This is a genomic window from Curtobacterium sp. MCLR17_044, assembly GCF_003234435.1.
GTDB classification, from domain to species: Bacteria; Actinomycetota; Actinomycetes; order Actinomycetales; family Microbacteriaceae; genus Curtobacterium; species Curtobacterium flaccumfaciens.
In genome coordinates, this window is the sequence record NZ_QKTC01000021.1 from 1 (window position 1) to 57,355 (window position 57,355).

The following is a 57,355-nucleotide window of genomic DNA, read 5'->3' on the forward strand; positions in this document are numbered from 1 at the left end:
CAAAAGGAATTGCTTCATGACCCAGTCAGCAAGCCGACCAGGCACGAGGTCAATCAATAAATTGGCATTGACAATGTGCACGCTGTTGAGTTCTCAAGGACCAGACGCACTCCCCGCTCGACCCATCACAGGTTCCGCCAGAGAGGCATTCGTCTTGTACAACATCCTGGGCGCACAACCAGAGGTCGTGTTTCCGAGGAGTTGGTTGCCTGAGCGGGACCCCGTCCGGACTGCATCTCCAGGTGTTCAACCCGGTGATCGTCTCGGCCGTTCCGTTCTCCGCCTCAGCGGCAACGAGTGATTACTTTACGCAGAGGTGAACGGGAGCGCCAAGCCGGCCCACATCCCGGGCGTGTCGCCCTCTGCGCCGCGGTTGCGTACTCCCCCGGTAACGCCGAACGGCCTGCTCCCCACCTGGGGGAACGGGCCGTTCGGGAGCGCTGTCAGTGCCGCGCGATGACCGGGTTCTTGAGCGAACCGATGCCGGAGATGGTGACCTCGACGATCTCACCGTCACGGATCTGCCCGACACCGGCCGGAGTCCCGGTCAGGATGACGTCACCGGGCAGGAGGGTCCAGATGGAGGACACGAACTCGACGAGCGACGGGATGTCGTGCACCATCTCGTTGGTCGAGGCCGCCTGCCGGAGGTCACCGTCGACGCGGGTCTCGATGCGGATGTCCGACGGGTCGATCTCGGTCTCGATCACCGGGCCGAGCGGGCAGAACGTGTCGAAGCCCTTCGCCCGGGTCCACTGACCGTCGCGAGCCTGCAGGTCTCGGGCGGTCACGTCGTTGGCGATCGTGTAGCCGAGGATCACGCTCGCGAAGTCCTCGCGCCGGACGTTCTTCGCGAGCGAGCCGATCACGATGGCGAGTTCGCCCTCGTGGTCGACGCGTCCGATGTCGGCCGGGAGGCGGATGGGCTCGTCCGGACCGATCACCGAGGTGTTCGGCTTGAGGAACACCACCGGGTCGTCGCCGGCACGCTCGTCCATCTCCGAGGCGTGCTCCGAGTAGTTGAGCCCGACGCCGATGACCTTCGACCGCGGGATGACGGGGGCGAGGAGCTTGGCGTCGGCGAGTGCCACGCGCTCCCCCGTGGTCTCGAACCCCTGGTACATCGGGTCCCCCGCGAGCACCACCAGAGCGCGCTCGTCGAGGATGCCGTACCGGGGGTCTTCACCCTTGCTGCTGAACCGTGCGATCTTCACCGTTCGACCCTACCCACGCCCGCCGGTCGATCAGGACGCGTCGGTCAGCTTGGTCATCCACCCGTGCGGGTCGGGACGACGGCCGTACTGGATGTCGGTGAGTTCATCGCGCAGGGACATCGTGAGTTCCCCGGCCCCCACGGTCGGCGAACCGATCGTGAAGCCGTCACCCCGGAGTTCGGCGATCGGGGTCACGACGGCGGCGGTCCCGCACGCGAACGCCTCGGTGATCGAGCCGTCGGCGACGCCGTCACGCCATTCGTCGAGGGTCACGCGGCGCTTCTCGACGGTCAGGCCGCGGTCCTCGGCCAGCTGCAGGATCGAGTCACGCGTGATCCCCTCGAGGATGGAGTCGGAGTCGGGCGTGACGAGGGTGCCGTCGGACTTGACCAGGACGACGTTCATCCCGCCGAGCTCTTCGAGGTACTTGCCCTCCACCGAGTCGAGGAACATCACCTGCTGGCAGCCGTGCTCGTAGGCCTCCTGCTGGGGCAGCAGCGACGAGGCGTAGTTGCCGCCGGTCTTCGCCGCACCGGTCCCGCCCTTGCCGGCGCGCGCGTACTGCGTCGACAGCCAGATCGACACCGGCTTCGGGCCCGAGGTGAAGTACGCACCGGCCGGACTCGCGATGCAGTGGTACGCGACGGCCTGTGCCGCGCGCACCCCGAGGAACGACTCCGTCGCGATCATGAACGGCCGCAGGTACAGGCTCGTCTCGGGCGCCGAGGGCACCCAATCGACGTCGGTCTGCACGAGCTGCCGGATCGACTCGACGAACGCCTCGATCGGGAGCTCCGGGAGCGCCAGGCGTCGGGCGGACCGCTGGAAGCGTCGGGCGTTGGCGTCCGGTCGGAACGACCACACCGAGCCGTCCGCGTGCCGGTAGGCCTTGAGCCCCTCGAAGATCTCCTGGGCGTAGTGCAGGACGCTCGCGCTCGGATCGAGGGACAGCGGCCCGTACGGGTGGATCGACGCGCTGTGCCAGCCGTCGTCGAGCGTCCACTCGACCGTCGCCATGTGGTCGGTGAAGTGCTTGCCGAAGCCCGGGTCGGCGAGGATCTGCTCACGCTCGGCAGCCGCGCGGCGGTCGGCGGACGGGGTGCTGGCGAACTCGAGTCCGAAGGCGGTGTCGGTGCTCATGGGGAGGACTCCTTCTCAGGCGGTGGTGGTGCGTGCCGTGGCCGCGGCGGCGATCGCGTCGCCGATCTCGGCCGTGCGACGCGGCGTGGTGCCCCGGTCGGCGAGGTCGGACTCCACCGCAGCCGTCACCGCGGCCGCCAGGTCACCGCGACCGAGGTGGTCGAGCAACAGGGCGACGGAACGGATCGCGGCGGTGGGGTCGGCCAGCTGCTGACCTGCGATGTCCGGCGCGGAACCGTGGACCGGCTCGAACATGCTGGGGAAGGTGCCGTCCGGGTTGATGTTGCCCGAGGCCGCCAGACCGATGCCGCCGCTGATCGCGCCGGCCAGGTCGGTGATGATGTCGCCGAACAGGTTGTCGGTGACGATGACGTCGAACCGTGCGGGATCGCGGACCATGTGGATGGTGACCGCGTCCACGTGCTGGTAGTCGACCGTGACGTCCGGGTACTCGGCGCCGACGGCCGCGACGGTGCGCTGCCAGAGGGCTCCGGCGTGCACCAGGACGTTGCTCTTGTGCACGAGGGTCAGGTGGCGACGCGGGCGTCGGTCGGCCAGCGCGAAGGCGTACCGCACGACCCGTTCGACGCCGAAGGCGGTGTTCAACGAGACCTCGGTCGCGATCTCGTGCGGGGTACCGGTCCGGATGGCGCCGCCGTTGCCGACGTAGGGCCCCTCGGTCCCTTCGCGCACGACCACGAAGTCGACCTCGCCGGGGTCGGCGAGCGGCGTCGGGACGGCCGGGTGCACCGTCGTCGGCCGGAGGTTCACGTAGTGGTCGAACGCGAAGCGGAGCTTGAGGAGCAGCCCACGCTCGATGATGCCCCCGGCGAGCCGCGGGTCACGCGGGTCACCGCCGACCGCTCCGAGCAGGATCGCGTCGTGCTGCGCGATCGCTGCCATGTCGTCGTCGGTCAGGATGTCGCCGGTCTCCAGGTACCGTGCGGCGCCGAGGGAGAACGGGGTCTCCTGCACCACGAGGTCGTCCGGCAGGACCGCGTGCAGGACCTTCAGGGCCTCGTCGACGACCTCGGGGCCGATGCCGTCACCACGGATGACCGCGAGTCGGATCGTCTGCGCGCTGCTCATGTCCGCCACTCCCCTAGAGCGTGATGTCGATCTCGCGGAGCGAGGACGCGTCGATCGCCGAGCGGACGTGCTCGAGGATCTCGGCCGGCACGGGCGAGTCGACCGTCAGGACGCTCAGCGCCTGGCCACCGGCGGCTTCGCGCGAGATCTGCATCGCGGCGATGTTGATGCCGGCCTGGCCGAACTCCTTGCCGTAGACCGCGACGATGCCCGGACGGTCGGTGTACTCCATGACGACGTGGTGCCGGTCGAGCGGCACCTCGACGTCGTGCCCGTTGATCTCGACGAGCTTCTCGACCTGCTTCGGGCCGGTGAGCGTGCCGGAGACGCTGATCGCCGGGCCATCGGACTGGGCACCGCGGATCGTCAGCACGTTGCGGTACTCGGGGCTGTCGGTCTCGGTGATGAGGCGGACGGTGACCCCGCGCTGCTCGGCGATGAGCGGAGCGTTGACGTAGGAGACCTGGTCGCTGACGACGTCGGTGAAGACGCCCTTGAGCGCCGCGAGCTTCAGCACGCTGACGTCGTACTCGGCGAGCTCGCCGTGCACCTCGACGTCGATGCTCGTGACCGGCGAGGTCGCGAGGGCGGTGAAGACCTGGCCGAGCTTCTCGACGAGCGGGATGCCGGGGCGCACGTACGGGTCGATGACCCCGCCGGCGACGTTGACCGCGTCGGGCACGAGCTCGCCGCCGAGGGCGAGACGGACCGACTTGGCGACCGAGACGCCCGCTTTCTCCTGCGCTTCGTCGGTGGAGGCGCCGAGGTGCGGCGTCACGACGACGTTCGGGAGTGCCAGGAGCGGCGAGTCCTTCGGGGGCTCGGCGACGAAGACGTCGAGGCCGGCGCCGGCGATGGTGTTCGACGTGAGGGCCCGGTGCAGGGCGTCCTCGTCGATCAGGCCACCGCGGGCCACGTTCACGACGAACGCGGTCGGCTTCATCAGGGCGAACTGGTCGTCCGAGATCATGCCGAGGGTCTCCGGCGTCCTCGGCATGTGGATCGTGGTGAAGTCCGCCCGACGCAGCAGGTCCTCGAGGGAGACGAGCTCGACCCCGAGCTGCTGCGCACGTGCGGTGGTGACGTACGGGTCGTACGCGATGACCGTCACGCCGAAGGCCTGCAGCCGCTGGGTGATGAGCGCGCCGATGCGGCCGAGGCCGATGATGCCGACGGTCTTCTCGTAGAGCTCGACACCGGTGTACGACGAGCGCTTCCACGCACCGGCGGCCAGCGAGGCGTGGGCGGCCGGGATGTGCCGTGCGAGCGACAGGATGTGCCCCACCGTGAGCTCCGCCGCCGAGATGATGTTCGAGGTCGGGGCGTTCACCACCATCACGCCGGCGGTCGTCGCGGCCTTGATGTCGACGTTGTCGAGGCCGACGCCGGCACGGGCGACGACCTTGAGGACCGGTGCCGCGGCGATCGCCTCGGCGTCGATCTTGGTGGCGGACCGCACGAGGACGGCGTGCGCGTCGGACAGCGCCGCCAGGAGCGCCGGACGGTCGGTGCCGTCCACATTCCGGATCTCGAAGTCGGGCCCGAGGGCGTCGACCGTTGCGGGCGAGAGTTCTTCGGCGATCAGGACGACCGGCTTCGACACAGCAGCTGTTTCCTCACTCGAGACGGTTGGTATCCCACCATGGTATCGACGCGGGCCGGTGGTTACGACCGCGGGAGCGGTCCTGTGGAGAACCACACGAGGGCAGGAGGCGCGGGGCGGGGCCGCACCGCGCCTCCTGGCCGTCGGCGGGTCGCGTCAGAAGTCCAGCAGCGTCGGGACGAACAGCTGGAGGTCGAGCCAGAGGGCGCCGGCGCCCGCGAAGGCGACCACGAACACCGCGATCGTGACGGGCAGGCTCGAACGCCGGGTGATGACGATCGCCGCGACGAACGCGACCGGCGCGATGAGGATGTCGAGCACGAGCCACAGCCACGGGGTGCTGGTCTGCAGCGAGTCGCCGCCCGAGGTCGTCTGGAGGAACGCGTTGAAGGCGTCCACCCGCTGGTTGATCTGCGTCAGGTTGCCGACGGCCTGCACCGTCATGTACGCGAACAGCGCCGCGAACACGAGCCAGACCACGATCTTCGCGACCACGGGGGCGCTGTTCCGGCGGGTCGTCGCCGGCACTGCCCCGGTCACCCGAAGCTCCGCGTCAGGAGGAACGGCCAGGGGAAGAGCACGACGGCGCCGAGGAGCATCCAGAGCAGGCGGGTCCGCGTGCGGCTGCTGCGCGCTGCCCAGAGCACCACCGTGAACCAGAGTGCCGGCGCGAGGATCGCGAGGAAGCGGAGCACCTCGACGAAGAGCGTGAGGACCGTGTCGACGCCGGAGACGTACGCGGTCGACGCGGTGAGGAGCCAGGCCACCGTGTAGAGGAGGTAGAGGCCCCCGAAGACGCCGAACCCGACGAGCGCGCCGGAGGTCTCGGGCGCCTCGGGGTCCCGCTCGCCGCGCTCGCGCACCGCCACCGGGTTGTGCGCCGCGTCGACGTGGGTGGCGTCGTCGGCGTCACCCCAGCTGAGGGCGGCGTCGTCGGTGTCGACGGCGTTCGGCACGTCCGGGTCGATCGACCCGTCTGGTGGGGATGCTGCCGTGGTCATGCCCCGATTCTACGAGGGACCCGACACCGGGGAGACCAGCGACGGCCGGGAGGCCGAGGTCAGACGTCGGCCGGCTGCGTCGCGAGGACCTCGGCGACGACGTCGCGGACGGCCGGGAAGAGCGGGTGGCTCTCCATCAGGCCCGTGAGGATCTCGGTCAGCGCGTGCGCGGTCGCCCCGGAACGCAGGAGTGCGTGCAGCTCGATCGACTCCGGGTCGTTCTCGTCGTCGAACGCGAGCGCTACACGGACGGCACCGAGCAGGTGCTCGACGGGCAGGCCGCGCTCGGCGAGCTGCGACGCCGGGCCGACGAAGCGTTCACGACGGCCGAGCTTGCGGAGCGGGTTGCGGCCGACGCGCGCGGTGGAGTCCGGCAGGTGCGGGTTCGCGATGCGGGAGAGGTTCGCGGCGACGTAGCGCGCGTGGTCCTCGGGGTCGAAGCCGTGCTTCGCGATCAGCAGTGCGGTGGTCTCGGCGAGCACCCCGTCGACCTCGGCGCGGACGGCGTCGTCCTCGAGTGCTTCGCGGATGAGTCGGATCCCCCGCACGTAGCCGTGGTAGGCGGCGGTGGCGTGCGCCGTGTTGACCGTGTAGAGCTTGCGCTCGACGAACGGCTGCAGGTCGTCGACCCAGGTGACGCCCTCGATCGTCGGCGGTTCGGCGTCGGAGCCCAGGAACGGGGTGCGCTCGATGACCCACTCGTAGAACGGTTCGAGCACGACGTCGAGGCCGCCGGACTGACCGAGCACACCGGACTGGTCCGGGACGATGCGGTCGATCGCGCAGTTCGCGAAGACGGCGGCGATGTCGCGGTCTTCGAGGATGGGGGCTCGGCGGATGCTGGCGTGCAGGGAATCGGTCGCGTTGAACGCGTTCTCGCAGGCGACGATCGTGACGTCACCGCGCTCGAGCGGGCGTGCCGCGAGCCCTTCGGCGATGAGCGGCGCGACGAGCGGCAGCGTGCGTGCGCCCACGGCGGTGGTCACGACGTCGGCCTGGGCGATGGCCTGCACCACACGCTCGCGGTCGGTCTTGCTGCTGAGCGCGCGGAACCCGTAGACGAGGTGCTCGACCGGCATCTCGCCGACCTCGTGCACCACGAACCGGCCGGCTTCGTTCAGGGCCGAGACCACGCGTTCGTCGACGTCGACGAAGGTGAGCTCGTAGCCGCTCGCCACGAGGAACTGGCCCACGAACCCGCGCCCGATCTTGCCGGCGCCGATGTGGACCGCTCGCTTCGTCACCGCCATCCGACGATCATCCCATGCTGGTCGGGGCGGTCCTGACCGCGGGTGCGCACCACGGCCGACGGGTGTCGGGAATCGTGCGCGCGCACGGCGGAGGGACGCCGGTCCGCGGCGTCGGGGCTGGAGAAGAGCTGCTGCATAACGTTCGGGTCACATCGCGAGGCGGCGGTGCAGGTGCACCGCCGCCTCGACGTCGAGTGGTTCTCGGAAGACTACCGCGCGGCCGAGCCGTCCACGTAGTCGCCGTCGTTCTGCTTCCACGCGAAGAGCGCGCGGAGCTCACGGCCGGTGGCCTCGATCGGGTGGCCCTCGCCCTTGGCACGGAGCGCCTTGAACTCCGGTGCGCCGGCGTCCTGGTCCTCGATGAAGCGCTTCGCGAAGGCACCGTTCTGGATGTCCGCGAGCACCGCCTTCATGTTCTCCTTGACGTCCGGCGAGATCACGCGCGGGCCGGAGACGTAGTCACCGAACTCGGCCGTGTCGGAGATCGACCAGCGCTGCTTGGTGAGGCCGCCCTCCCAGATGAGGTCGACGATGAGCTTGAGCTCGTGCAGGACCTCGAAGTAGGCGATCTGCGGCTGGTAGCCCGCCTCGACCAGGGTCTCGAAGCCGTACTGGATGAGCTGCGAGGTGCCACCGCAGAGAACGGCCTGCTCGCCGAACAGGTCGGTCTCGGTCTCCTCGGTGAAGGTCGTCTTGATGCCGCCGGAGCGGAGGCCACCGATCGCCTTGGAGTACGACCATGCGAGGTCCCACGCGGAACCGGACGCGTCGACCTCGACGGCGACGATCACGGGGACGCCACGGCCGGCCTCGTACTCGCGACGGACGGTGTGGCCCGGGCCCTTCGGCGCGACGAGCGACACGTCGACACCCTCGGGCGCCTCGATGTAGCCGAAGCGGATGTTGAAGCCGTGGCCGAAGACGAGCGTCGCGCCCGGCTTGAGGTTCGGGCGGATGTCCTCGGCGTAGACGATGCGCTGGACCTGGTCCGGCGCGAGGATGACGACGACGTCGGCCCAGGCGGTGGCGTCGCCCGGCGTGTGGACCTCGAAGCCCGCCTCTTCGGCCTTCTGCCGGCTCTTCGAGCCCTCCTGCAGGCCGATCTTCACCTCGACACCCGAGTCACGGAGGTTGAGGGCGTGGGCGTGGCCCTGCGAGCCGTAGCCGATGACGGCGACCTTCTTGCCCTGGATGAGCGTCAGGTCGGCGTCGGCGTCGTACACGATGTCAGTCACGAGGGTGTGTCTCCTTGGTTCTGTGGTCGGTGCCGGGCACCATCGGCGCCCGGGAAGGGTGTGACGGGCGCTCAGCGCACCCGGTCGGTGATGCTCTTCGGTCCGCGGCCCATGCCGAGGAGGCCCGCGCGGGCGAGCTCCTTGACGCCGTAGGGCTCGAGCACGCGGAGGATCGCCTGGATCTTGCCGGGGTCGCCGGTCACCTCGACGATCAGGGAGTCGGTCGCCACGTCGACGACCTGGGCACGGAACAGGTTCACTGCTTCGAGCACCGCCGAGCGCGTCTGGTTGTCGACGCGCACCTTCACGAGCATGTGCTCGCGCTGGACCGACTGCGAGAAGTCCAGTTCGACGATCTTGATGACGTTCACCAGCTTGTTGAGCTGCTTCGTCACCTGTTCCAGCGGGAGGTCCTCGACGTCGACGACGACCGTGATCCGGCTGAGGCCGTCCACCTCGGTGTTGCCGACGGCGAGCGACTCGATGTTGAACCCGCGCCGGGCGAAGAGTCCGGCGACACGGGTCAGCAGACCGGGCTTGTCCTCCACGAGGAGGGAGAGGACGTGGCTCATGCGGTTTCTCCCGTCATGTCGGCGTCCTCGTCGTCCCAGGTGGGCGCGAGTGCCTGGGCGTACTCGATGGACGAGTTGCTGACGCCCTGCGGGACCATCGGCCAGACCATCGAGTCACGGCTCACGACGAAGTCGATCACCACCGGGCGGTCGTTGGTCGCGAGGGCGAGCTCGATCGCGGCATCGACCTCGTCGGCCTTCTCGACCCGGATGCCGAGGGCACCGTAGGCGTCGGCCAGCTTCACGAAGTCCGGCACACGGCGCGAGGCGTGCCCCGTCTCGAGGTCGGTGAAGGAGTGCCGGCCGTCGTAGAACAGCGTCTGCCACTGCCGGACCATGCCGAGCGACGAGTTGTTGATGATCGCGACCTTGATCGGGATGTCGTTGATCACGCAGGTCGCGAGTTCCTGGTTCGTCATCTGGAAGCAGCCGTCGCCGTCGATCGCCCAGACCACACGGTCCGGCTGGGCGACCTTCGCACCCATCGCCGCGGGGACCGAGTAGCCCATGGTGCCGGCACCGCCGGAGTTGAGCCAGGCGTTGGGCCGCTCGTACTTGATGAACTGCGCGGACCACATCTGGTGCTGGCCGACACCGGAGGCGTAGACGGCCTCGGGACCGGAGAGCTCACCGATGCGCTTGATGATGCCCTGCGGCGCGAGCAGCCCGTCGGTCGGCTCGGCGTACCCGAGCGGGAAGTCGGTCTTGAGCTGGTGGAGCTTCGCCCACCACTCGTCGGTCGACGCGCGGTCCTCGACGGCGATGCCGCCCCAGGCGTCGAGCAGGTCGACCAGGACCTCGCGGGCGTCACCGACGATCGGGACGTCAGCGAAGCGGATCTTCGAGATCTCGGCCGGGTCGATGTCGACGTGCACGACCTTGGCGTCCGGCGCGAACTCGTCGGCCTTGCCGGTCACGCGGTCGTCGAAGCGGGCACCGAGGGCGACGATGAGGTCGCTGTCCTGCAGGCCGAGCACCGCGGGCACCGTGCCGTGCATGCCGGGCATGCCGAGGTGCTGCGGGTGCGAGTCCGGGAACGCGCCGCGTGCCATCAGGGTCGTGACGACCGGCGCCCCGGTCGCCTCGGCGAAGCGGAGCAGCTCGGCGGTCGCACGGGAGCGGATGACCCCGCCGCCGACGTAGAGCACCGGGCGCTTCGACTCGGACAGCAGCTGCGCGGCAGCGGTGATCTGCTTGCCGTGCGCCTTGGTCACCGGGCGGTAGCCGGGCAGGTCGATCTTGGGCGGCCACACGTAGGGCGCCGACTTCTGCTGGGCGTCCTTCGTGATGTCCACCAGCACGGGGCCGGGCCGACCGGTCGTCGCGATGAGGTGCGCCGCGGCGAGGGTCGCCGGCACGTCGGCCGGGTCGGTGACCAGGAACGAGTGCTTCGTGATGGGCATCGTGATGCCGACGATGTCGGCTTCCTGGAACGCGTCGGTGCCCATCAGCGTCGAGAACACCTGACCGGTGATCGCGATGAACGGCACCGAGTCCATGTAGGCGTCGGCGATGGCCGTGACGAGGTTCGTCGCACCGGGGCCGGACGTCGCGATGGCGACGCCGACCTTGCCGGACGACGAGGCGTAGCCCTCGGCGGCGTGGCCGGCGCCCTGCTCGTGACGGACGAGGATGTGGCGGATCGTGGTCGACGCCATCAGCTCGTCGTAGAACGGGATGATCGCGCCGCCGGGCAGGCCGAAGACGTCGGTGATCCCGAGGTGCTCGAGCGTCCGGAGGACGGCTCCCGAGCCGGTGAGGATCTCCGGCGACCGGCGTGCACCGGCGGCCGCGGACAACGGAGTTGCTTCCGTGGGCATGAGTGGTCCTTGCCTGAGTGGTGGCGGTGGTGCGGGTGTCGGACGCTAGCCCGTGACCGCGCCCTGGGCGGCGGACTTCACGAGCTTGGCGTACTTCGCGAGGACTCCGCGGGTGTAGCGCGGGGGCAGCGGGGCCCAGCCGTCACGGCGGGCCTCCAGCTCGGCCGGGTCGACCAGTAGGTCGAGCGAGCGAGCCGCGATGTCGACACGGATGCGGTCGCCATCACGAACGAAAGCGACTGGACCTGCGTCCACTGCTTCCGGTGCGATGTGGCCGATGCACAGGCCGGTTGTGCCGCCTGAGAATCGACCGTCGGTCAAGAGTAGTACATCCTTGCCGAGGCCCGCGCCCTTGATGGCCGCGGTGATGGCGAGCATCTCACGCATGCCCGGGCCGCCCTTGGGGCCCTCGTAGCGGATGACGACGACGTCGCCCTTCTCGATCTTGCCCTCGGTCAGGGCGTCCATCGCCGCACGTTCGCGGTCGAACACGCGGGCGGGGCCCTCGAAGACGGAGGCGTCGAAGCCCGCCGTCTTCACCACGGCACCCTCGGGGGCGAAGGAGCCCTGCAGGACGGTCAGGCCACCGGTCTCGTGGATCGGGTTGTCGAGCGTGCGGAAGACCTCGCCGTCGAGTGCCGGCGGGTCGATCTCGGCCAGGTTCTCGGCGACGGTCTTGCCCGTCACGGTCATGCAGTCGCCGTGCAGCAGGCCCGCGTCGAGCAGCGCCTTCATGATCACGGGGATGCCGCCGTTCCGGTCGACGTCGACCATGACGTACTTGCCGAAGGGCTTCATGTCGGCCAGGTGCGGGACCTTGGAACCGATGCGGTTGAAGTCGTCCAGCGACAGCTCGACCTCGGCCTCGTAGGCGATCGCGAGCAGGTGCAGGATGACGTTGGTCGAGCCGCCGAGGGCCATCGCGACGGCGATCGCGTTCTCGAAGGCTTCCTTGGTGAGGATCTGGCGGGCGGTGATGCCGTGCTCGAGCATGTTCACCACGGCCTCACCGGAGCGGTGCGCGTAGTAGTCGCGGCGACGGTCGGCGCTCGGCGGGGCGGCGGAGCCCGGCAGCGACATACCGAGCGCTTCGGCGACCGAAGCCATCGTGTTGGCGGTGTACATGCCACCGCAGGCGCCCTCGCCCGGGACGATGGCGCACTCGATCTTCTTGAGCTCTTCCTCGCTCATGGTGCCGGCCTTGCAGGCACCGACGCCCTCGAAGGAGTCGATGATCGTGACTTCCTTCATCGTGCCGTCGGCCTGCTTCACGTAGCCCGGCATGACCGAACCGGCGTAGAGGAACACGCTCGCCAGGTCGAGTCGCGCGGCGGCCATCAGCATGCCGGGGAGCGACTTGTCGCAGCCGGCGAGCAGGACGGTGCCGTCGAGGCGCTCCGCGTTGACGACGGTCTCGACGCTGTCCGCGATGACCTCACGCGAGACGAGGGAGAAGTGCATGCCCTCGTGGCCCATCGAGATGCCGTCCGAGACGGAGATGGTGCCGAACTGCAGCGGGTAGCCGCCACCGGAGTGCACGCCCTCCTTCGCACCCTGCGCGAGGCGGTCGAGCGACAGGTTGCACGGCGTGATCTCGTTCCACGAGGACGCGATGCCGATCTGCGGCTTGCTCCAGTCCTCGTCTCCCATACCGACGGCCCGCAGCATGCCACGCGAGGTGGTTGCTTCGATCCCGTCGGTGACGACCCGGCTGCGCGGCTTGACGTCGATATCAGGCATGGCATGAGTCTAGGACGCTTTGGGATACCAGCCGTGCACCCCCGTGCATTCTCATGCTCCGGGGCCGCGATCAGCGGGTGGCGCGGAGCCTCGCCAGCTGCTTCAGGACGCCGGTCAGGGCCGCCGGGTCGGCGATGCGGTACCCGGCCCGGGTCTCCCCCGGCCCGACCTTCACCCCGACGTCGCCGTCGCCGAGCACGCGGAAGGCGTCCTCGTCGGTGACGTCGTCGCCGGCGAAGAACACCGCGTCGGCACCGTGCAGCTCGCGGAGCCGGGCGATCGCGTCGCCCTTCGTGACGTGGCGCACCGCGAACTCGACGATGTCCTTGCCACCGCGCTCGAGCACCTCGGGGTCGGCCTCGTGCGCCGCGCGGCTCGCCGCCGCGTTCGCCTCGGCCGCGACCTCGGCGGAGACACGGCGCGTGTGCACCCCGTGCCCGGCGGGCTTGTGCTCGATGACGACGCCCGGGAACCGTTCGCCGACCTCGTCGAGCGCCGCACCGATCCGTGCCACACGCTCGACCTCGTCGTCACTGAGCGCGGCCTCGTCGTGGCCGTCCACGCGCCACTCGACGCCGTGCGAGCCCACGAGCGCCATGTCCTCCGGTGCGTGGGTCACCGCGGCCAGGCTGCCGAGGGGGCGCCCGGACACGAGCACCACCTCGGTGTCCTTCGCACGGTGCAGGGTCAGGACCGCGGCCCACGACCCGGGCAGCGCGCCGACCTGCGAGGGGTCGTCGGCGAAGGGGGCCAGCGTGCCGTCGAAGTCGAGGGCGACGATCAGTCGCGGCGCAGCCGCGAGCGTCTCGAGGGCCGCGTCGATGGCGGACTGGTCGGTGGTGGTCTCAGTCATCACGTGCCTCCCGGGTGTCCTCGGCAGCCCTGGCGGACTGGGCGTCCTGGTCGAAGATCGACATGTTGTCGGTCTGCGCCTCACGGTGCTGCTCGCGCGGGTCGGCGGCGGACGGGTCGATCTGGGCGTTCCGCGGCGCGTGCCGGTCGAGCGCCTCGAGGAACGAGCGCGACCAGCGCGCCACGTCGTTGTCGCGGACGCGCTTGCGGAGCGCGCGCATGCGCGTCGACCGCTCGCGACGCGGCATCTGGATGGCGCGCTCGATCGAGTCCTTGAGCGCACCGATGTCGTGCGGGTTGACGATCACGGCCTGCTTGAGCTCGTCGGCGGCGCCGGCGAACTCGGACAGGATGAGCACCCCGTCGTTGTCGAAGCGGGCGGCGACGTACTCCTTCGCGACGAGGTTCATGCCGTCGCGCAGCGCCGTGACGAGCATGATGTCGGCGGCCAGGTAGAGCGCCACCATCTCCTCGCGCGGGTAGCCGTGGTGCAGGTACGAGATCGGCTGGTGGCCGATGACGCCGAGGTCGCCGTTGATGCGGCCGACGCTCAGCTCGATCTCGTCGCGGAGCGCCGCGTACGAGTCGACACGCTCGCGGCTCGGGCTCGCGACCTGGATCAGGGTGGCGTCCTCGACCGCGATGCGGCCGTCCTCCACCAGCTCGCCGAAGGCCTTGATGCGGTGGCGGATGCCCTTGGTGTAGTCGAGCCGGTCGACGCCGAGCAGCACCGTCTTCGGGTTGCCGAGGCTCTCGCGGATCTCGCGCGCACGCTCCTGCACCTCGGGCTTGCGGGCGATCGCCTCGAAGCTCTCGGCGTCGATGGAGATCGGGAAGTGCCTGGCCTCGACGTGGCGGACCGTGATGCCCTTGCGGCTGCGCGGGGCCGCTGGGTCGTCCACCGGGACGTCGATCGTGGTGCCCTTGGTCGTGTAGCCCTTGATGTGGCGGACCGCTCGGAGGAAGTCGCTGGCGTCGTCGTGGCGCTGGAAGCCGATGACGTCGGCGCCGAGCAGTCCGTCGAGGATCTGCGCACGCCACGGCAGCTGCGCGTAGATGCCGACCGGCGGGAACGGGATGTGGTTGAAGAAGCCGATCGTCAGGTCGGGGCGCTTGGCGCGGAGCAGGGCCGGCACGAGCTGCAGCTGGTAGTCCTGCACCCAGACGATGCCGTCCTGCTCGACGATCTCGGCGATCTGCGCGGCGAAGCGCTCGTTCACGCGCTTGTACGCGTTCCACCAGTCACGGTGGTAGCTCGGGTGCTCGATGACGTCGTGGTACAGCGGCCAGAGCGTGTCGTTGCTGAAGCCCTCGTAGTACTCCTCGACGTCGTCGTCGGAGAGCGGGACGGGGACGATGTGGATGCCCTCGTTGTCGAACGGTGCGACCTCGACCTCGGCCTGCCCCACCCAGCCGACCCAGGCTCCGTCGTTCGCGCGCATCACGGGTTCGAGGGCGGTGACGAGGCCACCCGGCGAGTGCCGCCAGCCCTCGTTGCCGTCCTGGTCGACGACGCGGTCCACCGGGAGTCGGTTGGAGGCGACGACGAACGAGTAGCGGGTCTGTTCGGTGCGGTCTGCAGGCATGGGGTGGTGTGATCTCCGTTCCGCCCGGCCGGGGCCGGGTGCGTCGGTGCGTCGTGCGTCGGGTGCGACGGGTGCGACGGCCGGCGTGGTGCGCCGGGCGCGCTGCCGAAGTTACCAGCGTGGGGACAGCGCATTCACGGCGGATCGGCGGTTCCGCTACGCTGCAGGCACGTGTCGGGGGGACACGGGTGCTGGAGTGCGGCGCCGGCCTCCCGGTCGGAGAGGACCCCCAGCCGTGAGCGAGAACCCGCCCAACCAGCCCGTCCCGCCGTCGCAGCCCGGTCCGGGCCAGCCCGGTGCCGGCCAGCCCGGATCGGGCCAGCCCGGTGCCGGCCAGCCCGCCTGGAACGGCCAGCCCGCCTGGCAGCAGCAGCCTGGAGGCCCGCAGCAGTGGACGGGTCAGCCCGCCCCCGCCGCGCAGCCGTCCGATGCGTTCGGTCGCTTCCTGCGGTCCGTGTCCGGTCGCGACTGGCTGGCGGCCGTGCTCGCCGCCGTCGGCGGCTGGGTCGCGGCCTACGTCGTCGCCGGGCTCTCGCTGCTCATCACCGTCGGACTGCTCGCGTCGGGCGGCAGCGGGTCGGCCGCTCCGTCCGCCGGGTCCGGCACCGACCTCGGCGCGGGCTCGGCCCCCGACGTGGAGTCGCTGCTCTCCGGCGTGAGCGTCCTGCTCGGTGCGCCGGCGCAGCTCGTGGCCCTCGCCGACCTCGGCCGACTGCACCTGTCCGGGTCGATCGGGTTCCTCGGTTCCGGCTCGGGCTCGCTCGCCGTGGTGCCCGCGCTGGTGCTCGCCGCGCAGGTCGTCCTGGCCGCCGTGCTCACCCGCCGGATCCGCACGCGTGGCCTCGGCCGCACGCAGGTGCTCGTCACCGCGGTGGTCTCCGGCCTCGTCACCACCGTGCTCACGAACGTCGCCGCTGGCCTCTTCGCGATCCGGTTCCCGTCGGTGTCCGGCGCGGTCATCGAGCCGGTGCACGCCGTCGGTCTCGGCAGCATCATCGGTGCGTTCGTCATCGGGGCCCTGGCGGCACTCCTCGCCTGGCCCTCCGTCCTCGCCGGGCGCAACGTCTTCACCGCCCGCCTGCTCGGCACGCTCCGGATCGCGGCGTCGCAGCTCACGGTCCTCGTCGTGCTGGTCGCCCTCGTCGTCATCGTCGTCGCCCTGATCGCCCAGCCGTCCTACGGCTCCGCGTTGCCGCTGCTGCTCGGCAACGTCGCGATCGGACTGGTCGCGCTCGGGTTCTTCGGTGGTGTGGGGACGTCCGGCTTCGGGTCCGCCAGCGACACCGCCTCGGTGTTCGGCGGAGCCGGCGGCTGGACCTGGCTCGTCGTGCTGTTCGTCGTCGTCACCTCGGTCGCGGCCGGGCTCGCCCTCGCCGTCCGCCGCAACGACCGGATCCGCACCACGCTCGACTGGGTCGTCACGCCGCTGGTGTGGTTCGCACTCGGTCTGCTCTGCTTCGTCCTCGGCACCGGCGTCGTCTCGTACCAGGTGAGCAGCACGAGCTCCGTGGACGGCTCGGGGTCGATCGGCATCGCGCCGTGGACGCCGATCGTCTTCGCCCTGTGGGGCGGCGCGATCGAGGTCGTCGCCCGGTACCTCGCCCCGGTGCTCCTGCCCCGCCTCGGCGGAGCCGTGGTGCTCCGGACGTCCCGCCTGGTCGGAGCGGACCCCCGCCCCGTCGTGCCGCCGGCGTTCCCGGCCGGGCCCGCCGCCGGCCAGGCCGGGCCCGCCGCCGGCCAGGGTGCTCCCTTGGCGCCCACCGCGACCGTCGACCCGGCCGCGCCCGGTGCTCCCGTCGCACCCGGCGCTCCCGTTGCACCCGGCGCGCCCGTCGCCGCGGACGCGCCGGCTGCCGCCGCGTGGAACACTCCCCCGACCGCTGACCAGCACGTGCCGTACCCGCCGGCCGGGCCTGCCCAGGAACCCGCGTACGGCGTGCAGTCGATCTCCGGCGCGCAGCCGGCGGCCGGGTCGCAGCCGCCCTACGGCACGCAGCCCCCGTACGGCGCACAACCGGCCGACGGGTCGCAGCCGTTCATCGGCGGTGGTGCCCCGGCTCCGGCACCGATGTCCCCGCGGGCCAAGAAGATCCTGGTCCGTTCGCTCATCGCCGGTGGCGCCGTGATCGTCGTCGTCATCGCCGGTGCGGTCACGACGAGCGTCCTCCGCGCCAACGTCTGGGGTCCGGCGCCGACCGTGAAGTCCTACGTGCAGGCCATCGCCAGCGGTGACGCCGACACCGCCGCCGACCTGAGCGAGATCCCCGACGACGCGGCGATGCTCGACTCGAAGGTGCTCGGGAGCGCGAAGGACCGCCCGTCGGACATCCGCGTCGGCCGGGTCGCCCGGACCGGTGACACCGCCATCGCCACCCTGAGCTACACCCAGGACGGCAAGAACCGCTCCGGCCAGGTGTCGCTGCGGCGCACGGGCACCTCGTTCCTGGTGAAGGACGAGTGGCGTGTCACGCAGCCGCTGGCCCAGCAGGTCACCCTGACGGCCTCCGACGTCCTCGAGGGCGCTCCGGTGACCGTCGGCGGCAAGGAGATCGGGAAGATCAGCGACGGCAAGTTCACGTCCCTCGCCTACCCCGGCACCTACCAGGTCTCGGTCGGCGGGACGAAGTACTTCACCGGCGGCACCGAGAAGGTCGCCGTGGGTGCGGTCACGTCGGGCTACGTCGACTTCGCGCCGAAGGCGACCAAGGCACTCGAGCAGGACGCCGAGCAGTACGTGACCGACCTCATCGACGACTGCGCCGAGAAGACCGAGCTCCGGGCCCTGAGCGGCTGCCCCTGGTACGGGCCCTACGACGCCGACGGCGGCGTGCAGTACGACGTCACGTCGATGCCCGAGCTGGAGGTCGAGGCGTCCCGCGCCGGCACCGTGATGGTGACGAGCACGAAGGACGGGAGCGTGTCGTACAACTACACCTCGTACCTCGGCGACAAGAAGCGCGGCGAGGACTCGTTCAGTGTGAACCAGTACCTGAAGGTGGAGGACGGCAAGCTCGTCTCCGCCTACTGAGCAGGAGCCGGCTGAGCAGGAGCCGGCTGACGGCTCCGCAGCACCACGACGGCCGACCCGGATCTCCCGGGTCGGCCGTCTCAGTAGGCTGACGAGCATGGTCAGGACACGGGCGTGGTGCAAGGGCGACACGGTCGAACGGGACTTCCCCGTCGACCGGATCTCCGACCTCGTCGCCGACCCGGACACCTTCGTCTGGATCGACTACACCGACCCGACGGCGGCGGACCTCGAGCAGATCGAGGAGGAGCTCGGCATCCACGCGCTCGCGGTCGAGGACGCCGTCGAGCACGGACAGCGGCCGAAGCTCGACCGGTACCGGGACAGCCTGTTCCTGGTCGTCTACGACATGGGCGGCACGGACGACGAGGGTGACCTGATCACACACGAGGTCAAGGCCTTCGTCACCGAACGGGCGCTCGTCACCATCCACGGGTCCGACGTCGACACGACCCCGATGGAGCACCGGCTCACGGCGAACTCCGACATCGCCGAACACGGCGTGCCCTGGCTCGTCTGGGCGCTGCTCGACGCGGTCGTCGACCGGGCCACCGACACCGTCGAGGACCTCGAACGACAGATCGATGCGCTCGAGGACGATCTGTTCGAACCGGGCGACCCCCGCGAGCAGCAGATCCAGCGGCGGTCGTTCCGGCTCCGCAAGACCCTCGGGGTGCTCCGGCGACTGGTCGTCCCGACGCGGGACAGCGTCGCCTCGTTGCTGCACGGTGACGCGGAGACGATCTCGAACGGCATCCGGCCGTACTTCCGCGACGTCGAGGACCACCTGGTCTCGATCGCCGACTCCGTCGAACAGCTCCGTGACGCCGTGTCGAGCGTGCTCGACACGACTTTGAACCTGGCGTCGAACCGGCAGAACACCGTCATGAAGAAGGTCACGAGCTGGGCGGCGATCATCGCGATCCCGACCGGTGTGACGAGCTTCTTCGGGCAGAACGTGGAGTTCCCGGGCGAGGGCGCCTGGAGTGGTCTCTGGGCCTCGCTCGCGATCATCACCGCGTCGTCGCTCGTGCTCTACCGCGTCTTCAAGACCCGCGACTGGCTCTGACCGCGCACGGCACCGGCTCGGCACCGGGCTCCGCCGGCGTCAGAGCGCGAGCGCCAGGACCCCGGCGACGACGGTGAGCGGCGCGACGACGCACCCGAGCGCCATGTACCGGCCCCAGGACAGGTGCACGCCCTCGGCCGACAGCCGTGCGTGCCACAGCAGCGTCGCGAGCGAGGCCCACGGCGTGATGAGGCAGCCGGCGTTGACGCCGATGAGCAGCGCCGCGTACCGGACGGCCTCGTGCCCGGCGGCCGGTTCGAGCACCAGGTACGCCGGCAGGTTGTCGATGCTGTTCGCGGCGACCGCGCCCGCGCCGCCGAGCAGCAGCAGCGGGCCGGTCCCGGTGCCGCCCTGCAGCGCGTGCACGATCGGGTCGGTGATGCCCGTCGTGTGCAGCGCCTCGACCACCACGAACAGCCCGGCGGCGAACAGCAGGGTCGACCACGGCACGCGGGACACCCGGAGTTCGGACGGTGACCGGAACGCCGCGACCACGACGAGCACCACGGCGGCCAGGACCGCGGCGATCCACACGGTCACCCCGGCCGTCAGGGCGACGACGAGCGCGACGAGCACCGCGGAGGCCGCCCAGAAGAACACCGGGTCCTTCGGCGTGCGGACGGACACCGGCGAGTAGCGGCCGAACAGCTTGCCGCGGAACACCACGAGCAGGACGACGCACGGCACGACCACCCCGGCGACCGCGGGCCAGGCCATCAGCCCGGCGAACGGCAGCGGGCCGCCGAGCCCCATCCGGTCGACGGCGAGCAGGTTCGTCAGGTTCGACACCGGCAGCAGCATCGAGGCCGTGTTCGCGAGCCAGACCGTGGTCAGGGCGAACGGCATCGGGGGCAGTCCCACACGCCGCGCGAGCGAGATCACGATGGGGGTGAGGAGCACCGCGGTGGTGTCGATCGACAGGAAGACGGTGCAGAGCACGGCGAGCACGACGACCGCGCCCCAGAGGCCGATGGTGCGTCCGCCACCGACCCGGGCGGCGACGTCGGCGAGGCGGTCGAACACCCCGGCGTCCGCGGCGAGCTCGGCGACGACGGTCAGCCCGAGCACGAACCCGAGGACCGGCAGGACCCGGTCGGCGAGCACGGCGAGGTCGTCGAGGGGCAGCAGCCCGAACACGACGCAGACCGCGCCGACCACGAGCAGGGCCGCTCCGATGACCGCTTGACGCACGAACACTCCTCCGGCAGACACCGCGGCAGGGTGACCGGCGGCGCTCCAATGTACGGGCCGGTAGCGTTGTCAGCACGACGACAGGAGGCCTCTGTGCGCAAGTTCATGTTCAACGGTGCGGTGTGGAGTTCGCTCATCAGCGGCTACAGCGTGCTGCAGACCACCCGCCAGGGACCGCGTGACTGGCGGCTCGCGCTGACCTGGGTCGCGTGGCTCGCCACGACGATCGTGGCGATCGGCACGGTCGTCGAGGACGACCGCGCGGTCAAGGCGCGCCAGTAGGTCCAGACGCGGCAGGCGGTTGCAGACGCGACCGGCCTGACGGACGGGAGGCACGGTGCCAGCTGGCACCGTGCCTCCCGTCCGTCGTCCGTCCCGTGCACGGCACGCGGTCACGTCACCGGGTCAGCGCTCGGACTCCGGGATGCCGGACGTCTGGATCGGTCCGGTGAAGAGCGCGCCGCGCTCGTCGTCACCGAACAGCTGCGAGTCCCCCTCTGCCGGGCGTCCGCGGCGGCGCGGTGCCGCCGCACCCGGCTCGGTGAGCTGCACCCGCTGGACCGGCAGGGCGTCCGGGTGGGTGCGCTGGATCCACTCGACCATCTCCTCGCGGACGTAGCAGCGGAGGTCGAACAGGCCGCCGGCGTCGGGTGCCGTCACGAGGATGCGGACCCGGACCAGTCCCCCGACGGCGTCCGTGACCTGGAGCACCTTGACCCGGCGGTCCCAGATCGTCGAGGTGTCGAGGATCCGGTCGAGCTCCGCCCGCATGTCGGCCGGGCTCACCCGCCAGTCGAGGTCGAACTCGACGGCACCGAGCAGTTCGCTGCCGGTCCGGGTCCAGTTCTCGAACGGCGTGCTCGTGAAGTACGTCGACGGCAGCACGAACCGACGGTCGTCCCACAGGTGCACGACGACGTAGGTCAGCGTGATCTCCTCGATCCGTCCCCACTGCTGCTCGACCACGACGACGTCGTCCACCCGGATCGACCCGGAGAACGCCAGCTGCATGCCGGCGAACACGTTGCCGAGCGTGGACTGCGCGGCGAGGCCCGCGACCACGGAGATGAGGCCGGCGCTGGCGAGCACGCTCGCGCCCGCGGCCTCGACCCCGTCGAAGGTCAGCAGGATCGCGCCGACCGCGATGATGACGAGCACGGCGACGGTGAGCCGCCGGATGATGAGCACCTGGGTGCGGATGCGACGCGCCTGCCGGTTGTCGGGCACGTCGATGCGGAAGCGGTGCAGCCCGAGGTCCTCGAGGAAGATCGCGACCTGGCACGCGAGCCAGCAACCGGTCGCGATCGTGACGATCAGGAACGCGTGCGCGACCTCGTCGCGCCACGGGTAGGCGTCGGGGTTCCGCGGGATGCTCGACGTGAACGCGATCCAGAGCAGGACCACCAGCAGCACGGTGCGGAAGGGGTGCTTCGTCCGTCGCGAGAGCACGCCGGCCCAGCGTTCCCGGCGCGCGATCGCCCGGAGGACCAGGTGCAGGACGAGGGCGACGACGGCGGTGACGAGCAGGGCGAACCCGATCGCGACGAGGAGTCGGAGGAGGATGTCCATCCCTCCATGCAAGCAACGGACGACGGTCGTCGTTCAGGTTCGGGCCGCCGTCGGCTGTGCGGACGTTCAGTCGCCGCGGTTCGACCGAACCGGGTTTTGCGTGACGCCCCGGTCCGGTGCGCATGTAGGTTCTCTCGCATGACAGCGCAGAACGACACGGGTGGCAACCGAGCGCCGGCGAACGACTTCTCGCACGAGCAGGAGGGCTACCAGCACGGTCTGAAGCCCCGGCAACTGCAGATGATCGCGATCGGCGGCGCGATCGGCACCGGCCTCTTCCTCGGTGCCGGTGCACGCCTGCACACCGCGGGCCCCGCGCTCGCGCTGACCTACCTGGTCGCCGGGATCTTCGCCTTCTTCATCCTGCGGGCCCTGGGCGAGCTGGTGCTGCACCGCCCGTCCTCGGGATCGTTCATCTCGTACGCCCGCGAGTTCTACGGCGAGAAGTTCGCGTACGCCGCCGGCTGGATGTACTTCCTGAACTGGGCGATGACCTCGATCGTGGACACCACCGCGGTCGCGATCTACCTGCAGTACTGGTCGGCCTTCACCGCGGCGCCGCAGTGGCTGCTGGCGCTGATCGCCCTGATCGTCGTCCTCGCGGCGAACATGGTCGCCGTGAAGGTGTTCGGCGAGCTCGAGTTCTGGTTCGCCCTGATCAAGGTCGCCGCACTGGTGGCGTTCCTCGTCGTCGCGATCATCTGGCTCGTCTTCGCGTTCCCGGTCGAGGCCGGTGGCGAGGCCGTGCGCACCGGCTTCTCGATCTGGGGCGACAACGGCGGGCTGTTCCCGAACGGGCTGCTCCCCGCGGTCATCGTGATCCAGGGTGTCGTCTTCGCCTACGCCGCGATCGAGCTCGTCGGCACGGCATCGGGTGAGACGCAGAACGCCGAGAAGGTCATCCCGCGCGCGATCAACTCCGTCGTCTTCCGCATCGCGGTCTTCTACGTCGGGTCGATCGTCCTGCTCTCCCTGCTGCTGCCGTACACGGCCTACAAGGAGGGCGAGAGCCCCTTCGTGACGTTCTTCTCGTCGCTCGGCAACCCGCACGTCGGCGCGATCGTCGGCGGCATCATGAACTTCGTCGTGCTCACCGCCGCCCTGTCGTCGCTGAACGCCGGCCTGTACTCCACCGGACGCGCGCTCCACTCGATGGGCATGAACGGTTCGGCGCCGAAGTGGACCACGAAGATGTCGAAGGGCGGCGTCCCCTACGCCGGCATCCTGCTCACCGCCGCGTTCACCGTCGCGGGCGTCGTGCTGAACTACTTCGTCCCGAAGCAGGCGTTCGAGATCGCCCTGAACATCGCCAGCCTCGGCATCATCACCGCGTGGGGCACGATCATCCTGTGCCAGATGCGACTGCGCCAGTGGGCCAAGCAAGGGCTCGCGAAGGAACCCTCGTTCAAGCTCCCCGGGGCGCCGGTCACGGCGTGGCTGACCCTGGCGTTCCTCGCCTCGGTCATCGTCCTGATGGCGATCGACTACCCCGTCGGCACGTACACCATCGCGTCCCTCGTCATCATCATCCCGCTGCTCGTCGTCGGCTGGTTCCTGCAGCGTGACCGCATCCTGCGCATCGCCGCCCTGCGCGAGGGCGTCACCGGCCCCTACCCGATCGGCGTCCGCGACCCCGCCGCCTCGGTGCGACGCGACGGCGACGGGAGCTAGCGCTCCGCTTGTCCCCGGAACGCAAGGCCCCAGCGCCGAACACGAGCGGTCCGGCACCCGTCGCTACCATCAGCGGGTGCCGGACCGCTCTCCTTCTCCCACCCTCGACCTGCAGCTCAGCTGGCGAGGTGCCTACGGACGCCTCCGGGTGTTCGCGGATCGTCTCGAGGCCGAGACCGACTACCAGCGCGAGACCCGCACCGTGGTGCCGATGGACGCGGTGCAGGGGTGGCGCCTCGGACCGTGCGACGAGGACGCCGTCTGCGTGGAGTTCCTCGCCGGGCAGGACACCTACCGGGTGCTGCTCGACACCCCGGACGAGCAGCTCGCTGCGCTGGCGATCCGGAAGGTGCTCGGCCCGCCGCTGGAGTCCTGAGGACGCCGGTGCCGGGGCCCGCTGCCCCGTTGCCCGGGCCCCGTTGCCCGGGTGCCCGGCTGCCCGGCTCAGTCGTCGGTGTCGACGCGGTCGGTGACGACGTCACCGGAGCCGGCGTCGATGCGCACGCTGTGCTTGGTGCCGGACGAGTCGAGCACGTCGCCCTCCCAGACGACCGTGCCGACGTGGTCGTCGAGGCCGAGCTCGGTCACGGTCCCCGCGTGCAGGTCCTGGAAGGCGTCGACGGCCTGCTTGACGCTCAGGTCGGCGGCGGCGACGAAGCGCTCGTGCTCGGCCTTGTCGTCCGCGTCGGCGGCCTCGGTCTGCGGGGTGCCGGCGACCGAGGTGCCGTCGGCGTTCGTGTGCACCTCGTGCTCGGTGCCGTCCTTGGTCACGACGAGGACCTCGTAGGCGGAGGCGCCCTGCTCCTGCTCGACCGAGATGACGGTGCCCGAGCCGACCTCACCGCGTGCGGTGGCGACGGCGGCGAGCAGGGCCTTGTTCGAGCCGGAGGACGCCGAGCCGGACGATGACGAGCCGGTACCGGTGCCGGTGCCGGCCGGGTCCGTGGCCGACGAGCCGACCGAGCCGGAGCCGGCCGAGCCGGTGTCGTCGTCGGAGTCGTCGCTGGCGCAGCCGGTGAGTGCGAGCGCCGCGACGATCGGCAGGGCGGCGAACGCGGCGATGCGGCGGGCGGAGGGCTTCTGGTGCTGGGTACGGGAGTTCATGTGGACGAGCATCGCGTCGGGGTGCTGAAGCAGCCCTGAAGCCGCCTGTTCAGCCGCCGAGTGCGATGCGGACGACGAACCGTGCGCCACCGAGCGGGGACGCGACCACCGTCGTCTCGCCGCCGTGGGCCCGCACGGCGTCGCGGACGATGGCGAGGCCGAGCCCCGCGCCGCCGGCGTCCCGGCTGCGGGCCTCGTCGAGACGGACGAACCGTTCGAAGACCCGCTCGCGCTCGTCCTCGGGGACGCCGGTGCCGTCGTCGTCGACCGTGAGCACCGCGGACCCGTCGTGCTCGGTGAGCGACACGGCAACGCGTGTGCTCGCGTGCCGGACGGCGTTGTCGACGAGGTTCCGGACCACCCCCGCCAACACGCGCTCGTCGCCGAGGACCCGCGCTGCCGAGATCGCCGAGCCGTCCACCCGCACCACCGGCGCGTCGCCGTGCCGCTCGGGCGCGACACCCGCCGTCGACCGTGCCCGCGCGCGGGCCACCGCGTCGAGCGCGAGGTCGTCGAGGTCGACGGGGCGCCGCGTGCGGATCCCGCCCTCGTCGAGGCGGGAGAGCTCGAGCAGCCCGGTGACCAGGTCCTGCAGCCGCACCGCCTCGGACCGCACGACGTCGGCGAGGTCCGCCACCTCGGTCCGCTCCGGGTGCGCGACGGCGACCTCGGCGTGCTGCCGGATCGACGCGATCGGCGACCGGAGTTCGTGGGAGGCATCGGACACGAAGCGCCGCTGGCTCTCGGCGGAGCGTTCGAGGCGGTCGAGCATGGCGTTCATGGTGCTCGCGAGCCGGGCGACCTCGTCGCCGGTGTCCGGCACCTCGACCCGGGCGTCGGGACGGGCCGCCCGGATCGTCTCGACCTCGGTGCGCATCCGTTCCACCGGCCGCAGCGAGCGCCCGGTGACGGCCCAGGTGACCGCGACCAGCAGGAGCACCAGCACGGGCACCCCCACGGCGAGGAGCACGACGGCGGTGCGGACCGCGGTGTCGGCCTGGTCGAGCGTGGCGCCGTAGACGAGCGTCGCCTCACCGCCGCCGGGCAGGTCCACGTCGTCCGCCACGAGCAACCAGCGTTCGCCGTCGTGGGTCCACCGGGACTCGTCGGCGATCGGGAGGGCGTCCCCGTCGGCGTCCTCGCCGTGCGCCAGGACCGCCCCGCCGTCGCCGATCACCTGCACCAGGACGTCCTCGTAGCCGGTCACCGCGGCCGCACCGTCCGCCTCGACCCGGGAGGACACCTGCTCGAGACCCGCCTCGGCCGAGGTCCGCACGCCGTCGAGCAGCACGAGCCGCAGCACGACGACGAAGGCGACGGCACCGATGACCAGGGCCGCGAGGACGACGGCACCGGCGCCGAGCGTGGTGCGGGCCCGGACCGAACGGGCGCGCCGTGGCCTGCTTCGTGCGGCTCCGCTCGCACGGGGGTCCGGCCGCTCAGCCACCGTCGGCCGCCAAGCGGTACCCGGCGCCCCGGACCGTCTCGATCGCGGCACGCCCGAACGGTCGGTCGAGCTTCCGGCGGAGGTGCCCGACGTACACCTCGACGATGTTCGGGTCGCCCTCGAAGTCGACGTCCCAGACGTTCTCGATGACGTCGCGCTTCGACCGGACCTGTCCCGGGTGCCGTGCGAGGTACTCGAGCACGGCGAACTCGCGGCTGGTCAGCTCGACAGGGGTGTCGCCGCGGACCACGGTGCGCGCCGCGGGGTCGACCACCAGGTCGCCGAGCGTCAGGACGGTGGGGCGCTCGCGGGCACCCCGTCGGACGAGCGCCCGCAACCGTGCGACGAGCACCGGGTGCGAGAACGGCTTGGTGACGTAGTCGTCGGCCCCCGCGTCGAGCGCCTCGACCTGGTCCCACTCGCCGTCCTTGGCCGTCAGCATGAGCACGGGGGTCCAGTCGCCGTCGGCGCGGAGCTGCGCGCACACGGCCCAGCCGCTCAGGCCGGGCATCATCAGGTCGAGCACGATCGCGTCGTAGCGGAACTCACGCGCGTGCCACAGGCCGTCCACGCCGTCGTTCGCGACGTCGACGGCCCACCCCTCGGCCTCGAGGCCGCGGCGCACGCCGTCGGCGAGCCGGACCTCGTCGTCGACCACCAGCACACGCATGGGGTCGATCCTGCCGTGCCCCGCTGAAGCAGGGCTGAAGCGGCCCGCCAGCGCGGCTCGCGACGGTGCCCGGGCGGACGGGAGGCCCGTGGCGGCGCCGCCACGGGCCTCCCGTCGGGCGGTGGTCCGGACCAGGGCCGCGCCGACCCGGCGGGCTCAGACCAGCAGCAGGATCCCGGCGATCACGGACGCGACGGCGATCGCCAGCGCGATGAGCAGGAGCACGAGGTGCACCGTGTAGAACGTCGTCGGCTTGCCGGCGGCGTCGCGGGCACGGGAGTCCTTCGCGACGCGCTGGAAGAAGCGCGGCCAGGTGACGACGTTGAAGACGGCGCCGATGAACAGGACGACTGCGGCGAAGACGAGCACGGGACGATCCTAGTGAACGTTCGCGGCGACGATGCCGGTCCGGCGACGCCGGGCGGGTGGTGCTCGGCCGCCCCCAACGCGGCCGAGTCCCGACCCGGCAGGCCACAGGATCTGTAGCACTTGCTACAGACTGTACACGGCCTGTTCGGCAGCGTCGAGGGACTACGCCGTCTCGAGCGCGGCCTCGGCGTCGGCGAGGGCGGCACGCTCGGCGTCGGTCAGGGACGCCCGTGCACCCCGGACGCCGTCGTTGATCTCGACGATGCGGCGGCTGAGCCGGGTCGCGGGGTCGTCGGTCGGCGGGTAGGCGTTGTCCACGCCGATCCGTTCGTGCAGCGGTGCCAGGCGGCGGAGCGCATCGTCCACACGGCGGGCACGGCGGCGGCGGGAGATCCGGTGCCCGACGACGAGTAGGAGCATGCCGGACGCCACGCACAGCACGGCCCCCGGCGTGGTGATGTCGTAGGGCAGCGAGAGCGCGTGCGTGACGTCCAGGTCGCCGACGACGTGGGCGACGTCCATCACGACGACCACGACCATGCGGACGACCCCGAGCACCCCGCCGAGGACCAGGACCCACAGCCCCACCAGGTCGGTGGTCGTCCGGGCTTCGCGCAGCCGGAGCACGCAGATGAACCCCGTCGCGCCGAGGGCCACGCCGAGGTACACGGTCTGCGCGATCGAGTAGACGGTGGCAGCCGGATGCGAGCCGGCGTCGAGCATGAAGGTCGTCGTGGTCGCGGGCTTGTCGAGCACGGTGAACGCGACGACGACCACCACGACGACCGCGGCGAAGGACACCACGACCGCGTTCCGGAGCCAGGGCCGCGCCGCGCCGACCGCCTTCGCCACGCCCCACAGCAGCGTGCTCGTGCCGGCCACCATGAGGCAGTCGCTGATGACGGTGACGACGTTGAACCCGCCGAGCAGCGGGTCGAGCCACCGGTACAGCGGGTCGACGTTCGTCACGATGGTGGCGGCGAAGAGCAGGAACGTGAACGCCAGGGTGCGGTCCTGCCCGCGTTGCAGGACCAACAGCACGATCGTCCCGACGATGAGCAGCACCGCCTGGACGACGGCGATGATCACCCGAAGACCCCGCGGAAGGCGCTCGGGCGGCCGCGGTGCTGGCGGATCACGGTGGCCAGGCGGTCGGCGAAGACCTCGGCCTCGTGCTCGTAGGTGTTCGAGAACATCCCCCGGGCCAGCGCACGCTCGACCTTGTACTCGGGCAGGTCGGGGATGACGTCACGGATGTAGGCGCTCTGCGGGGCGTGCTCCTGGTGCCGGTGCAGGACGTGCCCGAGCTCGTGCCCGATCACGAACGAGCGGAACGTCGGCGAGGTCGTCGGCGAGATCATCACCAGGTGCGCGTGCTCGAGGGTGGCCACGAAGCCACACACCGGTTCGGCGGCCAGGAACGACTCCTCGCGCACCACGATCGGCTTGCCGACGACGTCAGCGGCGGCGGCGACGGCCTGGTCGACGTCCGACCACCCCTCGGCGGCACCACGAGCCCAGAACGCCTCGACGAGGGCGTCGGTCATGCGACGCTCCCCCGCTGTGATTCCTCCTCGAGCACCTCGGCGATGCGCCGCAGCGCGTCGGGTGAGAGTTCACCGGGGAAGGTCCGGGCCGCGAAGCCGCTCACGCGGGCGGACCGCAGGGACCGGACGAGGGCGAGCTGGGCACCGATCCGTTCCGGTACCTCGCTGTCCTCGAGCAGGAAGCGTTCGTCGACCTCGAAGTACCCGGCCAGCAGGCGCAGGAGCTCGGTGTCGCGGTTGCGGCGGCCGTCGCCGGAGAGCATGTAGGTCCACTTCGCCCGCGACAGCGACCCGCCGTGCGCCGCGACGTACTCCTCGATCGAGGAGAACGGCACCGGGGCGCCACGCTGCGACTCCTCGAAGTCGAGGAGCAGGTTGAGGCGGCGCGCGAGCTCGGCGGCGTCGAGCGCCCCGCCCTTCAGATCACCCGTGTCCATCTCGGACTCCTCCCCAGCCGTGTCCGCGCGACCTGTGGGTCCGGCGCGTGGACGCCATGCTAGCGCGGGTGCCCGGCACGCGCGCCGCTACCCTCGTGGGCATGCCCCGCCGCTTCCCCGCCACCGTCGCGGCACCGGTCGAGCACGAGATCGTCATCACGAAGTCGCGGTTCATCACCACCGTCGCGCCGGTGACCGGGGTCGAGGACGCCGACCGCGTGATCGCCGAGGTCCGCCGGCGGTACTGGGACGCCCGGCACAACTGCACGGCGATGGTCACCGGCGTGCTCGGCGACCAGGCCCGTTCCTCGGACGACGGGGAGCCCTCCGGCACCGCGGGCGTCCCGATGCTCGAGGTCCTGCGACGCCGCGGGCTGACCGACGTCGTCGCGGTCGTCACGCGGTACTTCGGCGGGGTGAAGCTCGGTGCCGGCGGACTGGTCCGGGCCTACTCGACCTCGGTGTCCGAGGCGCTCGACACGGCGCTCCTCGTCCGTCGCGAGGCATTGACGCAGGTGCGCTTCGACGTCGACCACGCCGACGCCGGGCGGCTCGACAACGTGCTGCGCGACTGGGTCCGGCACCACCACGCGACGCTCGGCCCGACCGAGTACGGGCAGGCGGCGACCTTCGAGGTGTGGGTCCCCCACGAGGCGCTCGGCGCCCTGACCGCCGACCTCGCCGCCGCGTCGGCCGGTTCGCTCGAACCCGTCATCGGCGAGGAGCGGATCGTCGACGTCCGCGCCGACTGAATTCGCAGTTCCTGCACACCTCGGGCGTGTCTCGGCATCGGCGTGGAAACCTGCCCGGAACGCACGAACGCCCCGACTCGATGAGCCGGGGCGTTCGTCTTGCGGTGCACCCCCTCGGACTTGAACCGAGAACCCACTGATTAAGAGTCAGTTGCTCTGCCAATTGAGCTAGAGGTGCATGTTCCGGCTTCCGTGCCGCAACGGGAATCAACAATAGCATGGGTTTCGCGCGCCCACGACCACTCGCGGGCACACGACGCGAACAGGAGCACCATGACCGACCGTCTCGTTCCCGGCGACACCGCCCCCGACTTCACGCTGCCCGACCAGGACGGCGTCGAGCACTCCCTCGCTGCCCTCCGCGGGAAGAAGGTCATCGTGTACTTCTACCCGGCGGCGTCCACCCCGGGCTGCACCACCGAGGCCTGCGACTTCCGCGACAACATGTCCTCGCTGCAGGCCGCCGGCTACGAGGTCCTCGGCGTCTCGAAGGACGAGCAGGCGAAGCTCAAGACGTTCCAGCACGAGCAGGCACTGACCTTCCCGCTGCTGAGCGACCCCGACCTCGCCGTGCACAAGGCCTACGCGGCCTGGGGCGAGAAGAACAACTACGGCAAGATCGTCACCGGCACGATCCGGTCCACGATCGTGGTCGACGAGGACGGCACCGTGCAGCTGCCGCTCTACAACGTCAAGGCCACCGGGCACGTGGCGAGCCTGCGGAAGAAGCTCGGCCTGGTCTGAGGGCCGGCCACGCACTGGAGGCCCGGTGCCGGTTCCGAGAACCGGCACCGGGCCTCCAGTGCGTGGCGGACCAGACCGTCTACTCGGCCGGACGCGCGAGCGCCGCCGTCACCGACCGCGACAGCACCAGCGTGATGCCGAGCAGGGCCGGGACGAGCAGCACCCAGCCGACCGCGGCGACGCGGAAGACACCCTGGAACGCCCCGATCGCGATGGCACCCTGCAGGACCTGCCAGACGATGATGCCGGAGCGCACCCACGCCCGGCCCTGCCACAGGCCGTTCAGCAGCGCGCCGAGCCAGAGCGCAGCGACGGCGACGAGGACGGTGAGGGCGATGCCGGACGCGATGCTCGTGGCCGGGGCGACGACCAGTTCGACGATCAGGACGATGGTCACGACCACCAGCGCGAGGAACTCGAGGCCGACCACGGCGAGCAGCCCCAGCATCGCCGGCGACCGGCGCGCGACGGGCGTGGAGGGTTCGGTGTCGTTCGGGGTGTCGTCGTGCACAGTGATCCTCCAGCATCGGAACCCTTGATTTGGCCCTACCAGTATGGAACGATATTGGAGGTCGTTTGGACGGCACGATGTGGTGTGCGTCTCCCGTGGTTCATCGCTCCTCCCCCGAGCGTCTCGCGGGCGTCAGACACGCTTCCTGCGGACTCCTCCCCACAGTTGTCCCCTCCATGCCGCATGCATGGTCAGCGGTCCGATCCCCCGAACCACGGCCCCGGCCTGCCGTTCGAGCATCGACATCAAGGAGCACCACACATGGACTGGCGTGACAAGGCTGCCTGCCTCACCGCAGACCCCGAGCTCTTCTTCCCCGTCGGGAACACCGGGCCCGCCGTCGACCAGATCGAGAAGGCCAAGTCGGTCTGTGCGCGTTGCACGGTCACCGAGATGTGCCTGCAGTACGCACTCGAGAACAACCAGGACTCGGGTGTCTGGGGTGGTCTCAGCGAGGACGAGCGTCGTGCGCTGAAGCGTCGCGCCGCCCGCGCTCGCCGCGCGTCCTGACCCCGGTCGTCTGACACCACGACGCCCGTCGTCCCCTCGGGGGCGGCGGGCGTCGTCGTGAGCGCGGTGCGGGTTCTGCAGAACACCGGTGTTCACGCGTCGAACACCGGAACGCGGGTGTTCGACCGGTGAACACCGGTGTCTTGCGGACTCGAACCGCCGGGCGGCGTCAGGCGGCGGGGGCGGTCAGCCAGCGGAACGGGATGGTGATCGTCACCTCGGTGCCGCTGCCCGTCAGGGTGTGCCAGTCGATGGTGCCGCCGAGCTCACCCTGGATGAGCGTGCGGACGATCTGCGTGCCGAGGCCCGAGCCGACCTTGCCCTCGGGGAGCCCCACGCCGTTGTCGCGGACCTCGATCTCCAGGTGGTCGTCGAAGCGGCGGGCGACGATCTCGACCTCGCCGTCGCGGCCGTCCAGCCCGTGCTCGACGGCGTTCGTCACGAGTTCGGTGAGGCCGAGCGCGAGCGGCGTCGCGGCCTCGGAGGGCAGCACGCCGAACTCGCCGGTCTTCTTCGGGTGCACGGTGGTGTTGTGCGACGCGGCGACCTCGGTCACCAGCTTGAGCACCGAGTCGAACACCTCGTCGAAGTCCACCGTCTGGCTGAGGCCGCTCGACAGGGTGTCGTGCACGACGGCGATGGCGGCGACGCGACGCATGGCGTTCTGCAGCGAGGTCCGCGCTTCGTCCGAGTGCGTGCGACGCGCCTGGATCCGCAGCAGGGACGCCACCGTCTGCAGGTTGTTCTTCACGCGGTGGTGGATCTCGCGGATCGTGGCGTCCTTGGTGATGAGCTCACGCTCCTGGTGCCGCAGCTCGGACACGTCGCGGCAGAGCACGATGGCACCGATGCGCTCACCGTGGTCGCGGAGCGGGATCGAGCGGAGCGACACCGTGACGCCCTTCGACTCGATGTCCGCCCGCCACGGTGCGCGGCCGGTGACGACGAGCGGCAGGGACTCGTCGACGTCGAGCTGGGCGCCGATGAGCTCGGTGGTGACCTCGGCGAGGGACTTCCGCTCGAGCTCGCCCTCGAAGCCCATCCGGTTGAACGCGCTCAGACCGTTCGGGCTCGCGAACGTGACGATGCCGGCGGTGTCGAGCCGCAGCAGACCGTCGCTGGCACGGGGCGCCCCACGACGGGGGCCCGCCGGTGCACCGAGGTCGGGGAAGTCACCGGTGGCGATCATGCCGAACAGGTCGTTCGCGCTCGCGGTGAAGTTGAGTTCCTGGCGGCTCGGGGTCCGCATCTCGTCCTGGTTGGAGTGCCGGGTGACGACGGCGATCGGTCGCTCGGTCGTCTCGGCGCTCTTCGCGCTCAGGCGGCGGAGCACCGGGATCGCGCGGACACGGGTCGGGGTGTCCTCGTACCAGTCCGGCTCGGCGGAGTCGACGACCCGTGATCCGGCGAAGCTCTCGGTCACCTGGCCGCGCCACTCCTCGCGGATCTCCTGGCCGACGATGTCCCGGTAGAACAGCGTCGCCGCGGAGCTCGGCCGGGCGTGGGCGACGGCCACGAACGAGCCGTCCTCGGCGGTCGGGACCCAGAGCACCATGTCGGCGAAGGACAGGTCGGCGAGGAGCTGCCAGTCCCCCACGAGCAGGTGGAGCCACTCCACGTCTGCTTCCGAGGAACGGCCTTGCGCGAGGACGAGGTCACTGAGGGTCGACACCCAGCCAGTCTAGGTCCGCTGCCTTGTGGAGAACGTCGCCCTCTCCACAGGGTAGACCGGTGTGTATTTCGTATGTCGCACGCCCCATACGCTCGCTCCAACGACGGAAGGGGCAGGGGTGGCAGAGCAGGCACGCCGCATCGATCACGAGACGACGACGGCGCACCCACCGCCGCTGCGGATCGTCGAGCCGGCGCCGGAGCCCGCCGTGGTGACCGGTCCCCCGGACCCGGCGACGACCGCACGGGCGCTCGGGCTCTGCGTCGCCGAGGTGCTCACCGGCGCGCGGGAGGTCGACAGCATCGCCCGCTGGATCAGCGATGACGTGCAGCGCCACCTGCAGCAGCGCGCCGCGGTCGCCGCGCATGCCCGGGGCTCCGGGCGGCGCCCACGCGGGCGCCCGGTGCTCCGGGTCGGCAGCGTGCTCGTCTGCCGCCCCGCGGCGGGCGTCGCCGAGGCGACGGTGGTCGTGCACGCGCGCAGTCACGCTCGGGCGGTCGCCATGCGGCTCGAAGAGCGACACGGACGGTGGCAGGCGACCGCGATCGGGGTCCTGTAGCCGGGCCGCGGACGGACGGGAGGCCCGGTGCCAGCTGGCACCGGGCCTCCCGTCCGTCGGCGGTCACGCTCGGTGAGCAGAAATGGTCGGGTCCCGATGTGGGACCCGACCATTCCTGCTCACGATGCGCTCGCGCGCAGACGCTAGTTCTTCTTGGCCGCCTGGCGACGCTCGGCGCGGTTGCTCGCCGCGGCCTGACCGGAGGCGGTGGCCGCGTTGCCGAACGCGGAGCCCTGCTCCGGCTCGGCGGCCGCTTCGGCCTCGGCCTGGGCGCGCTGCGCACGAGCGGTCGCGGCCTGCTCGAGGCGACCCTTCTCGTCGCGGACCTCGACCTCGCCGTCGATCGACGGTGCCGAGTACTCGAGGCCGGAGACCTCGTCCTCGCCGAGACCCTTGGCCTCGATCACCGCGTTCTCGCCGTCGGACTGCACCTGGACCTCGAGGTTGAAGAGGTAGCCCACGGACTCTTCGCGGATCTGCCCCATCATCGTCTGGAACAGGGCGTAGCCCTCGCGCTGGTACTCGACCAGCGGGTCGCGCTGCGCCATCGCGCGGAGGCCGATGCCGTCCTTGAGGTAGTCCATCTCGTACAGGTGGTCGCGCCAGCGGCGGTCGATCACCGAGAGCACCACGCGACGCTCGAGCTCACGCATCGCCTCGTCGCCGAGGAGCTCCTCGCGCTGCTGGTAGGCCAGCTTGGCGTCGGAGAGGATCTCGCGGGCCAGGAAGTCACGCGATGCCTTGCCCTTCGAGCCGGCCTCGGTGATGACCTCGTCGATGGAGATCGAGATCGGGTAAAGCGTGCCGAGCTCGGTCCACATGGCGTCGAGGTCCCAGTCGTCCGGGGAGCCTTCGCCGGTGTGGCTGTCGATCACGTCGTCGATGACGGCCTTGAGGAACGACTGCGCGCGGTCGTGCAGGTCGTCGCCCTCGAGGATGTGGCGGCGGTCGCTGTAGATCGCCTCGCGCTGGCGGTTCAGGACGTCGTCGTACTTCAGGACGTTCTTGCGGATCTCGGCGTTGCGGCCCTCGACCTGCGCCTGGGCGGAACGGATCGCACGGCCGACGAGCTTGTTCTCGATCGCCAGGTCGTCCGGCACGTTCGAGCGGCCCATGAGGCTCTCGGCGGCACCGGAGTTGAACAGGCGCATCAGGTCGTCGGTCAGCGACAGGTAGAAGCGGCTCTCGCCCGGGTCACCCTGGCGGCCGGAACGACCACGCAGCTGGTTGTCGATGCGGCGTGACTCGTGGCGCTCGGTGCCGAGCACGTACAGGCCGCCGACGGCGCGGACCTTGTCGCCCTCTTCCTCGACCTCGGCCTTGACCCGGGCGAACACGTCGTCCCACTCGGCCTCGTACTCGTCGGGGGTCTCGGTCGGCGACAGGCCCTTGGCGTGCATCTCCTGCACGGCGAGGAACTCCGCGTTGCCACCGAGCATGATGTCGGTACCACGACCGGCCATGTTCGTCGCGACGGTCACGGCGCCGAAGCGACCGGCCTGGGCGACGATCGCGGCTTCACGTGCGTGGTTCTTCGCGTTGAGGACCTCGTGCTTGACGCCCTGCTTGGCGAGGAGCTTCGACAGGTACTCGGACTTCTCGACGCTCGTGGTGCCGACGAGGACGGGCTGGCCCTTCTCGTGGCGCTCCGCGATGTCCTCGGCGACCTGCTCGAACTTCGCCTTCTCGTTCTTGTAGACGAGGTCGGTCTGGTCGATGCGCTGCATCGGCTTGTTCGTCGGGATGGGCACGACGCCGAGCTTGTAGGTCGACATGAACTCGGCCGCCTCGGTCTCGGCGGTACCGGTCATGCCGGAGAGCTTCTGGTAGAGGCGGAAGTAGTTCTGCAGCGTGACGGTGGCGAGGGTCTGGTTCTCGGCCTTGACCTCGACACCTTCCTTCGCCTCGATCGCCTGGTGGATGCCCTCGTTGTAGCGGCGGCCCATCAGGATGCGGCCGGTGTGCTCGTCGACGATGAGCACCTCGCCGTTCATCACGACGTAGTCCTTGTCCTTCTTGAACAGGGCGACGGCCTTGATGGAGTTGTTCAGGAACGAGATGAGCGGGGTGTTCGCCGACTCGTACAGGTTCTCGATGCCGAGGTAGTCCTCGACCTTCTCGATGCCGGGCTCGAGGACACCGACGGTGCGCTTCTTCTCGTCGACCTCGTAGTCCTCGCCCGGGGTGAGGCGCTTGGCGATCGAGGCGAACTCGGTGAACCAGCGGTTGGCCTCGCCCGAGGACGGACCGGAGATGATGAGCGGCGTGCGGGCCTCGTCGATGAGGATCGAGTCGACCTCGTCCACGACGGCGAAGAAGTGGCCGCGCTGCACCATGTCGGAGGCCTGCCACGCCATGTTGTCGCGCAGGTAGTCGAAGCCGAACTCGTTGTTGGTGCCGTACGTGATGTCGGCGGCGTACTGCTCGCGGCGCTCGGCCGGGGTCTGGTTCGCGATGATGCAGCCGGTGGTCATGCCCAGCGCGCGGAAGACGCGGCCCATGATCTCGGACTGGTACGACGCCAGGTAGTCGTTGACCGTGATGACGTGCACGCCGCGCGACGGGATCGCGTTGAGGTACGCGGCGGTCGTCGCGACGAGGGTCTTGCCCTCACCGGTCTTCATCTCGGCGATGTTGCCGAGGTGCAGTGCCGCACCACCCATGAGCTGCACGTCGAAGTGCCGCATGCCCAGGGTCCGCTTCGCGGCTTCACGCACGGCGGCGAACGCCTCGGGCAGGAGGTCGTCGAGGGTCTCGCCGTTGGCGTACCGCTCGCGCAGCTCCTTGGTCTCGTCGTGGAGTTCCTCGTCGGTGAGGCTCGAGAAGTCGTCCTCGAGGTCGTTGATGGCCGAGGCGTACGCCTTCAGCCGGCGGAGGGTTCGTCCTTCGCCGATGCGGAGGACCTTCTCCAGCACGTTTGCCACGTGAACTCCTTACGAGGTCGTCGCGCGCGACCTGCACGCCCGATCGACCAGTCATGCTAGCAACCCGCGAACCCACGGCGCTGTGAGCGGCGCGGCTGTCGCGGACACGGGTGTGCGCGGCCCGCGAACGGACCGCGCACACGGTGCGGGACCGGAGGCCCCGAGTCGGATCAGGCGATCGCGGCTGCGCGCTCCGCGTCGGTGTCGACCGCAGCCGGCGCCTGGCCTGCGGGCACCTCGTCGATGCCGATCACGCCGTAGTCCCAGCCCTTGCGTCGGTAGACGACACTCGGACGGCGGGTCTCGGCGTCGAGGAACAGGTAGAAGTCGTGCCCGACGAGTTCCATGTAGTACAGGGCGTCGTCGACCGTCATCGGGGCGGCCTCGAAGACCTTGTGCCGGATGACGACCGGGCTGTAGACCTCGTTCTCGTCCTCGGCGGCCTCTTGATCGACGACCGGGACGGCACCGGTCGCGACGTCCTCGATGAGCTTGCCGTCGGCCGGGACGACGCCCATGCCGTCGAAGCCGCTGCCGGCGGCCTCGGCGACCGAGGTGGGGCGGTGCCGGCCGTGGTGCACCTTGCGGCGGTCACGCGCCCGACGGAGGCGTTCCATGATCCGCGCGAAGGCGAGGTCGAAGGCGGCGTACTTGTCCGACGCCGCGGACTCGGCCCGTACGAGCGGCCCCGGTCCGATCAGCGTGAGCTCCACGCGGTCCTCGCCCTGGCTGCCGCTCGACTTCTCGTGGTGGCGGCTGATGCGCACCTCGAAGGCGAGGGCGCGGTCGGCGAGCACGTCGATCTTCTCGGACTTCTGTTCGACGTAGGTGCGGAAACGGTCGGTGACCCCGACGTTCCGGCCCGTGATCGTCACGTCCATGTGGCGGCTCCCATCCAGTGTCGGCGCGTCGCCTCCGTCCGGCGACCCGAACGCCTTGTCGCGAGGCTAGACCCGGCGCACCCTCGGCGTCACGGGGAGGCGGCGAGTCCGCCGGACACTCACCGGACACACAGCGGCCACCGGGTGTTCACCGAGCATCAGTCGTCGACGCTCGCCACGGCGACGCAGCGCACCACCCGACCGCCCGCCGCCCGCACCGCTCGGACGCCCTCGGCCATCGTGACGCCCGTCGTCACGACGTCGTCGACGAGCACGACGTCGCGGCCGTCGACACCGGTCGCCCGCAGGGTCCCGACGGTCGCGGCGACGCGTTCCACCGCCGACCGCTCCTTCTGCCCCGGTCCGGATCGCCGTCGTCCGGCAGGGGTCCGGCCGAGGCGCCCCGTGTGCCGGACACCACCACGGGCGAGCAGCAGCACCACCGGGTCGAACCCACGGCGTCGGCCACCCGCGCGGGACGGCGGAACCCGGAGCACCACGGTGCCGTCCGGGGCCGCGGCGAGCGCCGCGCGGACGAGGACACCGAAGCGGACGCCGAGCGGACGGGCGACGTCGACCCGGCCCCGGAGCTTGAGTTCGAGCACCAGGGTGCGGACCAGCCCCTCGTACTCGAAGGCCGCGTCGAGCCGGACGCCGGCGACCAGCCGGACCCGCCGGGGCCGTGCGTCGAGCGCCGCGCGGCACGGTGGGCAGAGCGCGCGGTCCGGGCGGCCGCAGCCCAGGCAGGCGACTGGCAGGAAGAGCCCGAGCACGGCGAGCAGGGCGTCACGCCACGGGGTGGGGGCGTCGTCAGGGGGCATGCCCACGACTGTGGTGGTGACCGGACGACGGCGGTGGGCCGGCGTGCCGGACGGTGGACGGGCCTCCAGGCCGGGTGGGGTGTGGAGGACGGTGGCGTCAGCGCTGGACGCCGAGCACGTCGGCGGTGACGCCCGTCGAGTCCCAGCCGCCCCCGGTGGACTGCAGGACGTCGCCGCTCGACATCCGCAGCAGCAGCGCGCCGCCGCTGCCGCCGCTGATCGCGGTGGCGCGCCCGTCGGGCTTCGGCAGGGTGCTCGACTTGCCGCCGATGGTGGTGCGGACGATGTTCGGACCGGTCGGCGTCTGCCCGACCGAGGCGACGTCGGTGTCGTTCACCCACGTGGCGTCGACCGCGGTGCCGCTGGCGGCCTGCACCCGGACCGGGGCGCCGAACGAGGTCGGTGACCGGTCGGAACCGCGGATGATCGCCATCACGTACAGGCCGGGGCCGTCCGCGGTCTCGATGAGCGCGAGGGCCCTGGTGGAGTCGCGGGACACCTGGAACGACACGAGGTCGCCGCGCGGCAACGTGGTGCGCACCTGGTGGGGGTCGCCACCGAGGCCGTACGCGGTGATGTGACGGGTGTCGGACTGCTGCCCCACCCAGACGAAGCCGAGGTCGTCGACGGCGGGGGCGACGAGGTCCTCGCGGGCGTCGACGCGCAGGCGGTCCTTGCCACGCACGACGACGACGCCGTCCCGGTTGCCGACGGCGGCGGTGGTGCCGGACGCCGACAGGGCGATCGAGGTCGGGTCGAGGCCGGCGATCGCGGCCCCGACGCCGCTGCCGAGTTCGGCGACCTTGCCGGTGCCCGAAGCGGCGTAGCCGACGACGCCGTCCTCGTCGACCAGGGGGCGGGGGTCGACGTCGGGGTTCTGCTGGGCGTCGGCTCCCCCGGAGTCCGGCACCGACAGCGTCGCGCCCTCGATCGTCATCGACACCGACGAGATGGTGGCGACCGAGGCGAGGGACTTGCTGAGCTGTTCGCGCATCCGCACCTTGTCGACGGTGCTCGCGCGCAGGGCGTCGCTCGACAGGTCGACCAGGGCGGTGCCGCTGTCGATCGTCACCGCGTTGAGGGACAGCTGGGTGCCCTCCGGGAACGACGAGACGACGGCGCCCTTCAGCCAGTCGGCGGGGCCGGCGAGCAGGGCGCTGGCGATGCGCGTGCTCGTGGAGGACCGAGCGAGGAACCAGCGCTGGTCGGGCACCAGGAAGCGGTAGGTCGGGTCGTAGAAGTACAGGGCGTGCGACTGGAACACCGACTCGAAGCTGACCGGCGACAGGATGATGCCGTCCGGGGCGTAGGCGATGCGCCACTCGCCGTCCTCGCGGACGAACTGGAACGTCAGCGTCGACGAGGTCGGGCGGACCGCCTGGGTGTACTCCCCGTCGGAGTCGACCGTGGCGCTGGCCGTCATCGTGTAGGTGAGCTCGCGGTCGTCGGCGCGCTCGACGGTGCCGCTGCCGTCCCGGATCGTGACGCCCTGCCGCGGGTTCCACCGCTGGGCGAAGTCGGCGGCCAGGAACTGCCGGGCGATCGCGTAGTTGTCCTGCGCACCGGTGGCGGCGGCGATGAACCCGCGGAGGATCGCCGTCTGGTCGGACCCGGTGATCGGCTTGTCCGGCCGGAAGTCGACGCCCGAGAGCGACTCGTCCTTGATCGTCTGCCCGGTGCGCACGGCACCGTCGGTCGGGATGGCCGCACAGGCGGTGACCGCGAGCAGGCTGACCGCGGCGAGCGCGACGGCGAGGACGTGGCGGATCCGGTGGCGCATCAGGACTCCTCTCGCACGGCGCGGGGGCCGTCGTACGACTCGTCGAGCTCGGGCAGCGGGATGGCCGAGGTGGCGGTGGTGCCCTGCTCGTTGCGGGGCAGGGTGAGCACGAACGTCGATCCCTCGCCCGGTCGGGACCACACGTCGATGCGTCCGCCGTGGAGCTTCGCGTCGCCGAGGCTGATCGCGAGGCCGAGGCCGGTGCCGCCGATGGTGCGCTTGCGGCTCGGGTCGGCCCGCCAGAAGCGGTCGAACACCCGTGCGGCGTCCTCCGGCGGCATGCCGACGCCCTGGTCGCGGACGGCGATGGCGACGGTGCGGGCGTCGCTGTCGACGACGACCTGCACGGGCTTCGCGTCCCCGTGCTCGATGGCGTTGCCGACGAGGTTGCGCAGGATCCGTCGGACCCGCTTGGCGTCGAGCCGCATCGTGGTGTGGCCGCCGGGGGTCGCGAGCTGCAGCTCGACACCGGCACGCTCGGCCAGCGGGCGGAACTCCTCGACGATGTCCGCGGCGAGGGAGGCCGGCACGACGGGTGCGGTGTCGAGCTGCACCGCCTGGGCGTCGTACCGGGAGATCTCGAGCAGGTCGGCGAGGAGCATCTCGAAGCGCTCCACCTGCGCGTGCAGGAGCTCGGCGGACCGGCCGACCGACGGTTCGAACGCGTGCCGGGAGTCGTAGAGCATGTCGCCGGCGAGCCGGATCGTGGTGAGCGGGGTACGGAGCTCGTGCGACACGTCGGAGACGAACCGCTGCTGCACGCGGGAGAGCTCGGCGAGCTGGGTGATCTGGCGGCTGACCGCCTCGGCCATCCCGTTGAAGCTCCGCGCCAGGGTCGCCAGGTCGTCCTGGCCGCGCACCGGGATGCGCTCGTCGAGGCGCCCCGCGGCGATCTTCCGGCTCGTCTCGGCGGCTCCGCGGATCGGCACGACGACGAGCCGGACGACGAGCGAGGTGACCAGGGCGATGAGCACCATGAGCGCCACACCGCCGATGGAGAGGGTCTGGGAGACGAAGTCCAGGGTCTGCTGCGCGTCGGAGAGGTCGTAGACCAGGTAGAGCTCGTACTGGCCGGCGCTCGGGATCTGCAGCGTGGAGCCGACGGCGAGCCCCGGCACCCGGCGCCCGTCGTCGTCGAGTTCGACGGGCTGCAGGCTGAGCCGACCGGTGTTCTGCGCGACCTCCTTGCGCAGGGCATCGGTGATCACCGCGTCCGGGAAGTCCTGGCTGGCGATGGTCTGCAGCGTCTGCGGGGTGGACTGGTCCGGGCTCCGCTCGATGGCGATGCTCGTGCCGCCCGGGCTCGTCGTGTTCGACAGGATCGCCTGCTGGGCCTCGTTCTGCAGGGTCTCGAGCTCGGACTGGTTGTTGTCCTCAGCTGCCGTGGCCGCGTCGAAGATCCCCTGGGCGACGATGGTGGCCCGTGCGGACTCGGACTCGATCTGGTCGCGGCGCTGCGAGTAGACGTTCGTCGAGATGCTCACCATGACCGCGGTGCCGATGATCCCCACCGCGAGCCCGGTCGTCATCACGGTGATGGCGACCGAGCGGAACATGAGCGAGCGCCGCCACAGGTAGGCGATCGGACGCCAGGCGCGTCGGAGCCAGCGCCGCATCCGGCGGCGGCTGCGGTCGACGACGCCGATCGAGACGGTGGTGCTGCCGGCCCCACCGGCACCGCTGGCACCGCCGGACCCACCGGCGCCGGTGGCCCGGCCGGCGCCGCCGACCCGGCCCGAGCGTGCCGAGCCCGACGGGCGCGTCGAGGGCGGCACGGTGCTCAGGCTCCTCCGGCGCGGTACCCGACGCCGCGGACCGTGGTGACGGTCTTCGGGTTGTCCGGGTCGTGCTCGATCTTCGCGCGGAGCCGCTGCACGTGCACGTTCACCAGACGGGTGTCCGCCTTGTAGTGGTAACCCCAGACCTGCTCGAGCAGCATCTCGCGGGTGAACACCTGGTTCGGCTTCTCGGCGAGCGCCCGGAGCAGGTCGAACTCGAGCGGCGTGAGCGCGATCACGGTGTCACCGCGGCGCACCTCGTGCCCGGCGACGTCGACCGTGACGTCGCCGACGTGCAGCACGGTGGCGTCGGACGCGCTCGGCCGCAGGCGGGTCCGGATGCGCGCGACGAGCTCCTTCGGGTTGAAGGGCTTCACGACGTAGTCGTCGGCACCGTTCTCGAGCCCGAGGACGACGTCGGCGGTGTCGCTCTTCGCCGTGAGCATGATGATCGGCGTGCCGCTCTCGGCACGGATGCGCTTGCACACCTCGATGCCGTCGATGCCGGGCAGCATGACGTCGAGCAGGACGAGGTCCGGCTTGGTGGCGTGGAACGCGTCGACGGCGTCGTTGCCGTCGGCGCTGAACTCGGGTTCGTACCCCTCGGAGCGGAGCACGATGCCGATCATCTCGGAGAGGGCCTGGTCGTCGTCGACGACGAGGATGCGCGGTGTCATGTGATCTGGACTCCGGGTGGCGTGCGGGTGCCGTGGTCGGCACGTGTCCCCACACGATAGCCGAGGCCCCGCCGCGCCGGGTTTTCCGCCAGGATGGGGGTGGACCGTGCATCGCTGGCTCGGTCCGACACGACGAGGGGGCTGGAGTCATGTCCGATTGGCACACACCGGGCGGTGGGCAGCAGGGTGCGCCGACGCCGCCGGCGTCCGGACCGGCGCGGGGACCAGGACCCCAGCCTGGAGGCCCGCCCCGCTTCTCCGTGCCGCCGCAGCCCGCCCCGGGGCCGGGTCCGGGGCGACCGGGCGGTCCGTCCGGTGGCTCGCGTCCGGTGATCCCGCTGCGCCCGCTCGGCCTCGGGGACATCCTGGCCGGGGCGTTCACCGTCTTCCGCCGGAACGCCCGCGTGCTGCTGCTCTGGAGCGTGCTGCTGAGCGGTGTGCTCGGCCTGCTCTCGACGCTGGCCAGCACCTTCGGGCAGCAGGCGTTGCAGTCGCGGATGTTCTCGGCCCTCGACGGCGGCAGCGGTGCCGACTCGGTCGTCGCGGGCACGCTGACGCTCACGGCACTGCTCTCGGTCGTGCTGCCGTTCCTCGCCTACCTCGGTCGCGGGTTCCTGGTGGCGCCGGTCGCCGCCGACACCGGGCAGCGGGTCCTCGGCCGTCGCGCCACGTTCCGGGGGCTGTGGGCGCTGCTCGCCGGCCGCCGGTGGTCCGTCGTCGCGTGGATGCTCGTGCAGATCGGGGCCGGCGCGGTCCTCGCGATCCTGGCCGGACTCGTGTTCTTCGGGGTGTTCGCGGCCATGGGTGCCGCCGACTCCGGCACCGGGTGGTTCGTGCTGGTGCTCGTGCTGTTCGTGCTCGGCATCGGTGTCGTCGTCGTGTGGCTCGCCACGCGCTTCGTGCTCACCGTCCCGACCATCGCGCTCGAGGGCCGGCCGGTCTTCGCCGCAGCCGCACAGTCGTGGCGCCTGACCCGCGGGGCCTTCTGGCGGACCTTCGGCATCCTGCTGCTCGTGCAGCTCATGTTCGGGTTCGCGGCGTCCATCGCGTCGATCCCGCTCACCATCGGCGCCGTGCTCGTCGGGGGCACGTTCGACCCGCTCGGGCAGACGGGTGGCACGTCGGGAGCCGGCACCGGTGCGGTCATCGCCATCGTCGTCGGCAGCCTGCTCGCGATCGCGGTGCAGTGCATCACCGACGTGCTGAGCGCCTCGATCACGACGTTCCTCGCCATCGACCGGCGGATCCGCACCGAGGCCCTCGACCAGCGGATCGCGTCGCACCTGGACTCCGGGCAGCCGACCGACCCGTTCGCACCGTCCGAGCCCGTCGCACGCCCGCCGTGGCCGCCGCAGCAGCAGTGGGGTGGCCAGCAGTGGCAGGCGCAGCAGCAGCAGCAGCCGTGGCCGGGGCAGCAGCAGTGGCAGCCGGCCCAGCAGCAGCCGTGGCAGCCCGGTCAGCAGCAGCCGCCGTGGCAGCCCGGTCAGCAGCAGCCGCCGTGGCAGCCCGGTCAGCAGCAGCCGCAGCAGCAACCGTGGCAGCAGGGTCCGGGCCAGGCGCCGCCGAACGGCTCCGCGTGACGGCGGTCGACCCGGACGAGGCGCGTCGCCTGCTCGAGCGCGAACTCGAGCGGTCCGCCTACGACGGTGCCCGGCCGACGTGGTGGGACCGTGCCTCGCGCTCCTTCCTCGACTGGCTCGGGTCGCTCCGCGCCGACGGCATCGACTCCCCCGCGGCGGCCCGCACCGCGCTGGTGATCGCGATCGTGGTGCTCGTCGCGGTCGTCGTGCTCGTCGTCGTCGCCCGCGGACTCCCCCGCCGGCGCGCGCGGGCCGGTGACGGTGACACCGGCGGGGTGTTCGACGCCGACGACCTGCGCTCCGCCCGGGAACTCCTCGAAGCGGCCCAGGCCGCCGTCCGTCGCGCCGACTGGTCGGCAGCGGTGCTCGACGGGTTCCGCGCGATCGCCAGGGGTCTCGGCGAGCGCGACCTGGTGCCCGACGTGCCCGGAGCCACCGCGCGGACGATCGCCGCACGGGGCGCCGTGCCGTTCCCCGCGTCGGCCGGTGCACTCGATGCGGCAGCGACCGCCTTCGACGCGGTCCGGTACCTCGGTGCCGAGGCCGACGAAGCCGCGGCCATGCGCGTGCTCGACACCGAGCGGACCGTCCGGCAGGCCCGGCCCGCCCGGGCCGAGGGACCGGTGGTGCCGGCATGACGACCGACACCACCACGCGGACGAGCGCCGGGCCGACTCCTGCTCGGGCTCCGGCTCCGGTCGAGGGACGCCGGTTCCGCATCGGGTTCTGGGTCGCGATCGTCCTGGTCGGCGTCCTGCTCGCCGCGCTGACCGCCGTCGTGCAGGGCACCGACCCGGACGCACCGCGCGCACTCGACCCGACCTCGACGACGGCCAGTGGTTCGGCCGCGCTCGTCCGGGTGCTCGAGCAGCGGGGCACCGCGGTCTCCGTCACCGACACCGTCGACGGCGTCGGCGGGATCGACGGCGGCACGGTGTTCATCGACGACGCCGACGGGGCGCTCGACCCCGCCGTCGCGGAACGCATCGCCCGCACGGCCCGGCACGTCGTGGTCGTCGGGACGAGCGGCGCCGGCCTCGATGCGCTGCTCGGGTTCCCGGTCGACCCGCCCGCCCAGATCGACGGTGACGCCACCGTCTCGACGGCCTCGTGCGGGATCCCGGCGGCGGCCTCGGCGGCGCGGGTGACGACCGCCGGCTCCGGGTACACCGTGGACGACGCGACCGCCGAACGGTGCGCGCCGACCGGCGAGGGCGGCTCCCGGGTCTGGGGCATCGTGCGCACCACGACCCCGGGCGGTGACGTCACCCTGCTCGGCACGACCTCGGCGTTCCGGAACGACACGATCGCCACCGCCGGGAACGCCGCGCTCGCCCTCGGGCTGCTCGGCGCCGACGAGCGACTCGTCTGGTACACCCCGGCCGTCGGCACCCCCGACGCCGCACCGACCCTCGGCGAGCTCGCCCCGCCGTGGGTCCCGAGCGCCCTCGCACTGCTCGCCCTCGTCGCCGTGGCGGCCGGTGTCTGGCGGGGCCGACGGCTCGGCCCGCTCGTCGTCGAGCGGTTGCCCGTCGTCGTCCGTGCCGCGGAGACCACCGAGGGTCGCGCCCGCATGTACGCCCGCACCCGTGACCGCACCCACGCCCTCGACACCCTGCGCGTCGCCGCCGTCCGCCGCATCGGCCGGATGCTCGGACTTCCCCGATCGGCCCACGTCGACGAGGTCGTCCGGACCGCGGCCCAGGCCACCGGCATCCCGCACACCCGTGTCGGCGCCGTGCTCGTCGGCGGGACCACCGACGACGACCGTGCACTCGTCGACGGCACCGCGGCGCTCGACGACCTCGAACGCACCGTCCGCCGGGCGACCTCCGGTGACCGACCGACCTCCGACCCCGACCGACCAGGAGCACGACCGTGACCGACCTGCCCCCTGCCACCACCGAGCACACCGCACCGGAGCACGACCCCACGACCGCGGCCGGCTCCGACCTGCGCGACGCGTTCGGCCGGGTCCGCACCGAGGTCGCCAAGGCCGTCGTCGGCCAGGAGGGCGCGGTCTCCGGCATGATCGTCGGACTCCTCGCACAGGGGCACGTGCTGCTCGAGGGCGTCCCCGGTGTCGCGAAGACCCTGCTCGTCCGCAGTCTCGCCGCCGCGATGACGCTCGACACGAAGCGCATCCAGTTCACGCCGGACCTGATGCCCGGCGACGTCACCGGGTCGCTCGTCTACGACGCCTCGACCGGCACGTTCCCGTTCCGCGAGGGCCCCGTCTTCACGAACGTCCTGCTCTCCGACGAGGTCAACCGCACGCCGCCGAAGACCCAGTCGGCCCTGCTCGAGGCCATGGAGGAACGCCAGGTGAGCGTCGACGGCGACGCCCGGGCCCTGCCCGACCCCTTCTTCGTCGCCGCGACGATGAACCCGATCGAGTTCGAGGGCACGTACACGCTGCCCGAAGCGCAGCTCGACCGGTTCCTGATGAAGCTGACGCTCGACATCCCGCCGCGCGACGTCGAGTGGCAGGTGCTCCGGCGCCACGCCGACGGGTTCGTCCCGCGCGACGTCCGGTCCGCCGGCATCACCCCGGTGGTCGGCGTCGACGAGGTCGTCCGTGCGCAGCGTGCCGTCCGCGGTGTCGGGGCGCGCGACGACGTGCTCGCGTACATCGTCGACCTCGCCCGGGCCACCCGGCAGGCACCGTCCGTCCGCGTCGGGGTGAGCCCCCGCGGAGCGACGGCACTGCTCGCGGCCGCCAAGGCCTGGGCCTGGCTCACCGGCTACGACGCGATCACCCCGGACCACGTGCAGGCCATGGCCCTGCCGGTCTGGCGGCACCGCCTGCGGGTCGCCGCCGACGCCGAGCTCGAGGGCGTCGGAGCCGACGGCGTGCTCCAGCAGGTGCTCGAGCAGGTGCGGGTGCCGATCTAGTGGCGGTCTCCGGCCGGTTCGTCGCGCTCCTCGCCGTCGCCCTCGCGCCCACCGTGCTGCTCGGCAGCGGGTGGGCCGGTCTGGCGTGGGTCGGGGTGGTGCTGCTCGCCGCGGCGCTCGACGTCGTGCTCGCCGCCGACCTGCGACGGGTCCGCGTGGAGCGGCGGATGCCCCGGCTCGCTCGACGCGACAGCACCGCGGACGGCACCCTCGTGCTCGCCAACGACGGCTCCCGGACGGTCCGCGGTGTGGTCCGCGACATGTGGGAGCCGTCGGCAGGCCACCGTCCCCGTCGGATCCGGATGACGGTACCCGCCGGAGAGCGACGGACGGCCCGGATGCGCTTCACACCGTTCCGTCGTGGTCGACGCCGCACCACCGGGGTCGCCGTGCGGTCCTTCGGTCCCCTGGGCCTCGCCGCACGGCAGCGGGTCCTCGCAGCACCGGGCGAACTCGTCGTGACGCCGCCGTTCCGCTCCCGGCGGCACCTGCCGTCACGGTTGGCACGGCTCCGCGAGCTCGACGGCGAGACCACGCTGCAGCTCCGCGGGCACGGCACCGAGTTCGACTCGCTGCGCGACTACGTGCGCGGCGACGACGTGCGGTCGATCGACTGGCGCGCCACCGCGCGGCGGCAGGACCTCGTCGTCCGCACCTGGCGTCCGGAACGCGACCGACGCGTGGTCGTCGTGGTCGACGCGGGCCGGGCGGGTGCCGGCCGCGTCGCCGACGAACCCCGACTCGACACGTTCATCGAGTCGGCGCTGCTCCTCGGTGCCCTCGCGGCAGCCGCCGGTGACCGCGTCGACCTGGTGGTCCTCGACGACACGGCACACGACCGCGTGCACGGCGCCACCCGCACCGACGTCGTGCAGCGCTTCGGCGAGGCACTCGCGATGGCCGAACCCGGGCTCGCCGCGACCGACTGGGCATCCGTGCCCGCACTCGTCGACTCGATCACGACCTCGCGCGCCATGGTCGTCCTCGCCTCGAGCCTCGACTCCGTCGGCGCCTCGGGCGACCTGCTCGCCGTGCTCCCCCGGCTGTCCCGACGGCACGCGGTCGTCGTGACGAGCATCGAGGACCCGGCCGTCCAGCGGATGGCGCGCGGCGGGGTGGACCCGACCACGGCGATCCGCACGGCGCGGGGCGGAAAGGTGCCGGGCCTCCCGACCGGCGCGGAGCGCGACGTCTACCGACGCGCGGCCGCCGAACGCACCCTGCTCGACGCGGACGGTGCGGCCGACGTCGCACGGCGCTCCGGCGCCGAGGTCGTGCGCGGCGCACCGGCGGACGTCCCGCCGCTCGTCGCGGACGCCTACATCCGGGCGAAGGCCACCGGCCGGCTCTGAACCGGGGCAGGCCCTAGCCGGCCACCAGGGCGGTGGAGCCGCGCTCGAACTCCTCGAGGTCGCCGCGCTCCCCCGCTCGGTACGCGCGGCCGCCGAGCACCCACTGGTAGGCGAGCACCGCGACCAGGGCGAGGGTGCCGATGCCGATCTTGATCGGCCACGGCCAGTCCTGCCGCGTCACCACGCCCTCGACGATGCCGGACAGCAGCAGGGTCAGGGTCAGGCCGATCGCGATGCTGATGAGTGCGCGGCCGTCCTCGGCGAGGGCCTGGGCACGCGTGCGTCCGGGCCCCGGCGCCACCCACGACCAGAAGATCATCAGCCCCGCACCGCCCGCGAGGAACACCGAGTAGAGCTCGAGCTGCCCATGCGGGGAGATGTAGAGGAAGAAGTCAGCCAGGCGCCCCTGGGAGTGCATGATCGCCGCGGAGACCCCGAGGCTGACGGCGTTCTGCATGATCGAGAACGGCACGAAGACCCCGGTGATGCCGAACGCCACCATCGTCGCAGCGATGTAGGCGTTGTTCGTCCAGACCTGCGCGGTGAAGGCCCCGAGGCCACGGTCGGAGTAGTAGTCGACGAAGTCCTGCGTGGCGTACCGGCGCAGGGCCTCGTCGCTGCCGAACGTCGCCGTCGCACCGGGGGTGGTCGTGATCCAGACGGCGACGATCGCCCCGATCGCCACCGTGGCGAGCGCGACCCAGATCGTCACCCAGCGGATCCGGTAGAGCGCCGCGGGCAGCTGCCGCGTGAAGAACAGGGCGACGGCGGTCAACGGGTCGACGGGGGTGCCGGTGAAGCGCAGGCGGGCGCGGAACAGCGTGAGCGAGAGCCGGTCGCCCGTCACGGTGCGCGGTGCTGCGCCCCGGATGCGGGCGAGGTCGGTCGCGGCCTCCTGGTAGCCGGCGACGAGCCGGTCGACGTCTGCGCCGGACCGGTGCCGGGCACGCGCCAGACGGTCGAGCTCCTGCCACCGGTCACGGTGCACCTCGGTGTAGGCATCCAGGTCCACGTGTTCCCCCTCAGGTCGCGCGATCTCCGACAGAATGATCCCATGCCGAAGCCCCGCACGCCGCGTGACCTCGCCGACGCCCGGTTCTCGCGCGACCTCGACGAGACCGCCGACGAGCTGGTGGTGGGCGAGGGCGTCGCGCTCGACGTCCAGCCCGCCGGACTCGTGCTGCGGCTCGCGGCCGCGCTGCTGGACGGCCTGTGCGTCCTCGTCCTGTTCGTGCTGGCGCTGTTCGGCGTCTGGCGGCTCTGGCCGAGGGGACTCGAGCCGGCCTGGGGTGCTGCGCTCAACATCGTGCTGCTCGTCGTCGTGCTCGTGCTGGTGCCCGCGGCGGTCGAGACCGTGACGAAGGGGCGGAGCGTCGGACGGTTCGCCACCGGCACCCGCGTCGTCCGGCTCGACGGCGGCGCGATCGGGTTCCGGCACGCCTTCACCCGGTCGCTCGTCGGCCTGTTCGAGCTCTGGATGACGTTCGGCTCGGTCGCCCTGCTCGTCGCGCTGTTCGGCAGTCGGCCGCGGCGCCTCGGGGACCTGCTGGCGGGCACGATCGTGCAGCACGAGCGACTGCCGAAGCAGCGGGACCCCGAGGTGCTGCTGCCCCCGGAGCTGACGGCCTGGGCCGGCGTCGCGGACGTCTCGGCGCTGCCGCAACGGTTGGAGAACCGCCTCGGTGCGTTCTTCCGCGGGGCTGCACTGATGCGCCCCGAACTGCGCGAGGCGGCGGCGCAGACCCTGGCGGCCGAGGTGTCCGCGTTCGCGCACCCGGTGCCGCCCGTCCCGCCCGAGGTCTTCCTGGCCGGGGTCGTCGTGCTGCGGCGTCAGCGGGACGTCCGGGCGCTGGGTGCCCGCGCGGAGCTGCTGACCGCCGCGGGGGCGACCGCGGCGGCGCCCCCGCCGGGCTTCCCGCGCTGACGCGCGGCGCCGCGCTGACTGCCCCCGCGCAACACTGCGAAACGGACACAGCACCGCGGAGATCCACGGTGCTGTGTCCGGAACCAGGTTCCGCCGGCCCCAGGCCGCCGCGCTCAGTAGCGGTAGTGGTCCGGCTTGAAGGGACCCTCGACCGGCACGCCGATGTACGCCGCCTGCTCCGGACGCAGCGACGTCAGCTGCACCCCGAGGGCGTCGAGGTGCAGCCGCGCGACCTTCTCGTCCAGGTGCTTCGGCAGCACGTACACGCCGGTCGGGTACTCCTCGCGCCGGGTGTGCAGCTCGATCTGCGCGAGCACCTGGTTCGTGAACGAGTTGCTCATCACGAACGACGGGTGCCCGGTGGCGTTGCCGAGGTTCATGAGCCGGCCCTCGGACAGCACCAGGATCGACCGCCCGGTCGGCAGCCGCCACTCGTGCACCTGCGGCTTGATCTCGACCTTCGAGACGCCGGGCAGCGCTTCGAGCCCCGCCATGTCGATCTCGTTGTCGAAGTGCCCCACGTTCGCCACGATCGCCAGGTGCTTCAGCCCGAGCATCTCGTCGACCCCGACGACGCCCAGGTTGCCGGTGCACGTGATGACCATGTCGACGGTGTCGACGACGTCCGCCAGGCGCGCGACCTGGTAGCCGTCCATCGCCGCCTGCAGCGCGCAGATCGGGTCGACCTCGCTGACGATGACGCGGGCGCCCTGCCCGCGGAGCGCCTCGGCCGCACCCTTGCCGACGTCGCCGTAGCCGACGACGAAGGCGACCTTGCCGCCGATGAGCACGTCGGTGGCCCGGTTCAGGCCGTCGGGCAGCGAGTGCCGGATGCCGTACTTGTTGTCGAACTTCGACTTCGTCACCGAGTCGTTGACGTTGATCGCCGGGAACTTCAGCTCGCCGTTCCGGAACAGCTCGTACAGGCGGTGGACGCCCGTGGTGGTCTCCTCGGTGACGCCCTGGATGTCGGCCGCGATGCGGGTCCAGCGGTCCGACGACGTCTCGAGCGACCGCGCGACGGTGTCGAGCACGATCTTCCACTCGGTGCTCGCGTCCGGCTCGGCGACCGGAGCGGCACCGGCCGCCTCGGCATCGGCGCCGGTGTGCACGAGCATCGTGGCGTCGCCGCCGTCGTCGAGGATCAGGTTCGGTCCGGTCCAGTCGGCACCCGCCGCGGCGGCCTCGTCGCTCCAGTCGAAGATGCGGCTGGTGCACCACCAGTACTCCTCGAGCGTCTCGCCCTTCCACGCGAACACCGGGACGCCGGCGGGGGCGTCCGGGCTGCCGGTGGGTCCGACGGCGACGGCGGCCGCGGCTTCGTCCTGGGTGGAGAAGATGTTGCAGCTGGCCCAGCGCACCTGCGCGCCGAGGGCGACGAGCGTCTCGATGAGCACCGCGGTCTGCACCGTCATGTGCAGGGACCCGGCGATGCGCGCGCCGGCGAGCGGCTGCGACGCGGCGAACTCGTCACGCAGGGACATCAGGCCCGGCATCTCGTTCTCGGCGAGGCGGATCTGGTGCCGGCCGGCCTCGGCGAGGGACAGGTCGGCGACGCGGAACGCAGCAGCGGTGCGGGTTTCGGTGGGCATGCCCACCAGTCTTCCATGCCGGGAGGCGCGGATCACCAGCCGATCCCGGTCACGTTCCCCGGGCCTCCAGACCGACCCCGCACCCACGTCGCGAACGTGAGCCGTCAGTCGGCGTCGCGCGGGAGCGGCTCGCGCCGCACCACCTGCCAGCCGCGCGGGACGCGCAGGGCGGCAGCGTGCCGGGCGCAGAGGTCGTAGCCGTGCGGCTCGACCCTGGTCGACAGCGGACCGACGACCACCATGGAGTCGCCGTAGTCGTACGTCAGGGTCGACGAAGCGCTGTTGGCACACGCCACCTTGCTGCAGATCCGCACGTCCATCTCGACAGGGAGCCTAGCGGAGCGTCCGGCGCGCACCCGTCCCCGCGTACGATGTGGGGATGCGTCGGAAGCCTCGCCTCGTCACCCCGGTCGACCGCGGTCGAGGGCGCTCCCGGCACGGCCGCGGTGGGCGCTCGAGCGTCACCGGCCCCGAGCTCGCGCCGATCATCACCCGCGCCGAGGCGTTCGACCGGATCGTCGGCGACAGCGCGCACTACCTGCTCGGACTCTGGCCCGAGGAGCTCTCCGGCGTCGTGTTCCAGGTGGCGGACATGCCGAGCGACACGACCCTGCCGGACGAGATGCCGCGCTGGCGGATCGACCGCGACACCCGCCGCGTGACCGTCTTCCGGATCCCCGTCGAGCGGGTGAACCGGAGCCCCGAGAAGGACGACTCGGACCGCCGCATCATCATCGAGACCGCGGTGTTCCGCGCGGTCGGCGAGCTGATCGGCAAGGACCCCTGGGACCTGGCGCCGGACCGTTACCGGCACTGGTGAGCCGGGCGGCCCGCGCCGGGCGTCAGGGGTAGACGCGGACCGGGGTGGAGACGTCGGTCGCCGGACGCACCGGGAACCCGGCGATGCCGTCGGCCCCGCGGTAGGTCACGCCCGCGACGATGCCCTCCGTGCCGGTGAGCGTGAGCTGCTTGGCGGTCTGCACCGGGAGCGTCACGGTCGCACCGGACAGGATCTTCAGCGTGCGCCGCTCGTCGCCCGACCGCACCGTGACGGAGCGGTCCTGGCGGGTGGGGTTCACGAAGTTCAGCCGCACGCCCTCGCCCGGGGCGATGGCGGTGATCGTCCGGTCCCCCAGCGGCTCGGCCGAGGCGAACCAGCCGAGGTCGGTGCCGCTGCTGGCACCGTCGGTCGGCGTCGTGGTGCGTGCACCGGTGACGACCGGCTCGGTCGAGGTGACGGTGAACGAGTACCGGCCGTCCGGGAAGTCGTCGAGCGCGACGTCGGTGACGACCCCGGGCTCGGCGGTGGCGTTGACGGTCGTGCCGCCGCCGTCGGCCGTGCTGATGCCGAGGGTGACGCGGGCCGACTTCGTGCCGGGGACGAACAGCCGCACGATCGGCGCCGCGTCGGCCGTGTCGTCGCCGCGCTGGGCGGCCTGCGCGTCGGCGAGGGCGACGGCGGGGATGACCTGCGAGCGGGACGGGGCAGCCCCACCGGAGACGATGTCGTAGCCGCCCGGGGTGAGGGTGCGGACGACGGACTCCTGCATGTGCGCGACGATCTGGCCGCCGGACGACGTGACGTGCACGACGGTCGAGGCGGCGTCGGACACGAAGCCCGACAGCGGGACGACCTTCTGCGTGTTCGGCGCGACGACGATGCCGGTGGTCCCGGGTGCGCTGACCGTCCCCGAGCCGTCGAAGATCGTCAGGTCGACCGTGGCGTTCACGTCGGTCGGGTTCGAGAGCGTGACGAGGCTCGTCCGACCGGTCTCCGTCGAGCCGCCGACGAGCCACGTGGACTGGGTCGGGTCGTCGCAGGAGGCAGCGCCCGCCCCCACCAGGTCGCCGCTCGAGACACTCTGGAAGCTGCTGCCCGCGACCTGCGGGGTCGTCTCGCCAGCGGGGGCCGTCAGGAGCCGGGGGTCGCTGCCGCCGGTGGTCGAGGAGTCGAGCGAGGACCGCTCGACCGTCGACCCGGTCGTCGCCGTCGCGACGGTCGCGGTGCCGACGGTGCTCGCCTGCGTCGCGTCGTTGCCGGCGTCGTCGGACAGGCGCAGCGCACTGCCGGCGCAGACACGCTCGGCGGCGGCGGGGACCGGCGTGACGGTGCGCCCGGCCGGTCGACCCGGTTCGGACTCGGTGCCGATGGCGTGCGCCGCGGTGACGGCACCCGCGGCGACGACGACGGCGACGGCCGTGGCGGTGCCGCGGACGATCCAGCGCCGGACCGAGGAGGGGTTGGTGCTCATTCGTCGCGCTCCTCGTCGAAGGTGGTGGCGGGTTCCTCGGCCTCGATGACGTTCGAGGTGGCACGGCGGCGGCGCGGGGCCGTCGGGACCGCGAGGAGTGCTGCGGCGCCGAAGACCACGCCGAGCACGACGAGGTACAGCACGTGGGTGGCCTGGGTCGCCGCGGAGCCGGAGCGGGTGCGGTCGACCTCGCCCTCGTAGTGGAACAGCTGACCGTTCGTGGTCTCGCCGATGCTCGTGAAGAGCGCGTTCTGACCGATCGCGCCGGCGGCCCGGTCGTGCACCGTCTGCGCCTCGGAGTCGTCACCGGCGTCGTCGATGAGCACGAAGCTCACGCCGAGCTCGCGGAGCGCCGGCCGGGGGTCGTACCCGCTGCGGCTCGCCAGGTTGCCGGCGAGCGTCGTCAGCCGCGCGCCGGACTCGCTCAGCCGGAGTGCGGTGGCGTCGAGCGTCGACTGGTCGTCGAGGGTGGAGCCCTGCCCGCGCTCGAGCGTGACGGCGAGCGAACCGTCGTCCTGCGGGACGACCACGAGCGTGCCGACGTCCGGGTTCGCCTGGGCCTCGGCGTTCACGTACGCGCTGAGCACCCGGCCGGTGGTCGGCTCGATCGTGGCGGTGCCGAGGTAGAACGCCGCGAAGGCCGGAGCCACGGCCACACCGGCGAGCACGGTCGCGACCAGCCCGGTGACCGGAGCGGCCTTCGGCAGCACGTCGATGCCGATGCAGGCCGCGACCACGAGGGCGAGCCAGTACACGGACAGACCGCTGCCGGGCCAGACGATGGTAGTGGTCGACCCGACACCGGTGACCGTGACGTGGGTGGCGGCGAAGGCCGTGGCGAAGCCGAGGAGCGCGATGACGAGCGCCGAGCCCGCGACCGCCCAGCGGTGGCCGAGCATCGCCCCGATCGCGGCGGCGGCCACGGGGAGCGCGAGGACGGCCATCACGATCGGCAGGACCGTGGCGACCAGCGCGAGTCCGGACGTCGCGGGGAGCCAGCCGCTCCAGTCGGGCAGGGGCTGTCCGATGGCCAGCTGGAGCGCGGACGGCGCCCGGGTCGCGGACGGCGCACCCGGGTCGGCGAACACCGCGAGCAGGTTGCCGCGTGCGGCCTGCGCCAGGATCAGCGGCAGGAAGAGCACCGCGGTCGGCACCGGGATGAACAGGCGACGGTGGGCCCGGCGCCAGCCGACCAGGAGCGCCACGAGCCAGCCGACCAGCAGGACCGGCAGCAGCGACGGCGCCGAGGCGGCGACGACGGCGAACAGGAGCGACGCTCCCGAGGCCCAGGCCCACGAGCGGTGCGCCTCGAGCACGGCGACGAACAGCCACGGCAGCACCAGGTGCGCGATCACGGCGCCGAGGTGTCCGGTCGTCACCGCGCCCACGAGCGACGGGGCGATCGCGTAGAGCGAAGCACCGATGACCGGCACCCAGGTGCGGGTCGTGACCTTGCGGACCGCGAACCAGGCCCCCAGTGCGGACAGCGGGAACGCGACGAGCATGACCAGCACGACCGCGGTGGACGGCGACCAGAAGACGATCGAGCCGAGCACGGCGAGCACCGCGGCAAAGGGGTCGGACGGGCCGGTGAAGCCCGTGCCGAGCGAGTGGAAGCCGTACCCGACGTTCTGCCAGAGCTGTCCAGGCGTCGCGGAGAGCGGCAGGAGTCCCCCGCCGGTCAGGGCCGGCGACCCGAGCAGCGGGTAGAGCGTCACGACGCTGAGGACCGCGGCGGCCAGGACCACCCAGATGCCGCCGTCGCTCAGGAACGACGCCCGGGCGATCGGGGCGTCCTCGGCCCGGGCGAGTTCGACGTCCCGCGAGGTGGTGCGGTGCTCGTGCACCCGACGCCAGCTCACGCGGAGCGGTTCGACGGCGGCCCAGCCGAGCTTCTTCGTGCGGGCGAGGTTCTTGCGCGCCCGCCCCGTGCCGCCGCCGAACGCGACGGCGAACGCGGCGGAGAGCTCGGGGACCACGGCGGCGGGGTGCTTCGCGACCAGGTGTCCGAGCGCGCGGCCGATCGCGAACGGCACGAGCGTGAGCCAGTGCAGCCAGACCAGCGCGGCGGGCGCGTACGTCATCCGGCGGTGCAGCTGCGCCTGCCGGTGCATCCGGACGCGCCGCGCCTCGGACACGCGCTTGCGGCCGAACTCCTCGATCGGTCCGGCGCTGGTGACCTTGGCCTCCGGCACGAGGGCGACGCGGTGTCCGGCCAGGCGGACCCGCACCGAGAAGTCGAGGGCCGCGTCGACGTCCGGCAGCGCCGGGTCGAAGCCGCCGAGTTCGTTCCAGACGGAGCGGCGTACGAGCATGCCGCCCGCGGCGACGCCGAGCACGTCGGTGTTGCGGTCGTGCTGGCCCTGGTCGAGCTCGTCCTGCACCAGCACGATCGACCGGCCGAAGCGGGTCATGCTCTCGCCGAAGGCGCGGATGAGCGAGGGGTCGTCGTCGGCGACGAGCTTGGGACCGGCGACGACGACCGAGGGAGCGATCTCGACGGCGGACAGCAGGTCGGCGAGCGCGGTCGGTGCCGGCGCGTTGTCGTGACCGAGGACCCACAGCCACTCGTCGACCGGTTCGTCGGTCACCGCGGGCGGCGCGCTGCGCTCGCCCTGGCGGACGGCGTCACCGAACGCGGTACCGGCGGGCAGCCGGACGAGCTGCGCGGACCCGCCGAAGGACAGTTCGGCGGTCGATCCGTCGGTCGTGCCGACGTCGACGACCACCAGGTTCTCGGGGTGGCGGGTCTGGGCGGCGAGCGCGTCCAGGGTCCGGTCGAGGTGGGCCGCCCCGTTGGCGGCGACGAGGATCGCGGTGACTCTGGGCTGCATGACGGGCGTCACTCTACGGTCTGGAGGCGCGGTGTCGGCTGCGGACGGCGGCGCGCCGTGAACCTTTGGATGCGCTCACTGCGCGGTGCGGGACGGGCGGAGGTGGTCGCCTT

At 71.6% G+C, this 57,355-nt stretch carries 51 protein-coding genes and 1 tRNA gene; 16 read left to right on the top strand and 36 right to left on the bottom strand.

The genetic code is table 11. From position 1 onward, the window contains the following. Positions 1-443: 443 nt before the first annotated feature. The 13 genes from DEJ04_RS14785 to otsA all read right to left on the bottom strand — a co-directional run bounded on the left by DEJ04_RS14785 (position 444) and on the right by otsA (position 15,102). Positions 444-1,214 (bottom strand): fumarylacetoacetate hydrolase family protein, encoded by a 771-nt coding sequence (locus DEJ04_RS14785; RefSeq protein ID WP_027466538.1) that lies wholly within the window; start codon positions 1,212-1,214, stop codon positions 444-446. Between the two features lie 30 nt (positions 1,215-1,244). Next, on the bottom strand, positions 1,245-2,354 hold the full coding sequence (locus DEJ04_RS14790) for a branched-chain amino acid aminotransferase (protein ID WP_111047586.1): 1,110 nt from the start codon (positions 2,352-2,354) through the stop codon (positions 1,245-1,247). Positions 2,355-2,369: 15 nt separating this feature from the next. Continuing rightward, entirely contained in the window at positions 2,370-3,443 is a 1,074-nt protein-coding gene (locus DEJ04_RS14795; protein WP_071405821.1) for a 3-isopropylmalate dehydrogenase, read from the bottom strand. A 13-nt stretch (positions 3,444-3,456) separates the two neighbouring features. Then, the gene (gene serA, locus DEJ04_RS14800; RefSeq protein WP_071405810.1) at positions 3,457-5,046 is read right to left on the bottom strand and encodes a phosphoglycerate dehydrogenase; all 1,590 of its coding nucleotides are present in this window, start codon (positions 5,044-5,046) and stop codon (positions 3,457-3,459) included. A gap of 156 nt (positions 5,047-5,202) precedes the next feature. Beyond that, positions 5,203-5,586: a hypothetical protein gene (locus DEJ04_RS14805; RefSeq protein ID WP_146248734.1), complete on the bottom strand. Its 384-nt coding sequence runs from the start codon at positions 5,584-5,586 to the stop codon at positions 5,203-5,205. Continuing rightward, positions 5,583-6,047, bottom strand: a complete 465-nt coding sequence (locus tag DEJ04_RS14810; protein ID WP_111047588.1) for a hypothetical protein — start codon at positions 6,045-6,047, stop codon at positions 5,583-5,585. Before DEJ04_RS14810 ends, DEJ04_RS14805 begins: the two co-directional genes overlap by 4 nt. Before the next feature lie 59 nt (positions 6,048-6,106). Continuing rightward, positions 6,107-7,297: a mannitol-1-phosphate 5-dehydrogenase gene (locus DEJ04_RS14815; protein WP_111047589.1), complete on the bottom strand. Its 1,191-nt coding sequence runs from the start codon at positions 7,295-7,297 to the stop codon at positions 6,107-6,109. Between the two features lie 209 nt (positions 7,298-7,506). Continuing rightward, positions 7,507-8,532 (bottom strand): ketol-acid reductoisomerase, encoded by a 1,026-nt coding sequence (gene ilvC, locus DEJ04_RS14825; protein ID WP_027466530.1) that lies wholly within the window; start codon positions 8,530-8,532, stop codon positions 7,507-7,509. A 71-nt stretch (positions 8,533-8,603) separates the two neighbouring features. Further along, positions 8,604-9,104 carry an acetolactate synthase small subunit gene (gene ilvN / locus DEJ04_RS14830; RefSeq protein ID WP_017888842.1) on the bottom strand — a complete coding sequence of 167 codons (501 nt, stop codon included), beginning with the start codon at positions 9,102-9,104 and terminating at the stop codon, positions 8,604-8,606. Further along, a complete protein-coding gene (locus DEJ04_RS14835; RefSeq protein WP_027466529.1) occupies positions 9,101-10,924 on the bottom strand; it encodes an acetolactate synthase large subunit in 1,824 nt (607 codons plus the stop codon). Before DEJ04_RS14835 ends, ilvN begins: the two co-directional genes overlap by 4 nt. A gap of 45 nt (positions 10,925-10,969) precedes the next feature. After that, positions 10,970-12,664 carry a dihydroxy-acid dehydratase gene (ilvD, locus tag DEJ04_RS14840; RefSeq protein ID WP_071405815.1) on the bottom strand — a complete coding sequence of 565 codons (1,695 nt, stop codon included), beginning with the start codon at positions 12,662-12,664 and terminating at the stop codon, positions 10,970-10,972. A 70-nt stretch (positions 12,665-12,734) separates the two neighbouring features. Continuing rightward, positions 12,735-13,517, bottom strand: coding sequence for a trehalose-phosphatase (gene otsB / locus DEJ04_RS14845; RefSeq protein ID WP_111047590.1), 783 nt, complete (start codon positions 13,515-13,517; stop codon positions 12,735-12,737). Then, complete coding sequence (otsA, locus tag DEJ04_RS14850; protein WP_071405817.1) at positions 13,510-15,102, bottom strand: alpha,alpha-trehalose-phosphate synthase (UDP-forming); 1,593 nt, start codon at positions 15,100-15,102, stop codon at positions 13,510-13,512. The genes otsB and otsA overlap by 8 nt, the downstream gene beginning before the upstream one ends. 235 nt (positions 15,103-15,337) lie before the next feature. Here otsA and DEJ04_RS14855 point away from each other — a divergent pair, with 235 nt between their 5' ends. Together DEJ04_RS14855 and DEJ04_RS14860 are read left to right on the top strand one after the other, a co-directional pair. Beyond that, positions 15,338-18,130 (top strand): hypothetical protein, encoded by a 2,793-nt coding sequence (locus tag DEJ04_RS14855; RefSeq protein ID WP_111047591.1) that lies wholly within the window; start codon positions 15,338-15,340, stop codon positions 18,128-18,130. Between the two features lie 97 nt (positions 18,131-18,227). Then, complete coding sequence (locus tag DEJ04_RS14860) at positions 18,228-19,199, top strand: magnesium transporter CorA family protein (RefSeq protein WP_111047592.1); 972 nt, start codon at positions 18,228-18,230, stop codon at positions 19,197-19,199. A 39-nt stretch (positions 19,200-19,238) separates the two neighbouring features. On the opposite strand, the gene DEJ04_RS14865 is transcribed toward DEJ04_RS14860, so the two are convergent. After that, positions 19,239-20,390 (bottom strand): SLC13 family permease, encoded by a 1,152-nt coding sequence (locus DEJ04_RS14865; protein ID WP_111047612.1) that lies wholly within the window; start codon positions 20,388-20,390, stop codon positions 19,239-19,241. A 93-nt stretch (positions 20,391-20,483) separates the two neighbouring features. On the opposite strand from DEJ04_RS14865, the gene DEJ04_RS14870 reads away from it, so the two are divergent. Beyond that, positions 20,484-20,672: a hypothetical protein gene (locus tag DEJ04_RS14870; protein WP_027466522.1), complete on the top strand. Its 189-nt coding sequence runs from the start codon at positions 20,484-20,486 to the stop codon at positions 20,670-20,672. A 123-nt stretch (positions 20,673-20,795) separates the two neighbouring features. Here the strand turns inward: DEJ04_RS14870 and DEJ04_RS14875 are convergent, their stop codons facing one another. Then, positions 20,796-21,959 carry a mechanosensitive ion channel family protein gene (locus DEJ04_RS14875; RefSeq protein ID WP_111039907.1) on the bottom strand — a complete coding sequence of 388 codons (1,164 nt, stop codon included), beginning with the start codon at positions 21,957-21,959 and terminating at the stop codon, positions 20,796-20,798. Between the two features lie 138 nt (positions 21,960-22,097). Between DEJ04_RS14875 and DEJ04_RS14880 the strand changes: the two genes are divergently transcribed. Continuing rightward, positions 22,098-23,630 carry an amino acid permease gene (locus DEJ04_RS14880; protein WP_111029500.1) on the top strand — a complete coding sequence of 511 codons (1,533 nt, stop codon included), beginning with the start codon at positions 22,098-22,100 and terminating at the stop codon, positions 23,628-23,630. Between the two features lie 76 nt (positions 23,631-23,706). Continuing rightward, complete coding sequence (locus tag DEJ04_RS14885; protein ID WP_146237762.1) at positions 23,707-24,006, top strand: hypothetical protein; 300 nt, start codon at positions 23,707-23,709, stop codon at positions 24,004-24,006. A gap of 68 nt (positions 24,007-24,074) precedes the next feature. Here the strand turns inward: DEJ04_RS14885 and DEJ04_RS14890 are convergent, their stop codons facing one another. The 7 genes from DEJ04_RS14890 to DEJ04_RS14920 all read right to left on the bottom strand — a co-directional run bounded on the left by DEJ04_RS14890 (position 24,075) and on the right by DEJ04_RS14920 (position 29,204). Next, positions 24,075-24,734, bottom strand: coding sequence for a PepSY domain-containing protein (locus DEJ04_RS14890; RefSeq protein ID WP_146248735.1), 660 nt, complete (start codon positions 24,732-24,734; stop codon positions 24,075-24,077). A 49-nt stretch (positions 24,735-24,783) separates the two neighbouring features. Further along, a complete protein-coding gene (locus DEJ04_RS14895) occupies positions 24,784-26,181 on the bottom strand; it encodes a cell wall metabolism sensor histidine kinase WalK (protein WP_111047594.1) in 1,398 nt (465 codons plus the stop codon). After that, entirely contained in the window at positions 26,174-26,851 is a 678-nt protein-coding gene (locus DEJ04_RS14900; RefSeq protein ID WP_111047595.1) for a response regulator transcription factor, read from the bottom strand. Before DEJ04_RS14900 ends, DEJ04_RS14895 begins: the two co-directional genes overlap by 8 nt. A 156-nt stretch (positions 26,852-27,007) precedes the next feature. Beyond that, the gene (locus tag DEJ04_RS14905) at positions 27,008-27,220 is read right to left on the bottom strand and encodes an SCO4848 family membrane protein (RefSeq protein WP_027466517.1); all 213 of its coding nucleotides are present in this window, start codon (positions 27,218-27,220) and stop codon (positions 27,008-27,010) included. Positions 27,221-27,382: 162 nt separating this feature from the next. After that, entirely contained in the window at positions 27,383-28,309 is a 927-nt protein-coding gene (locus DEJ04_RS14910; protein ID WP_111047596.1) for a hypothetical protein, read from the bottom strand. Continuing rightward, on the bottom strand, positions 28,306-28,767 hold the full coding sequence (locus DEJ04_RS14915) for an ImmA/IrrE family metallo-endopeptidase (protein WP_071405780.1): 462 nt from the start codon (positions 28,765-28,767) through the stop codon (positions 28,306-28,308). The genes DEJ04_RS14910 and DEJ04_RS14915 overlap by 4 nt, the downstream gene beginning before the upstream one ends. Beyond that, positions 28,764-29,204, bottom strand: coding sequence for a hypothetical protein (locus DEJ04_RS14920; RefSeq protein ID WP_051596928.1), 441 nt, complete (start codon positions 29,202-29,204; stop codon positions 28,764-28,766). The genes DEJ04_RS14915 and DEJ04_RS14920 overlap by 4 nt, the downstream gene beginning before the upstream one ends. A gap of 101 nt (positions 29,205-29,305) precedes the next feature. Here DEJ04_RS14920 and DEJ04_RS14925 point away from each other — a divergent pair, with 101 nt between their 5' ends. After that, positions 29,306-29,956, top strand: a complete 651-nt coding sequence (locus DEJ04_RS14925) for a YigZ family protein (RefSeq protein ID WP_375334737.1) — start codon at positions 29,306-29,308, stop codon at positions 29,954-29,956. A gap of 105 nt (positions 29,957-30,061) precedes the next feature. Here DEJ04_RS14925 and DEJ04_RS14930 read toward each other — a convergent pair. Further along, positions 30,062-30,134, bottom strand: a tRNA-Lys gene (locus DEJ04_RS14930). 95 nt (positions 30,135-30,229) lie between these two features. On the opposite strand from DEJ04_RS14930, the gene bcp reads away from it, so the two are divergent. Further along, entirely contained in the window at positions 30,230-30,700 is a 471-nt protein-coding gene (gene bcp / locus DEJ04_RS14935; protein WP_027466512.1) for a thioredoxin-dependent thiol peroxidase, read from the top strand. Between the two features lie 79 nt (positions 30,701-30,779). Here the strand turns inward: bcp and DEJ04_RS14940 are convergent, their stop codons facing one another. Continuing rightward, positions 30,780-31,211 (bottom strand): hypothetical protein, encoded by a 432-nt coding sequence (locus DEJ04_RS14940; RefSeq protein WP_111047597.1) that lies wholly within the window; start codon positions 31,209-31,211, stop codon positions 30,780-30,782. A 261-nt stretch (positions 31,212-31,472) separates the two neighbouring features. Between DEJ04_RS14940 and DEJ04_RS14945 the strand changes: the two genes are divergently transcribed. Next, entirely contained in the window at positions 31,473-31,721 is a 249-nt protein-coding gene (locus DEJ04_RS14945; RefSeq protein ID WP_017888820.1) for a WhiB family transcriptional regulator, read from the top strand. Between the two features lie 169 nt (positions 31,722-31,890). On the opposite strand, the gene DEJ04_RS14950 is transcribed toward DEJ04_RS14945, so the two are convergent. Next, positions 31,891-33,393, bottom strand: a complete 1,503-nt coding sequence (locus DEJ04_RS14950; protein ID WP_110865382.1) for a sensor histidine kinase — start codon at positions 33,391-33,393, stop codon at positions 31,891-31,893. Between the two features lie 118 nt (positions 33,394-33,511). Here DEJ04_RS14950 and DEJ04_RS14955 point away from each other — a divergent pair, with 118 nt between their 5' ends. Beyond that, the gene (locus tag DEJ04_RS14955) at positions 33,512-33,952 is read left to right on the top strand and encodes an Rv3235 family protein (protein ID WP_111047598.1); all 441 of its coding nucleotides are present in this window, start codon (positions 33,512-33,514) and stop codon (positions 33,950-33,952) included. 143 nt (positions 33,953-34,095) lie between these two features. Here the strand turns inward: DEJ04_RS14955 and secA are convergent, their stop codons facing one another. From secA to mtrA, 6 genes are all read right to left on the bottom strand, one after another. Beyond that, entirely contained in the window at positions 34,096-36,876 is a 2,781-nt protein-coding gene (gene secA / locus DEJ04_RS14960; protein ID WP_111024364.1) for a preprotein translocase subunit SecA, read from the bottom strand. A 170-nt stretch (positions 36,877-37,046) separates the two neighbouring features. Then, a complete protein-coding gene (gene hpf, locus DEJ04_RS14965) occupies positions 37,047-37,757 on the bottom strand; it encodes a ribosome hibernation-promoting factor, HPF/YfiA family (RefSeq protein ID WP_071405776.1) in 711 nt (236 codons plus the stop codon). A 158-nt stretch (positions 37,758-37,915) separates the two neighbouring features. Then, positions 37,916-38,578 carry a ComF family protein gene (locus tag DEJ04_RS14970; protein ID WP_146248736.1) on the bottom strand — a complete coding sequence of 221 codons (663 nt, stop codon included), beginning with the start codon at positions 38,576-38,578 and terminating at the stop codon, positions 37,916-37,918. Between the two features lie 97 nt (positions 38,579-38,675). After that, positions 38,676-40,358 (bottom strand): GerMN domain-containing protein, encoded by a 1,683-nt coding sequence (locus DEJ04_RS14975; protein WP_111047600.1) that lies wholly within the window; start codon positions 40,356-40,358, stop codon positions 38,676-38,678. After that, complete coding sequence (gene mtrB, locus DEJ04_RS14980) at positions 40,358-42,133, bottom strand: MtrAB system histidine kinase MtrB (RefSeq protein ID WP_258371392.1); 1,776 nt, start codon at positions 42,131-42,133, stop codon at positions 40,358-40,360. The genes DEJ04_RS14975 and mtrB overlap by 1 nt, the downstream gene beginning before the upstream one ends. Positions 42,134-42,138: 5 nt before the next feature. Beyond that, complete coding sequence (mtrA, locus tag DEJ04_RS14985; RefSeq protein WP_017888813.1) at positions 42,139-42,813, bottom strand: MtrAB system response regulator MtrA; 675 nt, start codon at positions 42,811-42,813, stop codon at positions 42,139-42,141. A gap of 329 nt (positions 42,814-43,142) precedes the next feature. Between mtrA and DEJ04_RS14990 the strand changes: the two genes are divergently transcribed. From DEJ04_RS14990 to DEJ04_RS15010, 5 genes are read left to right on the top strand one after another with little or no spacing between them, the layout of a single operon-like run. Further along, on the top strand, positions 43,143-44,393 hold the full coding sequence (locus DEJ04_RS14990) for a glycerophosphoryl diester phosphodiesterase membrane domain-containing protein (protein WP_181437844.1): 1,251 nt from the start codon (positions 43,143-43,145) through the stop codon (positions 44,391-44,393). Further along, positions 44,348-45,031: a DUF4129 domain-containing protein gene (locus DEJ04_RS14995; RefSeq protein WP_146248737.1), complete on the top strand. Its 684-nt coding sequence runs from the start codon at positions 44,348-44,350 to the stop codon at positions 45,029-45,031. The genes DEJ04_RS14990 and DEJ04_RS14995 overlap by 46 nt, the downstream gene beginning before the upstream one ends. Further along, complete coding sequence (locus tag DEJ04_RS15000; RefSeq protein WP_111047603.1) at positions 45,028-46,275, top strand: DUF4350 domain-containing protein; 1,248 nt, start codon at positions 45,028-45,030, stop codon at positions 46,273-46,275. The genes DEJ04_RS14995 and DEJ04_RS15000 overlap by 4 nt, the downstream gene beginning before the upstream one ends. A gap of 5 nt (positions 46,276-46,280) precedes the next feature. Beyond that, positions 46,281-47,288, top strand: coding sequence for an AAA family ATPase (locus DEJ04_RS15005; protein ID WP_375334738.1), 1,008 nt, complete (start codon positions 46,281-46,283; stop codon positions 47,286-47,288). After that, the gene (locus DEJ04_RS15010; RefSeq protein ID WP_111047604.1) at positions 47,288-48,640 is read left to right on the top strand and encodes a DUF58 domain-containing protein; all 1,353 of its coding nucleotides are present in this window, start codon (positions 47,288-47,290) and stop codon (positions 48,638-48,640) included. Before DEJ04_RS15005 ends, DEJ04_RS15010 begins: the two co-directional genes overlap by 1 nt. A gap of 13 nt (positions 48,641-48,653) precedes the next feature. On the opposite strand, the gene DEJ04_RS15015 is transcribed toward DEJ04_RS15010, so the two are convergent. Beyond that, complete coding sequence (locus DEJ04_RS15015) at positions 48,654-49,652, bottom strand: stage II sporulation protein M (RefSeq protein WP_111047605.1); 999 nt, start codon at positions 49,650-49,652, stop codon at positions 48,654-48,656. Positions 49,653-49,694: 42 nt separating this feature from the next. Here DEJ04_RS15015 and DEJ04_RS15020 point away from each other — a divergent pair, with 42 nt between their 5' ends. Beyond that, a complete protein-coding gene (locus DEJ04_RS15020; protein WP_071405770.1) occupies positions 49,695-50,564 on the top strand; it encodes an RDD family protein in 870 nt (289 codons plus the stop codon). A 113-nt stretch (positions 50,565-50,677) separates the two neighbouring features. Here DEJ04_RS15020 and ahcY read toward each other — a convergent pair whose 3' ends face one another. Beyond that, a complete protein-coding gene (ahcY, locus tag DEJ04_RS15025) occupies positions 50,678-52,156 on the bottom strand; it encodes an adenosylhomocysteinase (protein ID WP_071405791.1) in 1,479 nt (492 codons plus the stop codon). A 104-nt stretch (positions 52,157-52,260) separates the two neighbouring features. Beyond that, positions 52,261-52,476 (bottom strand): DUF3499 family protein, encoded by a 216-nt coding sequence (locus DEJ04_RS15030; RefSeq protein ID WP_111039893.1) that lies wholly within the window; start codon positions 52,474-52,476, stop codon positions 52,261-52,263. 59 nt (positions 52,477-52,535) lie between these two features. Between DEJ04_RS15030 and DEJ04_RS15035 the strand changes: the two genes are divergently transcribed. Then, positions 52,536-52,976, top strand: coding sequence for a metallopeptidase family protein (locus DEJ04_RS15035; RefSeq protein ID WP_071405768.1), 441 nt, complete (start codon positions 52,536-52,538; stop codon positions 52,974-52,976). Positions 52,977-52,998: 22 nt separating this feature from the next. On the opposite strand, the gene DEJ04_RS15040 is transcribed toward DEJ04_RS15035, so the two are convergent. Together DEJ04_RS15040 and DEJ04_RS15045 are read right to left on the bottom strand one after the other, a co-directional pair. Then, positions 52,999-54,408 (bottom strand): DUF5719 family protein, encoded by a 1,410-nt coding sequence (locus DEJ04_RS15040; protein ID WP_071405767.1) that lies wholly within the window; start codon positions 54,406-54,408, stop codon positions 52,999-53,001. Beyond that, positions 54,405-57,242 carry a glycosyltransferase family 2 protein gene (locus DEJ04_RS15045; RefSeq protein ID WP_146248738.1) on the bottom strand — a complete coding sequence of 946 codons (2,838 nt, stop codon included), beginning with the start codon at positions 57,240-57,242 and terminating at the stop codon, positions 54,405-54,407. Before DEJ04_RS15045 ends, DEJ04_RS15040 begins: the two co-directional genes overlap by 4 nt. Positions 57,243-57,355 lie beyond the last annotated feature (113 nt).

Coding starts and splice junctions, on each gene's coding strand:
- DEJ04_RS14790 (WP_111047586.1), bottom strand. CDS start 2,354: ATGAGCACCGACACCGCCTTCGGACTCGAGTTCGCCAGCACCCCGTCC.
- DEJ04_RS14795 (WP_071405821.1), bottom strand. CDS start 3,443: ATGAGCAGCGCGCAGACGATCCGACTCGCGGTCATCCGTGGTGACGGC.
- DEJ04_RS14810 (WP_111047588.1), bottom strand. CDS start 6,047: ATGACCACGGCAGCATCCCCACCAGACGGGTCGATCGACCCGGACGTG.
- DEJ04_RS14815 (WP_111047589.1), bottom strand. CDS start 7,297: ATGGCGGTGACGAAGCGAGCGGTCCACATCGGCGCCGGCAAGATCGGG.
- ilvN (WP_017888842.1), bottom strand. CDS start 9,104: ATGAGCCACGTCCTCTCCCTCCTCGTGGAGGACAAGCCCGGTCTGCTG.
- DEJ04_RS14835 (WP_027466529.1), bottom strand. CDS start 10,924: ATGCCCACGGAAGCAACTCCGTTGTCCGCGGCCGCCGGTGCACGCCGG.
- ilvD (WP_071405815.1), bottom strand. CDS start 12,664: ATGCCTGATATCGACGTCAAGCCGCGCAGCCGGGTCGTCACCGACGGG.
- otsB (WP_111047590.1), bottom strand. CDS start 13,517: ATGACTGAGACCACCACCGACCAGTCCGCCATCGACGCGGCCCTCGAG.
- otsA (WP_071405817.1), bottom strand. CDS start 15,102: ATGCCTGCAGACCGCACCGAACAGACCCGCTACTCGTTCGTCGTCGCC.
- DEJ04_RS14860 (WP_111047592.1), top strand. CDS start 18,228: ATGGTCAGGACACGGGCGTGGTGCAAGGGCGACACGGTCGAACGGGAC.
- DEJ04_RS14875 (WP_111039907.1), bottom strand. CDS start 21,959: ATGGACATCCTCCTCCGACTCCTCGTCGCGATCGGGTTCGCCCTGCTC.
- DEJ04_RS14880 (WP_111029500.1), top strand. CDS start 22,098: ATGACAGCGCAGAACGACACGGGTGGCAACCGAGCGCCGGCGAACGAC.
- DEJ04_RS14890 (WP_146248735.1), bottom strand. CDS start 24,734: ATGAACTCCCGTACCCAGCACCAGAAGCCCTCCGCCCGCCGCATCGCC.
- DEJ04_RS14900 (WP_111047595.1), bottom strand. CDS start 26,851: ATGCGTGTGCTGGTGGTCGACGACGAGGTCCGGCTCGCCGACGGCGTG.
- DEJ04_RS14915 (WP_071405780.1), bottom strand. CDS start 28,767: ATGACCGACGCCCTCGTCGAGGCGTTCTGGGCTCGTGGTGCCGCCGAG.
- DEJ04_RS14920 (WP_051596928.1), bottom strand. CDS start 29,204: ATGGACACGGGTGATCTGAAGGGCGGGGCGCTCGACGCCGCCGAGCTC.
- DEJ04_RS14925 (WP_375334737.1), top strand. CDS start 29,306: ATGCCCCGCCGCTTCCCCGCCACCGTCGCGGCACCGGTCGAGCACGAG.
- bcp (WP_027466512.1), top strand. CDS start 30,230: ATGACCGACCGTCTCGTTCCCGGCGACACCGCCCCCGACTTCACGCTG.
- DEJ04_RS14945 (WP_017888820.1), top strand. CDS start 31,473: ATGGACTGGCGTGACAAGGCTGCCTGCCTCACCGCAGACCCCGAGCTC.
- hpf (WP_071405776.1), bottom strand. CDS start 37,757: ATGGACGTGACGATCACGGGCCGGAACGTCGGGGTCACCGACCGTTTC.
- DEJ04_RS14970 (WP_146248736.1), bottom strand. CDS start 38,578: ATGCCCCCTGACGACGCCCCCACCCCGTGGCGTGACGCCCTGCTCGCC.
- DEJ04_RS14975 (WP_111047600.1), bottom strand. CDS start 40,358: ATGCGCCACCGGATCCGCCACGTCCTCGCCGTCGCGCTCGCCGCGGTC.
- mtrA (WP_017888813.1), bottom strand. CDS start 42,813: ATGACACCGCGCATCCTCGTCGTCGACGACGACCAGGCCCTCTCCGAG.
- DEJ04_RS15000 (WP_111047603.1), top strand. CDS start 45,028: ATGACGACCGACACCACCACGCGGACGAGCGCCGGGCCGACTCCTGCT.
- DEJ04_RS15020 (WP_071405770.1), top strand. CDS start 49,695: ATGCCGAAGCCCCGCACGCCGCGTGACCTCGCCGACGCCCGGTTCTCG.
- ahcY (WP_071405791.1), bottom strand. CDS start 52,156: ATGCCCACCGAAACCCGCACCGCTGCTGCGTTCCGCGTCGCCGACCTG.
- DEJ04_RS15030 (WP_111039893.1), bottom strand. CDS start 52,476: ATGGACGTGCGGATCTGCAGCAAGGTGGCGTGTGCCAACAGCGCTTCG.
- DEJ04_RS15035 (WP_071405768.1), top strand. CDS start 52,536: ATGCGTCGGAAGCCTCGCCTCGTCACCCCGGTCGACCGCGGTCGAGGG.
- DEJ04_RS15040 (WP_071405767.1), bottom strand. CDS start 54,408: ATGAGCACCAACCCCTCCTCGGTCCGGCGCTGGATCGTCCGCGGCACC.
- DEJ04_RS15045 (WP_146248738.1), bottom strand. CDS start 57,242: ATGCAGCCCAGAGTCACCGCGATCCTCGTCGCCGCCAACGGGGCGGCC.